Below are 46,790 nucleotides of genomic sequence, written 5' to 3'. Positions count from 1 at the left end.
CGCCATCGGCGGCAAGGGCGATGACTTCTACGTCATCAGCCAGTCCGACGACGTCATCATCGAGAAGCCCGGCGAAGGCATCGACACCGTCGAGACCTGGGCCGACTACCGCCTGCCGGTCAATGTCGAGAACCTCAACATGGGCCGCTCTGGCACGGTGCACGGCAACGAGCTGGACAACATCATCAACGGCAGCAACGGCAAGGACGTCATCCATGCCGTCGGCGGCAACAACATCATCACCGGCGGTGCCGGGGCCGATACTATTTATTCGGGCCCGGGGGCGGACATCTTCGTCTACACCTCGATCGTCGACCGGGGCGATGTCATCAAGAACTTCCAGGTGGGCGCCGACATGCTCGACCTGCGGCCGCTGATGAAGAGCCTCAACGCCAAGGCCGACGGCGATTATGTCTCGCTGGTCCAGCAGGGCAACAACACCCTGGTCAAGGTCGACGTCACCGGTACCGGCCGTGCCGGCGACACCCTGGCCACCATCGAAGGCGTCCATGCCAACGACCTCGCCGACTATGTCGACCACTGGATGGGCATCGCCTGATCTGCCGCTTGGGTAAGTCGATCCAGAAAGGGGAGGGGGGCCATGTGCCCCCCTTTTCCTATTGCGGTTCCACGCAATCCTCCGAAATCCGCTTGGCCGCTTCCTGGAACAGGACGGAGAAGCTCTCCGGCGGCAGGGGGCGGCTGAACAGATAGCCCTGGATGAAGCGGCATCCCTTGCTTTTCAGGAAGGCCGCCTGTTGCTCCGTCTCGACGCCTTCGGCAACCACCTGGAAACCGAGATTTGCCGCCAGGGCCATGACGGAGGAAATGATCGCGCCGTCCTTTTCGTTGTGGGGCAGGTCCTGAACGAAGCTGCGGTCGATCTTCAGGCAGTTGATGGGAAAGGTCTTGAGATAGCTGAGCGAGGAATAGCCGGTCCCGAAATCGTCCACCGACAGGTTCATGCCCATCGCCCGCATCTCGCGCAGGATCGCCACCGCCTTGTCGGTATTCTGGGCTACCGTGGTTTCGGTGATTTCCAGGTCCAGGGCTTCCGGTTCCAGTTCCGACGTCGTCAGGGCGTTGCGGATGGTCTGCAGCAAGCCGCTGTCGTGGAACTGGGCCGGTGACAGATTGACGCTGATGGAAGGCAGATTCAGGCCCTGGTCGCGCCATGCCCGCATCTGCCGACAGGCTTCGCGCAGGGTCCAGGCGCCTAGCTGCGGCAGCAGTCCCATCTGTTCCGCTATCGGAATGAAGCGCGCGGGGCTGACATCCCCCAGCACGGGATGGTGCCAGCGCATCAAGGCTTCGGCGCCGATGATCCGGCCGGTTTCCTGATCGAATTTGGGCTGGTAGTGCAAGCGGAAATCCTGGCGCTGCAGGGCCGCGCGCAATTCGTTCTCCAGGGTCAGGCGCTCGATGGCCTGATGGGTCATCTCCTGGCGGAAGAAGCAGAAGGACCGGCCGCCGCTCTTCTTGGCGTGGTACATGGCGGCATCGGCATTGCTCAGCAATTCCTCGGCGCCGCCGGCATCGTCGGGATAGACCGCCACGCCGATGCTGGGGGTGGAGAAGATCTCGCGACCGGCGATGGTGAAGGGATCGGAGAAGGCATAGAGGATCTTGTGGATCATTGCCATTCCGGCGCTGCGCTTCTCGACATCGGGCAGCAGGATGACGAATTCGTCGCCGCCGATGCGTCCCACCACATCCGTCAGCCGCACGCAGGAAGACAGCCGCCGCGCCGCCAGTTGCAGCAGCCGGTCGCCCGCCGCGTGACCGAAGGAATCGTTGACGAACTTGAAGCGGTCCAGGTCGATGAAGAGGGCGATCACCGCCGAACCGTTCTGCCTGGCGCGCTCGACCGATTCGTGCAGGCGTTCCATCACCATGCGTCGGTTGAGCAGCTGGGTCACCGTGTCCCGTTCGGCATGGTAGCGGATGCGCCGCTCGCTTTCCTTGCGCTGGCTGATATCGCTGCACAGGATCACATAGGTGCTGATGGCGCCGTCTTCGTTGCGCACCCCCGTGGCCGACAGCCAGGCGGGAAAGCTGCCGCCGTTCCGCCGCATCCAGACCTCGCCCTGCCAGTTGCCGCCGGCCAGGACCTTGGCCTCGATCTCGTCCATCAGCCTGCCGTGCAGGTCCTCGTCCAGCAGCGCCAGGGGGTTTCCCACGATCTCGTCGCGGCGCTGGCCGGTCAGCTGCTCGAAGGCGGCGTTGACCGTCTGGACGCGGCAGCCGCTGGCGGCGACGATGATGGCCTCGGAAACCGTGTCGAAGACCTTGGCCGCCAGCCGCAGGCTTTCGTCGGCGGCCTTGCGTTCGGTGATGTCCTCGACCGTGCCCTCGTAATAGAGCACCGTTCCGTCCTCGGCGCGGACGCAGCGGGCATTCTCGGTGATCCAGATCACCGCGCCGTCCTTGCGGCGCACCTGGGCTTCGAAATTGGTCACCACCGAATGGGCCGCTAACAGGTCGCGGAAACGGTTGCGCTGGCTGGCATCCACGTAAAGCTGGCGGGCGATGTCGGTGAGATTGTTCTTCAGGTCGTCCGGGCCGTCATAGCCATAGATGCGGGCCATGGCCGGATTGACGTTGATATAGCTGCCGTCCGGCGTGGTCTGGTAGATGCCCTCGACCGCATTCTCGAAGATGCTGCGGAATTTCTGCTCGGCCTCTTCCGCCGCGCGGCGGTCCTGTTCCTGCTGCGACAGGTCCCGCAGCGAGGCAACCGATGTCACCTCGCCCTCGATGTCGATGAAGCGTGAGACGCGGGCCTGGACGGGCAGGGGCTGGCGGTCGTTCTGGCGCAGCAGGTGAATCTCGAAGGTCCGGAGCGAGGCGTCGCCATCGAGACCGACGCGGTGGAGCCTGCGCAATTCCTCGTGTTCCTGCGGCGCCACCAGGTCCAGCATGGGGCGGCCCACCAATTCCTCCGCCGGACAGCCGAGCATGCGGCCCAGGGCCGGATTGGCGAAAAGGATGATGCCGCCGCGCAGGATCGCCAAGCCGTCCTGCAGGCTGTCCACCAGGCTTCGATACAGCGCGTCGCTCCACATCGATGGCATCCCTTCCGGAGAGGTCATGGCGGCGGGCGGGGATTTTTCCCGGGCCTCGGCTGGGTAGATCACTTCTTGTCCTCCTCCCCCTTGGACTTGAAATAGAAGAAAGCAAGGGCCGGGCCAAACCGCCGGTCTAGGGTCTCTGCCGGAGGAAGACGCGCGGCAGGAGCGGCTGCTGCCCACGAATTGGGCATGGCTCCCTTGCGCCTTGGGGTGCGCGCTCAATATTTGGGCGTGAACGCCTCCATGCTGCCGATGCCGGCCATGCGACGCCATGGTTGGGCTGCGGGTTGTTCGCCACCACGATATCTGGTAGCTTTCCGCAGCACCAAGGGGTGCCCGTCGCGGCGTCTCCCTTGGTGTTTTGTTTCAATGTTTTGAGACGGTCCGGTCCTTTGACGACTCCTTCGACGATACCGCCGCATTTCGACATCACGCCCGTCACGATCGAAGAGGAGATGAAACGCTCCTATCTCGATTATGCCATGAGCGTGATCGTGTCGCGCGCCCTGCCCGATGTCCGGGATGGCCTGAAACCGGTTCACCGCCGCATCCTCTTCTCGATGAAGGAAAACGGCTACGACTGGAACAAGCCGTTCCGCAAGTCGGCCCGCATCGTCGGTGACGTCATGGGTAAGTATCACCCGCATGGCGACTCGGCGATCTATGACGCCATGGTGCGCATGGCGCAGGACTTCTCCATGCGCCTGCCGCTGATCCATGGCCAGGGCAATTTCGGCTCGATGGACGGCGACCCGGCTGCGGCGATGCGTTACACCGAGGCCCGACTGGCCCGCGCCGCGCATTTCCTGCTGGAAGACATCGACAAGAATACCGTCAACTTCCAGTCCAACTACGACGACACCACCCACGAACCGGTGGTGCTGCCGGCCCGCTTCCCCAACCTGCTGGTCAACGGGGCGGGCGGCATCGCCGTGGGCATGGCGACCAACATTCCGCCCCATAACCTGGGCGAGGTCATCGACGCCTGCTGCGCCTATATCGACAATCCCGAGGTCACGGCCGAGGAATTGATGGAATTGGTGCCGGCGCCGGACTTCCCCACGGGCGGCATCATCGTCGGCCGCGTCGGCGCGCGTTCGGCCTATACCACCGGGCGCGGCTCGATCGTGATCCGCGGGCGCTGCCATATCGAGGAAATCCGCAAGGACCGCGAAGCCATCGTGGTCACGGAGATTCCCTACCAGGTCAACAAGGCCCGCATGATCGAGCAGATCGCGGAACTGGTCCGCGACAAGCGCATCGAGGGCATTTCCGACCTGCGTGACGAATCCGACCGCGACGGCGTGCGCGTGGTGATCGAGGTCAAGCGCGACGCCCAGGCCGACGTGGTGCTGAACCAGCTCTACCGCTTCACGCCGCTGCAGACCAGCTTCGGCGTCAATATGCTGGCGCTGAACGGCGGCAAGCCGGAAATGATGGCCCTGCGGGACATCATCGTGGCCTTCGTGAATTTCCGCGAAGAGGTCATCACCCGGCGCACCATCTTCGAACTCGAGAAGGCGCGCGACCGCGCCCATGTCTTGGTCGGCCTGGCCATCGCCGTGGCCAACCTGGACCCGGTGATCAAGCTGATCCGTCAGGCTCCGGACCCGGTCACGGCACGCGAGCAGCTGATGGCGCGCGATTGGGACGCCAGCGATGTCGAGCCGCTGATCCGCCTGATCGACGAGCCGGGCCGGGGCGTGGTGGACGGCAAGTACCGCCTGTCCGAAGCCCAGGCCCGTGCCATCCTGGATCTGCGCCTGCACCGCCTGACCGGGCTCGAGCGCGGCAAGATCGCCGAGGAACTGACCGGCATCGGCAAGCAGATCGAGGAATACCTGCATATCCTGTCCTCGCGGGCCCGCCTTTACGAGGTGCTGCGCGCGGAATTGGTGGAAATGCGCGATATGTTCGCCACGCCGCGCCGCACCACCCTGGAAGAGGCCGAGTTCGAACACGACATCGAAGACCTGATCCAGCGCGAGGACATGGTGGTGACGGTGACCAACACCGGCTACATCAAGCGCGTTCCGCTCTCCGCCTATCGCGCGCAGCGCCGGGGCGGCAAGGGGCGTTCGGGCATGTCCATGCGCGACGAGGATTTCGTCAACCAGGTCTTCGTCGCCAGCACCCATACGCCGGTGCTGTTCTTCTCGTCCAACGGCATCGCCTACAAGATGAAGGTGTATCGCCTGCCGCTCGGCAACCCGCAATCGCGCGGCAAGGCCCTGATCAACCTGTTGCCCTTGAGCGAAGGCGAGACCATCTCCACCATCATGCCCTTGCCCGAGGATGAAACCACCTGGGGCGAACTGGACGTGATGTTCGCCACCGCCTCGGGCAATGTCCGCCGCAACAAGCTGTCGGACTTCGCCAATGTGATGGCCAACGGCAAGATTGCCATGAAGCTGGACGAGGGCGACCGCCTGATCGCCGTGCAGCCCTGCACCGAGGAACACGACGTGCTGCTGGCCACGCGCGGCGGCAAGTGCATCCGCTTCCATGTCGGCGACGTCCGTGTCTTTGCCGGCCGCACTTCGACCGGCGTGCGCGGCATCCGTCTGGATGGCGACGAGGTCATCTCGATGTCGATCCTGCGCCACGTGGAATTCTCGGCCGAGGAGCGCGACCAGTATCTGCGCATTGCCGGCGCCCTGCGCCGTGCCACCGGCGAGTCCGAGGAAACCGAAGGCACCCTCGAGGCGCCCACCGGCATGGACCAGAAGAAATACGAGGAGATGTCGGCCAACGAGGAATTCATCCTCACCGTCACCCAGAACGGCTTCGGCAAGCGCAGCTCCGCGTATGAATACCGTGTCACCGGCCGTGGCGGCCAGGGCATCGCCAATATCGAGATGACCGAACGCAACGGTGCCGTCGTCGCTTCCTTCCCCGTGGACGCGGCGGGCGAGATCGTCATGGTCACCGATGGCGGCAAGCTGATCCGCCTGGGCGTGAGCGATATCCGCATCGCTGGGCGCAAGACCCAGGGCGTGACCCTGCTGCGCACCGCCGAGGGCGAAAGCGTCGTCTCGGTGGCCGGGCTGGGCGACCTGGGCGGCAACGGCGAGGGAGCCGAGGACGAAGAGGACGGCCTGGAAGACGGCGGTCAGGATGAGGCCGCGGACCGGGACGACTCGGAGGGAGCGTCCGATAGCGGAGAGGAAGAGGGCAATGCCTGACCGTATCGGCGTCTATCCGGGGACCTTCGACCCCATCACGAACGGCCATCTGGACATCATCACCCGCGCCACCCGTGCGGTCGACCACCTGATCGTCGCCGTGGCGGCCAATGCCGGCAAGGGCCCGCTCTTCACGCTGGAAGAGCGGGTGGCGATGGCCCAGGACGAGATCGATGCGCTGCAGCTCAGCAATGCCGCGCGCATCGAGGTCCGGCCTTTCGACAGCCTGCTGGTGCATTTCGCCAAGGCGGCGGGGGCCAATATCATCGTGCGCGGCCTGCGGGCCGTCTCGGACTTCGAATACGAATTCCAGATGGCCGGCATGAATGCCCGCCTGTCGCCGGAAATCGAAACCGTCTTCCTCATGGCCTCGGAGCGCTGCCAGTTCATCTCCTCGCGCTTCGTCAAGGAGATCGGGCGGCTCAACGGCGATATCACCTCTTTCGTTTCGCCGCGCATCCGCAAGCGGCTTGCCGACCGCTTTGCCATGCGCAAAGCGGCCGAATCCTGAATCACCTTTCAACAGGGACGTCCGCCATGTCCGGTCTCGACCTCGAAAACACTCTTTATCTGGACCTCAAGGACGGGCGGGTGGTCATCCGTCTGCGTCCCGACCTGGCGCCCAATCACGTGGCCCGGATCAAGGAACTGACCCGCGAGGGCTTCTATGACGGCTTGGTCTTCCATCGCGTCATCGACGGCTTCATGGCGCAGACCGGCGACCCGCAGGGCAACGGCACCGGCGGTTCCGGCAAGAAGCTGAAGGCCGAATTCTCGAACGAGCGCCATGTGCGCGGCACGCTGTCCATGGCCCGCGCGGCCAATCCCGACAGCGGCGATTCGCAGTTCTTCATCATGTTCGACGACGCCCCCCATCTGGACCGCCAGTATTCCATCTGGGGTGAAGTGGTCGAAGGCATGGATTTCGTGGACAACATCAAGAAGGGCGATGCACGCCGCAACGGTGCGGTCTCCGATCCCGACCGCATCGTCCGCATGCGTGTGGCGGCCGATGTGGAGGGCAAGGAATGAAGGCGTTGCTGCGCGCGGCCGTGACGGCTCTGACGGCGGCTTTCCTGTTTGCCGCCCCGGCGGCGGCGGTCGAGATCACCGATCCAGAAAACACCCTGCTGATGGAGCTGAAGACCGGTACGGTGGTGATCGAGATGCGCCCCGACCTGGCGCCGCAGCATGTGGAGCGCATCAAGACCCTGACCCGCCAGGGCTTCTATGACGGCACGCCCTTCCATCGCGTGATCCGCGGCTTCATGGCCCAGGGCGGCGATCCGACCGGCACCGGCATGGGCGGTTCGGAACTGCCCGACTTGCCCGCCGAGTTCTCGAACGAGCGCCATATCCGCGGCATCGCCTCGATGGCCCGCAGCGCCAATCCGAACAGCGCCAACAGCCAGTTCTTCATCATGCTCGGCTCGGCGCCCAGCCTGGATGGGCAATACACCATCTGGGGGCGCGTGATCGACGGCATGCCCCATGTGGACGCGATCCGTAAGGGCAACCCGCAGGCCAACGGCATCGTCTCGAATCCCGACCGCATCATCAGCATGCGCGTCGCGGCGGACGTGCAGGAAAAGACGCAGTAAAGCGTTTTTTTGCTGTTGACGAGAGGGTCTCATCTCCTTATGGTGCGGCCCTCCACTGAGAGCGCGTAGCTCAGTTGGTAGAGCAGCTGACTTTTAATCAGCGGGTCGCAGGTTCGAATCCTGCCGCGCTCACCAAAAAACCCTCGCAAGGTATTTGCCTTGCGAGGGTTTTTTGTTTGCACTTCTGTTGTCGTGCTACGCTTATTTCTTGCCGAGCAAATGCCGGATCTGTTCGGCGACATGCTGCACGGCCATGTCCTGGTCCCGCCGCACATGCCACGCCAGATGCAAGGGAAAGCCCTTGACCGGAATGGGCGGTTCGAAGATGGCGAAGGTGGTCTCCGCCCCGGCGGGAAGGCAGCGGCTTGGCAGCATGGCGATCAGGTCCGACTGGGCCAGTAGGGGAGGCACCGCCAGGAAGCTGGGAACGACGATGCCGACGCGGCGCGTCCGGCCGTGGCGGCGCAATTCCGCGTCCAGCGCACCTTGTGTATCGCCGCGCCCGGAAACCAGGACATGCGGATAGGACAGCCAGTTCTCCAGGTCGAAACGGGCCGCCGCCGGATGATCCTTGCGCATGGCGACGAGATAATGTTCCTGCAGCAAGGTGACGCGCCGGAAGGCGGGATCGAGTTCCGGAAAGACGGAGACGGCAAGGTCGGCCGTTCCCCTGCCGAGGGCTTCGAGGGCGGCCGAGGCTCCATGCCAGGGCTGGATCACCAGATCGATGCCCGGCGCTGTTTCCGCCAAGCCTTCGTGCAGGGGGGACAGAATGACCGTGGCCGGGTGGTCGGCCATGATGATCCGTACGCTCTGCCGGATATCCTTGAGGTCGAGAGGCGGAGGATCGAGCAGAAGAGTCACCTCCGACAACAATTTCTTCAATGGGTCCCGCAAGGCTTCGGCCTTGGGCGTGCGGCGCATTCCGCCTTTTCCTCTTTCCAGCAGGGAATCGCCGAAAAGATGGCGGCAGCGTTCGAGGGCGCTGGAGGTGGCCGGTTGCGACAGGCCCAGACGGTTGGCCGCGCGCGAGACATGAGCCTCGTCGAGCAAGGCGTCGAGGATGACCAGCAGGTTCAGGTCGATGGTCCTTAAATTCATGAAATGGATAATATCATATATTTAATATCCATTGGATTGATTTAGTGGGGCGGCTCATCCTCCGGGCAGACAAAGGAGGATGTGATGCCTGAAACCCAAATTCTTCTCTTTCACCCGGACCTGTCCCGTTCCAGGGCGAATCGCGCATTGGCGGCAGCGGCGGCAGCTCTTCCGTCCGTCGAGGTGACGGACATGCAGGCGCTCTATCCGTCCCATGACATCGATGTCGGTGAGGAAGTCCGGCGGTTGCTGTCGGCCCGGCGGATCGTGCTGCAGTTTCCCGTATACTGGTATTCGACGCCTCCCTTGCTCAAGGCATGGCAGGATGCGGTGCTGACCCGGATGTTCTACGTCAATTACGAGACGGAAGGCCGGAAGCTGGAGGGGAGGGCGCTGCTGGTGGGGGCGACGGCGGGCAATGTGCCGGAAGCCTATTCGCCTGGGGGCGTCAATCTGTTCCCGCTGGAGGAGCTTCTGCGGCCCTTGCAGGCGATGGCGAACCGGTGCGGACTGAGATGGTCCAAGCCCTTCCTGCTCTATGGGGCGAACAAGCTCGACGCCCAGGCTCTTGAATGTGCGGCCGATGGCTATGCGGAAAGGCTGCTTCTTCCGCTTTCGTGACAGGCGGTCCCGCCGGGAGGCGGGGCCGCTCTTCCAATCTTATTCCTTCGCCCCGCAGGTGCGGATGCCCAGGATGGCATAGGCCGGGCAGAAGCCCAGGAAAGCCGTCGCCAGCGGTATCACGCCGATCCAGCCCAGCGGGCTCTGCGGGCCGATGAAGACCAGCGAGATCAGGATCAGGCCGATGACGACCCGGAGCGTGCGGTCGGTCGGCCCCATATTCTTCGGCATGATACGTTTCCTTCTCAATAGTCTAGTCAGGGCTATGCGCCGTGCCGGATTGAACATCACTTTCGGCCTGGCGTCTTCAGCCAAGTCACGAAAGGGGAAGAATTTTTCAGGGCTGGAAGAATTTCAGGCGGCGGAAGAGTGCATCTTGATAAGCCGAAAGGGGAACAACACATCTGTCCTACCTATCCAACTTACGACCCGGAGCCTTCCATGGCCGAATTCACCCTGAAAGGGAAGACCTTCCACACTTCTGGCGAGTTGCCCGACATGGGCGCGGCCCCGCCCGCTTTCTCCCTGACCAAGACCGATCTGCAGGATGTGGGCTTGGAGGATTTCGCCGGGAAAGCCGTCATCCTGAACATCTTCCCCAGCGTGGATACCGCCACCTGCGCGGCTTCGGTACGGCGCTTCAATGAAGAAGCCTCCAAGCGCCCGGACACGGTGGTGCTGTGCGTGTCCGCCGACCTGCCTTTCGCCCATTCCCGTTTCTGCGGCGCCGAGGGGCTGGACAAGGTGCTGTCCCTCTCGGACATGCGCGACAAGGATTTCGGGCAGCGCTACGGGGTGAAGATCACCGACGGACCGCTGGCCGGTTTGCTGGCCCGCGCCGTGGTGGTGATCGGCCCGGATGGCAAGGTGATCCATCGCCAGTTGGTGTCCGAATTGTCGCAGGAGCCGGATTACGACGCCGCCCTGTCCGCGCTCGGATAAAAGGAGGACGGCAGGACGTTCATTCCCTCAAGGCTTTCTTTCCGCCGCGAACTGGAACAGGTCGGGCTGATCGGCGCTTTTGCCGTCGCAGAGATCGGTGAAGCCGATGCCGATCAGCCGGAAGGCGCGGCCGTCCACCTCGCGGCGCAGCAATGCGCGGGCGTGGCGGAACATGACCTCGGCCGAGCGGGACGGGGCCGTCAGCCGGTGGCTGCGGGTGATGGTGGCGAAGTCGCCGGTCTTCAGCTTCAGCACGACGCTCATCCCCGCCACGCCGCCACGCTCCATGCGTTCGGCCACCTTGCGGCAGAGCGGCCAGAGGGCCTGTTCCAGGTCTTCGCGCCGCGACAGGTTGCGCGGGAAGGTGGTCTCGCCCGAGACGCTCTTGCGGGGGCGGTCGGGGGTGACCTTGCGGTCGTCCTCGCCGCGCACGTAAAGCGCCAGGCGCCGCCCGAAACTCCCCCAGCGCGCCACCATTTCCATTTCCGACATCTTCTGCAACTGCCCGATGGTCTCGATCCCGGCCCCGGCCATGCGCCGGGCCAGCACCTCGCCCACGCCATGGATGCATCGCACCGACATGGGCGCCAGCAGGGTTTTGGCCTCGCGCGGGCCGATGACGGAAAAGCCGCGCGGCTTGTTCATGTCCGAAGCCAGCTTCGCCAGGAACTTGTTGGCCGCCAGCCCGATCGAGACGGTGATGCCCACCTCGCGTTCGATGCGCAAGGCGATCTCGGCCAGGGAAAGGGCAGGGGCGCGGTCGAACAGATGTTCCGCCGGGCTGAGGTCCAGATAGGCCTCGTCCAGGGAAACCGGCTCGATCACCTCGGTCGTGCTGTTGAAGATGGCCCTGATCTGGGACGAGACGCGGCGGTATTTCTCCATGTCCGGCGGGATCACCACGGCCTGGGGGCAGAGTTCCAGCGCCTTGAACATGGGCATGGCGGAACGGGCGCCGAAGCGGCGGGCGATATAACAGGCGGTGGTGACCACGCCGCGCCCGCCGGGATGGCCGACGATCAGCGGCTTGTCGCGCAAAGCCGGATTATCCCGCTTCTCCACCGAGGCATAAAAGGAATCGCAATCCACATGGGCGATGGCCAGCGTGGCCAGGTCGTCATGCCATACCAGGCGGGCCGAACCGCAATGCCGGCAGGCGGCGCCGGATTGAACTTCGAGGGACAGGCAGTCGCGGCAGAGCTGGGGCATGGTTCGATCATCAATCGTGAGGATGAAAACATAACAAGAACATCATCTTTTGGGAAGAGCCTCTCTTTCCCTCCAGAGGTGCGGAGAACGCCGGGACGGAAAGACAGATTTCCCGCATGTGTGGAAGAGAACGGAGGAAGGATATGCTCCTCCCTTAATTGCAGATTGAAAGAGCCTGTAAAGAAAGTGCCTTCCGTACGGCCAGGTCATCTTGTCCCTTCCATTGTTGTGCCTTTTCTCCTCTCCTCCAGTCTTGCACTCCCCCTGCGTACTCCATTGACCGGGGGTCGATAATTTTCTGTTCCACCATAAGAATGGTATATTTTTATTGCAGGGGATGATTGATTATCCTGTACTCAAACAATAGAGAAGTTGCGGAGAGCATGTCTTGAGCGTGGTGAACGCGAATCGTCCCGGATCATCGGACACTCTTCAGGCAGGAGAGGTGTCTGGCGGCGTCAGCATCGACGATACGATTTTGGAGCTTCTTCCGGTCGGGGTCTTCGTCTGTGACGCGGAAGGGGTGATCCAGCGTTTCAATCAGAAGGCCGCCGAGATCTGGGGGCGCGCTCCTGACGTGGGCCATAAGAGCGAGCGTTTCTGCGGGGCCTATCGGGCTTGGCGGGCCGACGGCACGCAGCTTACCCTCGAGGATATGCCCGTGGCCGAGGTGTTGCGTACCGGCGCGGTGGTGCGGAACCTCGAAGTGCAGATCGAGCAGCCCAATGGAACGCGCCTTTGGGTCCTGATCCATGTCGAGCCCATCCGGAGCAAGACGGGGCAGGTCCTGGGGGCGATCAACACCTTCCAGGACATCACCTCTCGCAAGGTGACCGAGCAGAGGCTGCAGGAAAGCGAAGAGCTGCTGCGGAAGGTGATCGACAACACCCCGGAATGCGTGAAGATCGTTTCCCAGGACGGCACGCTTCTTCAGATGAACCCGGCCGGCTTGAGGATGATCGGGGCGGAGAGTGCCGAGCAGGCGCTGGGGGCTCACGTCTCGGCCCTGATCGCGCCCGAGCATCTGGATCATTGGCTGGAGAAGCATGCGCAGGTCTGCCAGGGCAATGGGTGCAGTTGGGAATTCGACATCATCGGCCTGCGCGGCACCCGGCGCCACATGGAGACGACCGCCGTCCGGCTGAGCATGCCGAACGGCGAGACGGCGCAACTGGCGGTCACGCGGGATATTACAGAGCGCAAGAAGTACGAGACGGCTTTGCGCGAACGGGAACGGCATTTCCGGGAATTGCTGGAAGCCCTGCCCACGGCCGTCTACACCACGGATGCGGCCGGACGGGTGACCTTCTACAACGAGGCCGCCGCTGAATTCTGGGGTTTCCGTCCGGAAGTGGGCAAGACGGAATGGTGCGGGTCCTGGCGCCTCTATTGGCCCGATGGCACCCCCCTGGCCCATGAGGATTGCCCCATGGCTATCGCCGTGAAGGAGAACCGGGTGATCCGGGGAATGGAGGCGGTGGCCGAACGGCCCGATGGCACCCGCATTCCCTTCATTCCCTATCCCACGCCCCTCCATGACAGCTCAGGGCGGCTGATCGGCGCGGTCAACATGCTGATCGATATCTCCCCGCACAAAGCGGCCGCCGCGCGCCAGAAGCTGCTGATCGACGAGTTGAACCACCGCGTGAAGAATACGCTGGCCACGGTGCAGTCCCTGGCGATCCAATGCTTCCGGGGAACCCTCGCCAGCGATCCCGGCCAGCGCTTCATGGGGCGCCTGCTGGCTTTGTCCAAGGCCCATGACGTGCTGACCCAGGAGAACTGGGAAAGCGCCAGCCTGCAGGAAGTGGTGATGACCGCCGCCAAGGCGCTTGGCGATACGGGCTTGGGCCAGTTGACGATCGAGGGACCCGACCTGCGCGTGTCGCCCAGGATGGCGCTGTCCCTGTCGATGACCATTCACGAGCTCAGCACCAATGCCACCAAATACGGCGCCTTGTCGTCTCCGGCCGGCAAGGTGACCATCGTTTGGCAGGTGGAGCAGGACGGCGAGGGCAGGCGGCACCTTTTCTGGCGCTGGACGGAGCAAGGGGGACCGCCGGTCCGGCCGCCGGCACGGAAAGGCTTCGGCACCCGCCTGCTCGAATGGGGCGTGGCGCATGAACTGAAGGCCGATGCCTCGCTGGCATACGGTCTCGAGGGCGTCACCTATACCCTCCGCGCGCCCCTCTAGGACGGCTTATCCACGAAGGACTGGACATGGGCGAAGCAGCCAGAATCATGATCGTGGAAGACGAGGCGATCGTCGCCATGCTTCTGCTCGATACGCTGGAAGAGGAGGGCTATTCGGTCCTCGGCCCCTTCGCATCGGTCGCGCAGGCTTCCGCCAGCCTGGGTAAAGAGACGCCGGAGGCCGCCGTCCTGGATGTCAATCTGGGGGACGAGAAGGTCTATCCGGTCGCCGATCTCCTGGCGCAGCGGAATATTCCCTTCATGTTCATAACCGGTTACGGACTCTCGGGCATCGACCCGGCCTATCGCCATGTCCCGGTGGTACAGAAACCCTATGCGCCGGACCAGGTCCTCGCCCTTATCCGCACGCTGCTCCAGGAAAGGGCCGGAGCCGAATCCTGAGGAGGTTTGACCACCACGGCCGGTCCGCATCAAGGGCTAGGGGGAAAATCCGGCAGTTCCAGAGCAGGTCAGGAGCTAGCTACGCTGTATCGGTCATTGATAAATAGACTTTGATTGCCTGTGCTCCATATGTAGCCTGAGCCGTAGTGCTCGTGTGGCGTGGGAGCGGTAGTTGACAAGCAGCAATAATGCGGGCCGTACACGGTCCAGCCTTCCCGGAGATAGTGCGGCTAAGGTTGAGTTTGATCGCTTGCACCGCGAAGGCGGAGCATTCTTTTCAGCGACACAACTGACCAGAACCCCGATCCTCGTCACCGATGCGAGCGATGCTCGAGATCCCATCCTTTTTGCCAATGCGGCATTCCTGTCCTTCTTCGGGTATACCGAAAGCGATGTCGTCGGGCATACAGTCGAAGACCTGTGCGAGGAAAGCGCATGTCAGGTGATTGAGGAACTGCGACGCGCCATTGATGACGGCCACGAAAGGCCCCTGGAGATTGCCCTCCGCCGCAAGGACGGCAAAGCGACATTGACCACCGTGGTGATGTTTTTGGTCCAGGACAGTGAAGGGTACCCCGCGCACCACTTTCTCTCTTTCATCGATCGTGCCGAAGTCGCTTCCGCCAATGCAAGGGTGCAGGAGCTTTTAATTGAAAACGCTCGTTTGGTGCGGGAAGTTGCGCAGCGTGAACTGTTGGTTGACGAGACTAACCACAGGGTCAAGAACGCTCTGATGCAGGCAGCAATGGTGTTGGTAATGCAGGGGGTTCACAGCCACAACCGTGAAGTTTCTGATGCGCTATCGCATGCACGGGAGCGGCTAGAAACGATGGCTGGCATTTACGACCTGTTGAGCACCAAGAATGCCAAGACCATCGATTTAGGATCTGTCCTTCAAGATATGGTACCTCACTTGGTTCCGCCGTTGATGCCCATAGTGGTCGAGACGCATCTTGCGCCGGGGGTTCTTTTGCCCCCAGAGCTAGCTCAGCCGCTTGCCCTCATTGCCTTGGAATTGGTGACCAATGCCGTCAAACACGCCTTCCCCCGGCGACGGGCCGGTCGGGTGCGTGTCGACCTCTCCCTGCATGACGATGCATTGGAATTGACCGTTTCTGACGATGGGGTGGGCATGCCCGAGGGCACCACGGATTCACTGGGCTACAAGCTGGTGCGGGGGTTGGTGCGGCAGGCCGGCGGTACGTTGGAGCATGCCCGTACCGGCCCAGGGACGACGGTGAGGATTAGCGCTCCTCTTTCTCCTTAGTATTGTTCTGGCCCATGTTCAGCTTGTTCACGGGAAACTGCTGTCCATGAAGAACAGCCAACTTATATTCCCCCGCTGAGCATCAGCAGACCAAAGGCCATTGTCGACGCGGCTGTGATGGCGGTCATCAGCCCCATGACCGTGACACGCTTACGTAAGCTGACGAACGCCTGAATTGCGAAGACAATGGCGAAGGCAAAAAGGCCGAGAGCTATGGCAAGATCCATCGCGCCCTCACCAATAGAATGATGTCGCCCGGTACTGTCCATTGCCGGTCCGCACGGCGGCGCTGATCGCCTCCCCCTCGGCCTATGAACCTTTCCCTTGCGATGTTCACGAGGTCATCCCCCTTGCAGCCAGGAGGAGGGTCTGCTTCCCGACGGGCGTTTGCCGATGCTCTCCAACCTGTCCAATTGCTCGGACAATTCCGATGCGATTACATGATGTTGGCGGATTTCATGGGTGAGGCGGCCAATCTCTTCCTGGACGAACGCTCGGTCCTGCTCGTTGAGATCCTTCAGTTCGCTCAACGCGTCAACGTAAACTTGCTGCGACCAGCGCAGGGCGGATGCTATCGCCTCCCAGGGGAGGAAACCCTGTTCCCCCGACGACGCGACCGCATCCAAGCCATCGCGATTGATACCAATAACGACGAAACGCAGCCGCTTCTCTGCGGTGCCGTGCAAGTCGAGGCTGACGTAATGACCGACCTTGAAAACGTCGGCCAACGCGACGCATTTGACCTCCTCGCCCAGATGAAGAGCAGTTCCTTCCTCCCCTAGAGGACGAACAGTTCCCTTCCGGCTGTCAATGACGACCTCACCGTGATTAGCTCCGAAGTCAGATGATAGATAGTTGTGCTGTTTATTCAGAAGATCCCTGAAAGTTGCCATGGATTACCACACTATCTGCCTATATCGTTCTGCATCACCCACCATTGCATGGCGACCGCCGTTATTCCGGAATAGTCGACAGGGGCGGGTTTCCTTCACCATCTCCGTATGCCGCGGAGTTCTTCCTACGCGCCCGCATCTCTTTGGGGCTTGGCTGGTACATTGGGATGGGAGAAGGAAACACAAAAGGATACTTTGGCTCGGTCAGGCTCATCCGATCAGGAAGCTGCCATAATGGTGCGGCGCAACGCGTCATATTGCAGCTCGGCTGCCGTATTGCCACATGACCAGATGTGACTGGCTGGCTGTCAATTTCCTCATGGCAGATTTCCCGCGCGGAAGGCAGGCCCTGCTGATCCGCTCCACCTGCCTATTGGCAAACTTCGCGACAGCTTCCGGCGAAGTGAGCTTGGCATCATCGTCGCAGAGGTGTTTAGGCAGACTCAGCAGAGCAGCCTGGAAGGCCATGACATGCTGTTTTGTGATCTCAGGCAGCGTCAGCGGCCCATTCACTTCCTCAAACTGACGGACGGATGAGCGCGCCTCATCGACAGTGCCTTGTGCAGGATTCTTTCGCTCCGGCCACAATGAGAGATGGCCGCTTGCACATCGCTAGGCACGGCCTGGACAAAGTGAAAAATACCAGTCCGCAGGACGGTATAGGGGGGATGCTTGCGCTGCATTTCCGGCCTCCGCTTGCCAAAAACTTTACCAGTTGATGGCCGCGAACCCATAGTTTGGGGCTAAGGTGGCGGAAATGCAGGCGCTTCAGGGGAGAGTGGCGACCCCAGCAGGACTCGAACCTGCAGCCTACGGATTAGAAGTCCGTTGCTCTATCCAGTTGAGCTATGGGGCCTAGCCGGGACCGGGTCAGCCGATGACGCGGTCGTAGCGGAAATTATCGGCGTAGCTTTTCGGACGGATCTTGCGGTCGTGCTCGTCTTGCACGACGTAGTCCAGGCCCTTGCGCTGGGCATAGGCGATGGCTTCTTCCTTGGTGGCGAAGCGCAGCTTGACCTGGGACAGGGTGTCCCGGGAGCTGACCCAGCCCATCAGCGGATCGGCCTCGCGCGGGGCGGCGGGTTCATGTTCGGCGATCCACATCCGGGTGTTGCCGCGCCCAGACTGCATGGCGGTTTTGGCAGGACGGTAGATGCGAATACGCATGGACGGAGTTCCCTCGACAGATGATCCGGGGCGGTTGTATCCCAACCCGCCCGGGGTGGCAATCCCCACCCGTGAGATATGGGAGCAAAACCTTCCGACTGAAGACAGGGGGCATCTCAATTGCCGCGTTCCGGCCCGACGACCGCAGCGGCCTGAAGCCCTTCCCCGTCAACGGTTTCAGTGACTTAGCACGCGGCCGGCAAAGCTTCAAGGATTCCGGCGGAGTGCCCTCTGTCCGTCAGGCATGTCCGTTCCTCGGCCTATCTGCACAGGGCGGCGATCGTCGACCACGATCATCGCTCGCAGCCTCTCTTGCAGTTCCGGGACCTGATTGTCGTTGGCTTGCCCCAGGCGCTGGAGCGCGAGGCCCCGTAGAAGGGCCAGGGTCGCCGGGCTGAAGTTGCGTTGAAGGGCGGCCGCCTCGAGGGCGGTCATGAAGGGGAGGGGGGTGTGCGGCTTCATCATCATGGGGACATGAAACAGCAACCAAAGGGGTAAAAATATGGCAGCGGCAGGTGACAATTTTGGCGCCGCCATGGCCGGAAAAAGCCCTTGGCGGGGCAGCCTTCAGCCGCAGTAAGATCTTGAGCCGCGACGGCAAGCACCGGATCGCGGCTCAAGAGGTTGCGGGAAGAGGAGAGCCTGAAGACGAAGCGTAGCTAATGCAATGCCTTGACGGAGGCCACATCCCTGGCAACCAGTGCCGCGGCTTCGATCATCAGCGCAAGATGGATCAGCCCTGCTTCCGCCGCTTCCTCGGCCAGGCAGGCCAGTGCCACGGCCAGCGCCCGGGCCACCTGTTCGGGAGTGCGAGATTCGTTGTTGCTATAGGTCGGCATATCAAACCCCCATAATGAATGTGAGGGTTTGATGCTGGCAGGGGTAGATATTATCCGTATACGAAGGATGTGCCGGATTTCCCACCAAGGGCAATGGCCCGGTGAATTCTTCACCTTGCAGGAAAATGGCAAACTTCCGGCCGCGCCTGTTCGGGGCGCCGGTCATATGCTTGATATTTTAGGGAATTGTGGTCGGGGCGAGAGGATTCGAACCTCCGGCATCCAGCTCCCAAAGCTGGCGCTCTACCAGGCTGAGCTACACCCCGTGCCGCGCTTTGTAAGGGGTTTTAGACACTTTGGCAAGCCTCCCAGACAGGAACAATTTGGCACATTTCGGTAGGTTTCGGGAATGCAGTCCCGGAATAATCCCGAACAATGTTCTATTAGTGTTCTAATTTTCCCTTCCTCTAGCGGGAGAGACAGAGGCGGAGGGGAATGACCGGCGTAGGCCCACCTGGACATCAGCATGTGATTAGATCCAGCAGCATCGTAGGAAACGTGCTGATGCCTTTCTGCCTCTATAGGAGGGTACGAAAAAAATTGACCATCGGAAAAAGGTAATTTTGGTAATTTCCTCTCATTAAGGGGGCAAAAGCCAAGGGAATATGCGGAATACAAGAACATTCTAATATAGTAATTTTTGAGTAATTTAGGAGTAACAGGATTACCTTTGCCTGGGGTAACTCGGGCTTGAAAATTTTCCTTTTAATAACAAAGGATTAGTCGGCTGTTACCTTTTCAGTTACCAAAGATTACCCGATGAAGGTAACTTTTTTGTCCTGCAATTTCAGGCTCTTAGGGGAACCTTTCCCGCTCTATAACCAAGATTACCTTTTTCCGACGCCGTTCCGAAATTGTCCTGCGGCAGCTACCCCTGGAGCCCGTGACATGCGTGCGCGTTCTGCAGATCCGCGCAGAGATCTGCAGATATCATCCTGCTGTCTGTATCGCCTTGAAGGCGGCTCCCCAGGCCGTTTCCAGAGGAATCTGCGGCGCAGAAATTGAGGCACGTTTTGATCGCAGGCGAGGCGGGGGGAGAGTGCGTTTGGCGGGCCGGTTTCCGGGGCAGGGGGCGGCCAGTGGTCGGTTCGGGCAGGGGGAAGGTAGGGAGAGGTCGGGGCTGCCCTCCTGGCGGTGTGCAGGAGGCAGGAAAGGTTTCTTCTGGTGGGTGTGCGCTCGTTAGGGTAATTCAACCTTGTTGAACGCAATCCTGGAGGGCTCCATGAAGATCCGCACCACCTTCCGCGCGACCGTTCTTGCCGTGGCGATCGGCGTCGCAGGCATGTCCGTCGTTTCCGCTCAGGAAGGGATGTGTTTGGAAGGCACTGCCGCGAACAGCTTCCCAGCTTGGGAATTCATCGCCAACAATGCTGTCCGGACTGCCGATGCCTATGCGGTCGAGCGCAATCCCCGGGCAACCTTCATCCTGGGGAAGGTCTCAGCCCTTCTGCAGTTCGGCGGGGAGTACAAGGGCCAGTATCTGGTCCATGTGGTGAAAGAGGGAGCCAGCGGCACCGCCTTTGCCGTGCTGAAGCCGAACTTCCCCTTCTGCGAGGATCCGGGCGAGCTGGATGACGAGCGGGCGGACCTTTTCACGGTCATCTCGGCCAAGTTCAACGGCCAGCCCTTCTGAGCTTGTCCTTTTATTGCGCATGGAACATAATGGGAACGTCGGGGGCGTGAGGTTCAACTATCTTGTGAGGCGACCATGCCTTGTACTGTCGACTGTTTCGTTACGTTTTCTGCCGATAATCATAGCTTCCACCTCTGTTTTCCTGGAGTGTCTCCCGAAGCAACTACTTGGGTCGACCTTAAGGGAAAAAATCCAGATGAGGTTTATGAAGAGGTGAGCGGGATGGGGTTTGAACCCGACAATCTTGTAAAATATCCCAAGCCAGGAAGTGGTGTTTTCTTTTATCGCTACTGAAACACTCTCTTCTTCGCATAAGTAACATTGCGTAATTGTGCTTCATGAGCACGAAAAAGGCCCCGCCACCTTCCCGGTCGCGGGGCCTTCATCTTCCTGGTTCCGATCGTGGCTATTCGGCTTCGGCGGCGATGGAATAGGGCTCGAACACCACGGCCTCGACGCCAGCCCAGTCGTTGATGTCGCGGAAGGTGGCCATCAGCGGTTCGAGCTCGTTCTTGGCGAAGACCCGGGCCGCCTTGTCGACATCGCCGAAACCGCCGACATTGTTGGGGATGATGCCCATCAGCTGGGGCGGTACGCGATGCACGGCCATGACGTCGTCGCGGGTCACGTTCTTCAGCGTCAGGAATTCGTCCTTGGCGGCCACCTCGGCGATCGGGATGACCTTCAGCCCGTCGGCCTTGCCATTGGGCGCATACATGAACAGGTTGCGGAAGTTCCCCGGTCCCTTGGCGTCGCGCAGGGCCTGGCGCAGCCCGTCGATGTCTTCCTGGTTATGCGCTGCGTCGGTCATGTAGAGGATGAAGCCGGCATGTGATCCGTTCACATAGTATTTCCGCCGGAACAGCGTTGCCGCCTCGTTCAGCAGCGCCGACTGAATGGCTGCCGTATAGCCGGGCATACCATAGATCTCCTGGTTGATGTCCGGCTCCATCAGATGGCAGACCTCGCCCTCGATGGGCCGTTCCTCGCCGTCGATCAGCAGCAGAAAGCCGCCATCCCGGTTGCGCCTGGTCCAGCGCGCCGGTGCCGGCGTCAGGTCCAGCGGCTTGCCCAGCATGTTCGACCGCATCACCGGATAGCCGTTGCCGAAGACCAGGTAATCCCAGGCCAGACGCTTGAAGGCCTGGCGGCTCAGCCACTTGGTCGGCCGGAAGCAGCTGGACAGGATATTCACCTTCACGCCGATGGCCGATTGATGATGGGGGTTGGAGGGCAGAAGCCGGGCCAGGCCGTCGAAAGAGATCGGCGGTTCATAGAAGCGTCCGTTCCAGGCCGAGTGGAAATAGGCCCCCAGTTCCCGCTGATCGAGCACCGGCGTCGGATCGCCGAAGGTGAAGGCCTCCACATGCGGGGCAGGAGCCTGTGCGGCTTGCGCCTGGTTGGGACGGCGGCGGCGATTCTTAGCCATCTACATGATCTCCACGATGTTGTTGCGGCGGCCGCCGGTGCCGCCAGGAAGGTTGTCATTGTCGAAGTCGGTGAAGGATAGGCGGTCGATGGCGTGCATGACCGCCCAGGCGACGTCGGCATGGCCAGTCTCGCGGCCGCGTGCGGCGATAAAGGTCGCTTGCCGCCCGGATGGGGTCTGGGTCTTCTTGATCGACATGAAGGCCATGGCCACGTCGGTGGCGCCGGCGTCGAATTCGAACAGCCGCTTGCTGATCAGGTGCTTGGCCTTCAGCACCATCCTCGTCTTGACCTCGACGCTGTAGGTGATGGCGTGCGCGGCGGGGAAGAAGTTCCGCACCATCTCGAAGACGCCCTGGCCGATCGTGGTGACATCGATGCCGATATGCTCGACCCGGTATTTCAGGGTCAGCTTGCGGATCGCCTCGGCCTGGGCCTGGAAGTCCACGCCGACGAAGCTGATCTTCTCCAGCAGCCGGAACTTGCCGCCATCCACCCGGGGTGGCGCCACCACGACGATCGAGGCCGAATCCTGCGACAGGGCCGGGTCATAGCCGATCCAGACCGGCCCGTCATAGGGCGGCACATGATCCGGCCGCCAGTCTTGCCGCCACGCTTCCCAGGCATCGACCATGCAGCGCTTGAGCTCTTCGAAGGTGAAGAAGGCCGCGCTGTCGTCGACCCAGACGCACATGAACAGATTAGCGAAGTCCTGGTCGTTGTATTCGCGGCGCAGCTGGTCGATGTCGAACAGATCGCAGCCCCGGGCCGCGGCGTCCTCGATGGTGACGATCTGCCGCCATTGCCCATCCGGGCCCAGCGCACCTTCGCGCAGCGCCTGGTGCGATACGTCGATCTCGACCCTCTCGGCCTTGGGGCGGCCCTTGTTGAAGGACTCGCCGGTCCAGAAGGCGTTCGCCTCGTGGCCGATGGTCGAAGGCGTCGAGAAATAGGTGATCCGCCATTTCTTGTGGGTCGCCATGGCGCTGGCGACCTTGCGGAATTCCAGGAATTTCGAGATCCAGGCATATTCGTCCAGATAGACATGCCCGTGATAGGACTGGGCGGTCTTGCTGTTGGTGCCCAGGAAATACAGGGTCGCCCCATTCCATAGCTTGATGGGCGTGCCCTTCAGTTCGACCCCGGTCACGTCCTTGACGAACTGGACGATGTAGTCGCGGAAGACATGGGCCTGGGCCTTGGACGCGCTCAGGAATATCTGGTTGTCGCCGGTGGTGATGGCGTCGATCAGCGCCTCGCGGGCGAAGTACCAGGTCGCGCCGATCTGGCGGGACTTCAGGATGTTGCGCACCCGATGGTGCTTGCGCACCTCGTTCCAGCGGCGCTGGTAATCGAACAGATCCCGGTCCCAGGCCTCCAGCAGCTGCTCGACCTGCTCCTCGGTCAGCTGGTTCTTTTCCTCTGCCTTCTTCTTCCGGCCCTTGTTGCGCTTGGCGATGTTGGGGTTCAGGTCCCCTTCCTTGCCGGAGGCCTCGTATTTCTGGATCCGGGCAGTGCGTTCGAGGATGCGCGTCAGCTGGTCCATCTCGGCCAGGTCGCGTTCGGACTTGTCCGGCTTCGCGATCACCCGCAGCAGGCGCTGCTCGATCTGTGTCTCGATCCGCACCACCACGGGCGTCTTGTCCCACTCGTCGCGCCGCTTCCAGCTGTCGACGGTGCCATAGGGCAGGCCCAGGTTCTTGGCGATCTGGGCACAGCTTTCGCCCTGCCAGTACAGGTTCCGGGCAATCAGGCGCTGGGATCTGCTTTCGTCGTCATCGTGGCTCATGCCAGCAGAGTGGCGTTGCCTGCTTTCGCAGGGCACGCGCGAGGGGTTGGAAAGCCCCAATGGCAACCCCTGGCGGTTTGCGCCCGTCGCCTCCGCGCGATCAGCATGGCCTCTCTACGAGCCTGCAGCCCCGCTCTCAACCACAGGCGAGCCGATGAAGACGAAATTTTACCGTGTGGCGCGATCCGGCAAGACCATCGACGGTCGCGAGATCACCCCGCAGCAGATCGACCAGATGGCGGCCAATTACGATCCGAGTAAGTACGGCGCCCGAATCTGGTGCGAGCATCTGCGTTCCCTTCTGCCCTCGGACACCCCGTTCAAGGCCTATGGCGACGTGCTGGCGCTGAAGGCCGAAACCGATGCCGATGGCGCTCGTGTCTTGCTGGCCCAGGTCGACGCCACCGATGACCTGGTCAAGCTGTCCCAGGAACGCCAGAAGGTCTACTGGTCCATCGAAATGCATCCCAACTTCGCCGGAACCGGCCAAGCCTACATGATGGGCCTCGCCGTCACCGACACGCCGGCTTCGTTGGGCACGGAAATGCTGAAATTCAGCATCCAGAACCGCAGCAGCTTGCCGGGTGCGGACAAGCTGCCCGACCACCTTTATTCCGAAGCCGTCGAAGCCGCCTTCGAGGAAGACGCACCCGAAGACAAGGGGCCGTCCCTGTTCAGCCGGGTCAAAGCCATGCTCAAAGGCCAGCCGGCCAGCGATGACGCCCGCTTCCGCCAGTTGGAAGACAGCTCTCTGGCGATCGCCGAGACGGTTTCGGAACTGCGCCAGGACTTCGCCAAGCTGCCCGATGCGACGGCCATGCAGCAGGACCTGGCCAAGCTGCGCCAGGACCTGGACGCCCTGACCACCAAGCTGAGCGTCACCCCCGGCACTCCGGCCCGGCCCCAGCATCCCGGTACGCCCCAGGGCGCGGCCGACGTCACCGATTGCTGATCAGCTCCGCCGACCCATCACAAGGATCCCCGTTCCATGCGCAACGAAACCCGCGTCGCTTTCAACGCCTATGCCGCGCAGCTGGCGCAGCTGAACGGCGTGCCGAATGTCACCACCAAGTTCAATGTCGCTCCCACGGTCGCGCAGAAGCTCGAAGACCGAATCCAGGAATCGGCTGATTTCCTGAAAGCGATCAACATCATTCCGGTCGACCAGCAGACCGGGGAAACCCTGGGGCTTGGCACCAATTCCCGGGTCGCAGGCCGTACCAATACCGACCAGGCCGACCGCCAGACCCGCAGCATTACCAACATGCGGCCCAAGGGCTATGCCTGCGTCCAGACCAATTTCGACACGCATCTGAAATACGCCCATCTCGATGCCTGGGCCAAGTTCCCGGACTTCCAGACCCGCATCCGCAACCATGTCACCCAGCAGGTGGCGCGTGATCGCCTCACCATCGGCTGGCACGGCACCCATGCGGCGCCCGATACCGACCTGGGCGAAAATCCCATGCTGCAGGACGTCAACAAGGGCTGGCTACAGCACATCCGCGATGATGCCGAGGAACGGGTTCTGGCGGGCGTCAAGATCGGCCCCGGCGGCGATTACACTTCGTTCGACGCGGCGGTCTTCGATGCCGTCAACAGCCTGCTCGACGAATGGCACCGGGAAGATGCCGACCTGATCGTGATCATCGGCAGTGGCCTGCTGACCGACAAATACATGGGTCTGATCGAGAGCGCCGCGTCGACCCCGACCGAGCATGTGGCCATGTCCACCCTGCTGCATACCCGCACCGTGGGCGGCCGCAAGGCCATGACCGTACCGTTCTTCCCCGGCAAGTCGATCCTGATCACCAAGCCCGAGAACCTGTCCATCTACTGGCAGAACGGCACGCATCGCCGACATATCGCGGATAATCCCAAGCGCGACCGGATCGAGGATTACCTGTCGGTCAACGAGGCCTATGTCGTCGAGGATTACGGCGCGGCGGCGCTGATCGAAGGCATCCTGGTGCCCGACGGCGCCGGGGGATGGATGTGATGTCGCTCGCCCGCCGCCATTACGAACGCACAGTCGCGGCCAAGCAGGCTGCGGCGATGCCGCTTCGCCAAGCCGTCGCCGTTCCGGCCTCCGGCAGCCTGCATGACCGCATGCTGGCCCAACTGGGCATTCACAAGGCTGCCCTGAAGGCCATCCAGTCGCGCAAGGGCAAGGCCGAGGCCAAGCTGGGCTTCTTGCAGGACTACGAGGCCTATGTCGAAGGCGTTCTGGCTGCCGGAAATGGCGCCCAGGATACGGTGCTGGTGACGGTCATGATGTGGCGCATCGATGCCGGTCTCTATGCACAGGCGCTGGAGATCGCGGCTTACGCCCTCCGGCACGAGATGGCCATGCCGGATGGTTGGGCGCGTGACCTCCCGACTTCTCTCCTCGAAGAGCTGGCGGAACAGGCCCTGACCGATCCCGAGAACCAGGACCTGGCCGTGGCGCTGGGTGATGCCCTGGACCTGACCGAAGGGAAGGACATGCCCGACGAGGTGCGGGCCAAGGCTCTGAAAGCCCTGGGGATGATGGTCAAGGACAGCGACGTCGAGCGCGCCATCGGCTTGCTTGAGGAGGCCTGTACCCTCGATCCCCGCTGCGGGGTCAAGACCGAGCTGAAGCGTCTCAAGAAGGTCACCGATAACGATTCCGCCGACACCGAGCCCGGCGATTGATCTCCCCCCGACGGCGACGGCGTGGGGAAGGGGGCAATGCCTTCAGGCTGAACTTTCTTCTTCCACCGTCGCCGTCTCTTTTTTGAGGTCGAGACCGTGAGTAGCAGCTTCATCCCCTCCAGCGGCACCGGCCCGGCAGACCAGGCCGTCGAGAACGATGGCTGGTATCCCGACCTGTCCGTCGCGGAAATGCGCGGCGCGACCGGCCTGGGGCAGATCTTCGGCGCCGAGCGGGTGGCGGCGGTGATCCAGGCGGCCATGATCGAAGTCAATGCCGGTATCGCGGCATGGCGCGCCCAGCAGGTTGCCGAAAGCCTCGATCAGGTTCCTGCAGACAGCTATGGGGGGCAGTCCGCCAAGCTGCTGCTTTACAAGACCGGGGTCTATGCCCGTGCCCGGGCCATGCTGCTGGATGCCACCCGCGACTACGACAGCACCAAGTCCGGTCACCAGCGTGCCGATGCGCTCGAGGAAACCGTGGATGGATGGTTGCGGCAGTCCAGCGAGGCGCTGGCCCGGTTGACCGGCCGTCCGCGGACGGTGGTGGAGTTGATCTGATGGCGACGGTGGTCCACAGCCGCCAGGGCGATACCGCGGACCTGATCGCCGACCGCTATTACGACGGCGATACCAGCATGGTCACCGCCATTCTCGAAGCCAATCCGGGTCTGGCCGCCCTTGGCCCGGTCCTGCCGCATGGCACCCCGATCACCCTGCCGCCTCGGCGCCAGCAGACCAAGCCGGGACTGAACCTATGGGACTGACCGACAAGACTCCCACCATCACCGCCTACGCCACCAGCCTGGGTACGGCTGCCGGCGCCGCCTCGCTGACGGTCAACGAATGGGTCGCGATCTGCGGCCTGGGCCTGGCTGTGGCCACCTTCGCGGTCAACGCCGTCTACAAACACCTCCATTATCGGTTGGAGAAAGCCCGCCATGTCGCTGAAAACAAAGATCATTGACCAAGTCATCGGCCGCGAGAAGGGCTATGTGAACGACCCTCTCGATCTTGGCGGCGAGACCAATTGGGGCGTCACCGAAGGTGTGGCCAGGGCCTATGGCTATCACGGTCCCATGAAGGACATGCCGCGCCATGTGGCCGAAGCCGTCTATGCCGACCTCTATTGGAACTGCCTGCGCCTGGATGACGTCGAGGCGATCAGTCCCGAGATTGCCGCCGAACTGGCCGATACCGGCATCAACATGGGTGTCGGCATGGCGGGCCGCTTCCTTCAGCGCGCGCTGAACGCCTTCAACGATCGCGGCCGTCTTTGGCCGGACCTGGTCGTCGACGGGCTGGTGGGCCCCCGTACCATCGGCGCCTTGCACGAATACGCCCGCCGCCGAGCCGATCAAGGGCGGCGCATGATGATCGACGTCATGCTGGCGGCGCTGAATGCCCAGCAGGGCCACCGCTATATCGACATCAGCGAAGAGCGCCAGGAAAACCAGCGCTTCACCTTCGGCTGGTTCGCCCATCGTGTCGTCACGCCCGCCCTTTCTCTCTGACCTGGGAAACCATCCATGACCACCAAGCCTTGGTATCTCTCCCGCACCATCCTCGGCAGCCTGCTGTCCAGCGTCTCCGCCTTCCTGGCCATCTTCGGCGTGCAGATCTCGCCCGAGCTGCAGGGGCAGGTCGTCGAACTCGTCCTGGCGATCTCCACCGCCGGCGGCCTGCTGCTGACTATCATCGGCCGGATCAAGGCACGCAGCGGCATCAACTTCGGTCGCTCTTCCGGCACCGGAAGCGGCACCGCTCTAGCGCTGCTGCTGGCCACGCCCCTGGCCCTGACGCTTCTCCTTGGCGCCTGCGCCACGCCCGCCGCCCAGTCGCCGGCACAGCGTGTCTATGCCCTGCAGGCCGATTACACCGCCGCACAGGCCATGGCCGTGGGCTATGTCGAGAGTTCGGCGGCGAAACCGGCGGTGGTGGCCGTGATCCAGGAAGCCGATGCCGCCGCCTATGTCGCCCTTGGCCGCGCCCAGTCGGCTGTACGGGCCGGTGACGATCCTCTGATTCCCTCCTTGATTGCCACGGCAGAGCATGCGGTCAAGCGCTTGGTCGCCTTGGTGACGCAGCTGGAATGATCAGTCCCCGCCACATCAGCCCCCTCAGACCTGCAGGATTCCCGCCATGCCCTCCACCATCCATCTGATCCATCTCGGCCTGACGCTGGCCGAAGCCGCCGCCCGTGGGGTGGTGATTGCCATCGAAGCCCGCGACCTGGTGCGCAGGCTGGCCGATGAAGGCCGCGATCCGTCGCCGGAAGAATGGAGTCGGCTCAATGCTTTATCGGATGAGCTTCATTCGAGAATTCAGGGAGAGGGGAGGTGAAGAAGCTCACCGAGGCGCGGGACTATCTTCTGGCCTCGGCCCTGGGCCTGAAGGCCAAGGATCTGCTCACTTTCGCCGAAAAAGGGGCCGTCACTGCCTATCGGGGGGACGGCCCTCCATCATTCAAGGTCTCCTATACCGCGCATCTGGTCGTTGTCGGCTTTCCAGGTAACCCCCAGGATCTGCTCTTCGTAATGCTCTCCTGGATGGATCGCCATCTTCCATCGGCGCCGCCGGATGCCCTGAAATTCCATGTCGACATTATCGACCACAAGGCTTCCGACATCTCGATGCAGATCGAAATGGCCGACGTGATCAAGGCGACGGTCCTGCCGGGCGGCACGATGCTGCAGGCGCAGGACGATCCCGATGCCTTGGGTGAACTCATAGCCGACCAAGCCTTGGGGCTGCATGATGAATAGCGCGGATACAGCCTTCGCTGGATTGGACGCTTGGCTGCGCAAAGCGATGGCTGCCCTGGAGCCCGGGGAAAGGCAGAAGCTATTTCGGGAGATGGCGCGGGAATTGCGCAAGCGGAACCAACAGCGCATCACCCGTCAGGCTGGGCCTGACGGCCAGCCCTGGGAACCGCGTAAGCGCAATGCAAAGGGGCGGGTCCGCTCGACCGCAAAGATGCTGATCGGCCTGCGTGCCGTGCGCCGGATGGTGATCAGCGCCGACGGGAACGGAGCGGAAATCGGCTATCGCGGCCGCAACGCCCAGATCGCCGCCGTCCATCACCACGGCCATGTCGATAATGTCGCGCCGAACGGTCCTCGGGTGAAATATCCGGCCCGCCAGCTGCTGGGGCTGAGCGTGGCCGACTTGGACTGGGCTCGCGCCCGGATCCTCGAACATCTGTCGGACGCGATGCGTTGACAGACGAGCCGGGTGTCGCCCAGTCCATGGCATCTCTATGAACCGCCGCAGGTAATCAGAACTTCTCCGACGCGCTTTCCTTTCCCTTTGCTGACGGAATAGGTGGTTTCCACGGCTTCAACCCGGAACCCCTGGAAGATCTGCCGCACTTCGGGCACGTCGTTCAAAGACAGGATGAATTTCCCTTTCAGCTTCGCCAGCTGGGCCGCCAGGACCTCGAAGTCCGCGCGGCAGAACATCCCCTTGCCATAGTCGCTTTCGCAATTCCAATAAGGCGGGTCGAGGTAGAACAGGGCGTCCGGCCGGTCGTAACGTTCGAGAAAACTCCCATAGGGCAGGCACTCGATTACGACACCGGCTAGCCTGGAATGGACTTCCTCCAACAGTGGCGCCAGCCTGGTGATATCGAAGCGGGCCGGTCTGTTGCTGCTGACGCCGAAATTTCTGCCCGAGATCTTGCCGCCGAAACATGTGCGCTGCAGGTAGAGGAACCTTGCAGCGCGTTCCATGTCCGTCAGCGTTAAAGGGTCAGTGGCGACCAAGCGCTCGAATTCGGCCCGGCAAGTCAACTGGAACTTCATCATCTCCAGGAATGGCACGTAATGCCGTTGCAGGATCCTGAAGAGGTTGGCTACGTCGCGGCCATAGTCGTTGATCACTTCGACCGGGGCGGCTGTCGGCCTTCGAAGGAATACACCTCCCATCCCGACAAAGGGTTCGGCATAGAGATGATGGGGGATCGAAGCGATCCGCTTGATGATCGTGGCGGCAAGGTTCCGTTTGCCACCCAGGTAGGGTGCCACCGGCGATGTAGAGCGCACGGGGCGATGATCTGTATTGATGGGCATTGCACCTCTCGAGAAAGTCAGATGGAGCGGGCCGCCATGACTGGCGCGAACCCGGGCGGTTTCTCGAACATCTGTCTGTCCCGAGGTGATAGCGGGAAGGGGTTGGAATGCGGGCGAAACAACCCTCTGACGGCTGAACCGGACAAGGCCTTGTGCCCATGCTGAGGCATGAGCCATTCGCTGTCGGAACTCTATCGGAAACTCTCCAACTTGATCGGCCTCGGCACCATCGCCGAGGTCGATCATTCTTCTGCGCGGGTACGGGTAGAGATCAACGGCCGCGTCTCGGGATGGCTCCCATACCCCGCCGATATCGGCAACAATTACATCCGCTGGCGTCCGCTACGCGCAGGGACGCAGGTCTTGCTGGCATGCCCCGCCGGAGATCCGGCCAATGCGGTCATCGTCCAGATCCTCTATTCCCAGCCTTTGCCGCCGCCCGGGGACGAGGCAGGGCGCGACCTGGTGCAGTTCAACGACGGCACCACGCTTCAGTATGACAGCGATGCCAGGGTTTTGACCGTCGTCAGTGCCGGCAAGATCGCCATTCAGGCCGCCGACGCCGTCGATCTCACCGCCGGCGGCGCCGTTACCATTTCGGCTGCCGCCCCGGTTAGCATCTCCGCCCCCTCGATCTCGATGACGGGCACCACCGGCGGCGCCAGCCTGACCGGCAATTTCACCCTGACCGGCAGCCTGTCCATTACCGGAGATATTTCGACCAACGGCAATATCTCGGCCACCGGCACGATCATGGACGGCGGCGGCAACTCGAACCATCACACGCATTGAGGCCGCCAATGCCCGGCATGAACCGACACAGCGGCGCCTCTCTGTCAGAGATCGACCACATTCGCCAGTCCATCGGCGACATCCTGACCACGCCGATCGGTACGCGCCTGATGCGCCGCAGCTATGGCGCCCATGTCTTCGACTTGGTCGACGCCCCCGGCAATGCCGTCGGCGGCCTGCGCATGGTGGCCGCCGTGGCCGATGCCCTCGAACGCTGGGAACCCCGGGTCCATATGGCTTCCGCGCGGGTCAGCCCTGGCGCGGACGGGCGCGCCGTGGTCACGATCCGCACCATCGTCCGTTCCACCGGCGAGGCCTTGTCGCCGGTCGAGGTGGTGCTATGACCACCTTCAGCCAGATCAAGCTAGACCAGCTGCCGCCCCCCGATGTCGTCGAGGCCCTGTCCTACGAGGACATCCTGGCCGAGATGATCGCCGATCTGAAAGCTCGCGGCGAATACACGGCCATCATGGAATCGGATCCGGCGATCAAGCTGCTGGAAGTCGCCGCCTATCGCGAAATGTTGCTTCGTCAGCGTGTCAACGACGCCGCCCGCGCCGTCATGCTGGCTACGGCCAAGGGAGCGGATCTCGATCATCTGGCCGCATGGCCCTATCCGGTCCAGCGCCAGGTCGTGGATCCGGGTGACCCGCATGCCATCCCGCCCAGGCCGCCGGTCATGGAAAGCGATGAACGCTTCAAGCAGCGCATCATGCTCGCCCCGGAAAGCCTGTCGGTGGCCGGGCCGGACGGCGCCTATATCAGCCACGCCTTGGATGCCTCGCCGCAGGTTAAGGATGTCGCGGTCGAAAGCCCTGCGCCGGTCGAGGTGGTGGTGACGATCCTGTCGATCGAGGGCAAGGGCATTCCCTCGCCCGAATTGCTGACTGTGGTCGAGGCGGCGCTGCAGGGGAAGAAGGTTCGCCCGCTGACCGATCGCGTCACCGTCCAGGCGGCCGAGATCGTCGAATACGATCTGGTTGCGCGCATCGACCTTTACCCCGGGCCGGATGCCGAGGTGGTACTGGCCGCCAGCAGGAAGCAGGCACAGGCCTATGTGCAAGACCATCATCGTCTCGGCGATCCCCATACCGATTCCGGTTTGAAGGCAGCCCTTACGGTGCCGGGCGTCAAGCGCGTGATCCTGGACAGCCCGCAGGCCGATATCAATCCGGCCTCCCACCAGGCGGTCTGGTGCAACTCGATTTCCATCAGCCTGAACGGTGGCGGCAATGGCTGATCTCCTGCCGCCCAATGCGACCCCGCTGGAACGCGATCTCTCCGAGGTGACGGCGCGGATCGGGGGCCTGGATGTTCCGGTGGACCAGTTGTTCGATCCCCGGCGCTGTCCGGCCGATCTGTTGCCCTGGCTGGCCTGGCGCCATCGCGTCCTGATCTGGAATCCCTCCTGGCCGGAAGCGGTCAAGAGGGCCGTCATTGCGGCTGCACCGGAAATCAATGCTACTCGCGGCACGCCGCATGCCGTCGAGACGGCACTGTCCAGTCTGGGCTGTTCCTTCACGATGTCGGAATGGTTCGAGCAGCAGCCGCCAGGGCAGCCCGGCACCTTCCAGGTCGATTTCTTCGTCAATGGATCGCAGGCCCTGCTCGACCAGGATCTTTTCCGTGACGCGCTGGCCAGCATCCAGGCAGCCAAGAACACCAGGTCGCATTTCCACATTCGCGCAGGCGCCGAACACGGTGCCGGCATGGGAATGGCGGCAGTCTGCGTACCGCGCCAGTGGATCGACGCCACGGCGACTGGCGGTGGCCGTGACGGAGCCTCGGCCATGATCGGCTTGGCCGCCGGTACCCATGTCGCTCCCCGCACCAAAGCCACCACGAGGGCCGTATGACCGACGTTACGCTCAACATCAAGCTGACCGATGCAGGCATGGCTGCTGTCGCGGCCGCACATGGCCAGGGCCTGCAGGCGAAGATCACTCATGTGGCGATCGGCGACCAGGGCTATGAGCCCTCGGCCGACGCCGTGTCTTTGCGCGGCGAGAAGGCACGTGTGGCTTTGACGGCAGGCGGGCCGCTGGGGCTCAACCAGGTGCTGTTGCAAGGGGTGGTTCCGGCAGAGGGACCGGACTTCTTCATCCGCGAGATGGGCTATTTCCTGGAAGACGGGACCTTGCTTGGCCTTTGGTCGGATCCTGAAATCCCCCTTGGCTGGATCGGCGGCGCGACCCCCTGGTTCTTCAAATTCTCCTTCGCCTGGACGGCTCTGCCCGATTCTTCGATCACGGTCGTGATTGCCGATGATGCCGGGCAGGGCGGCATGGCGCTCGACCTGGCGCAGCTCGAAGGCAAGGTTCGGCATACCGTCGAGACAGGGGGGCTGGAATGGGCCAACGCCGATCCGACCCAGCTCACCGCTGCGGTCGCTCGCTTGCTTGCGGCCGGGATCGAGGAGCATGAAGGCAGCCGCAACCATCCTGGTGCAACGACATCGGCCAAGGGAATGGTTGCCCTGGCAAGCTCAGCCGAGGCCCAGGCGGGAAGCAACACTACGAAGGCGGTGACGCCTGCGGCGCTGAAGGCTGCCGTCCCCTCTCATCTGCCGGAACACCTTGCTCAGACGGCGCTGGATGGTCGCTATCGCAATGCCGACAATCTGAATGCCGGGACTGTGCCGGTCGATCGATTGCCGACTCTTCCGCTGGCAAAAGGAGGCACCGGCGCGACTACTGCTGCAGGGGCTCGGAACAATCTTGGTGCCGCCGGCGCCGCTACCATGATCTCCGCCGGCAATGGGTTGACCGGGGGCGGCGATCTCTCGGCAAACCGATCCATCGCCTTGGGAACGCCCGGCACCCTGACGGCCACCACCACCAACGCGGCGACTGCCGAGAGCCACACCCACAATATCGACATCGCCACTCAGGCCGAGGCCGAGGCGGGGACGAACACGACCAAATTAATGACGCCCCAGCGCGTGGCGCAGGCCATCTCCGCGCTGGTCGGCTTGATCAATATTGTTAACGGCACCTCCGGCACCTTGACCGTTGCCCGGGGCGGCACGGGGGCGACCTCGGCCGCCGCAGCCCTGTCCAATCTGGGAGGCACGCCGGCCGGACGCACCATCACTGCCGGCAATGGGTTGGTCGGCGGCGGCGACCTCTCGGCCAACCGCACCCTCGCCCTGGGCACGCCCGGCACCCTGACGGCCACCACCACCAATGCGGCGACCGCGGAGAGCCACACCCACAATATCGACATCGCCACCCAGGCCGAGGCCCAGGCCGGCACCAACAGCGCCAAGTTGATGACGCCTCAGCGCGTAGCGCAGGCCATCGCTGCGCTGGGCGGTGGATTAGGCCAGGGACAAACTTGGCAGGATGTTTCGGCGCAGCGGCAGATCAACACGACATACCAAAACCCCACCAACAGATCCATGCAGGTAGCTGTTATGGGGCGAGGCTCAAGCACAGGAGCCCAAGCCTTTAAAGTGTCTCCTGACAATTCTGTATGGACAACTGTGGGCAATGCCGGGGGCAATAACATTGGTAATAGTTATAACGGCAACGTCAACGTAATAATTCCGCCAAGGCACTATTATCGTGTTGAGGGCGGTGGGATTTTTTATTGGGCGGAGACAATAAATGTCTGAGCGCGGATTTTATCATCCCGAACGCGGCTATTGGCAGGCCATCGGCGAGGTCCCCGAGGACATCCGCGAGTCCTATCCCGAGGGCACGATTGAGGTGCCGCTGCGACCATCACCCAACCACGAATGGAAGGGTGGCGAGTGGGTCGAGATGCCTGCTCCGCCGCTCGCTCGCGAGGACCTGCTTGATTATTTGGCCGCACGGCGCTGGCAGGCCGAAATCGGCGGGACCCTCTGGAACGGCTGGCATTTGCGCACCGATGAAGCCAGCCAAGCAAAATACTTGGCTGAACTGCAGGCCATAGCCCTGGGCATCCGCAGCGCCGACGAACTGTGGAAATTTCCCCACGGCTTTGAACCCATTTCCAACCAGCAAATGCAGGAAATGGCCATCCAGGCCCGCCAGCATGTCCTTCAATGCTTCGCCCTTGAGGCGCAGCTTGCCGCCGGCATCAAAGGCGGAACCATCACCACTCTCGAACAGATCGACAGCGCCTTTGCGGCGCTGGAGCCCCAGGGGGAATAGCCCATGTCCGATTACCATCACGGTGTACGCGTCATCGAGATCTCGGAAGGCACGCGGCCGATCCGAACCATTGAAACCGCTGTCATCGGGTTCGTCGCCACCGGGCCGGATGCCGATCCCGTCCGCTTTCCGCTGAACCGCCCCGTCCTGATCACCGATGTCATGGGGGCCCTGGGGGCGGCGGGTTCCAGCGGCACGCTGCCTTATGTGCTTGATGCCATCAAGGATCACGGCTCGCCCCTGACCATCGTGGTGCGGGTGGAGGAAGGCGAGGATATGGCCGAAACCACCAGCAATGTGATCGGTGGCGTGGTCGATGGCCGCAAGACCGGCCTGCAGGCCCTGACTGCTGCCAAGGCCATGTTCGGCGTTCAGCCGCGGATCCTGGGCGCGCCTGGTCTCGATTCCCTGCCGGTGGCGACCGAACTTGCCGCCATCGCCCAGCTGACCCGCAGCTTCGCCTATGTCTCGGCCTGGGAATGCGAGACCATGGAAGCGGCGGCCCTGTACCGCGATAATTTCGGCCACCGCGAGATTATGGTCATCTGGCCGGACTTCGTGAACTGGGACACCGTGGCCAATGCCGACCGCACGGACTGGGCCACCGCCCGTGCCTTGGGCCTGCGCGCGCAGATCGACCAGGATGTTGGCTGGCACAAGACCCTCTCCAACGTGCCCGTCAATGGCGTCACCGGCATCAGCAAGGATGTCTTCTGGGACCTGCAGTCGCCGTCGACCGATGCCGGTTACCTCAACGCTGCCGACGTCACCACGCTGATCAACAACAAGGGCTATCGGTTCTGGGGCTCGCGCACCTGTTCGGCCGATCCTCTCTTCGCCTTCGAAAGCTCCACCCGTACCGCCCAGGTCCTCGCCGAGACGATGGCCGAGGCGCATTTCTGGGCGGTCGACAAGCCCATGCACCCGACGCTTGCCCGCGACATCGTGGAAGGCGTCAACGCCAAGATCCGGGAATTGGTACTGAACCAGTACCTGATCGGCGGCGGCGCTTGGTTCGATCCGGCCAAGAATTCCAAGGAACAGCTGAAGGACGGAAAGCTGACCATCAGCTACGACTACACGCCGGTGCCGCCGCTCGAAAACCTGATGTTCGAACAGCGCATCACCGACGACTACCTGATCGACTTTGCCGCCCAGATGGCCGCCTAAAGGAGGGCTCCCGACATGCTTCCCAAGAAGCTCTACAACTTCAATGTCATCTTCGAGGGCCATCCCCTGGCGGGCTTGGTCGAGGAGATCACCCTGCCTGTCCTCGAGCGGCAGATGGAGGAATATCGCGGCGCCGCCATGCTGGGGCCGGTTTCCCTTGACCTCGGCATGGCCGCCCTGCGTCTGGACTTCACGCTGGCCGAACACAACGCGCATATCCTCGAAGCCTGGGGCGTGACCGAGGCCTCCGGCACCGGCCTGCGCTTCCTCGGCGCGGCCATGGCCGACGACAGTTCGGCCAGCGATGCGATCGAGGTTTCGGTACGTGGCCGCATCCAGAAGTTCGAACCCGGCACTGCCAAGGCGGGCGAACTTACCAAGCCCAAGGTCGAGATGCCGCTGACCTATTACCGCTACAGCGTCAACGGGAATCCCCTGATCGAGATCGACCTGGTCGGCGGCACCGAGATCGTCAACGGCGTCAACCGATCCTCCCAGGTGCTGCGCGCCCTGGGGCTTTCCTGATCCTTATGCCCGTACAGGATGAACCGACATGAACACCAAGCCCTTCACCTTCAGCAATCCGATCCCCTATGGCGACAAGGATCTGACCGAGATCACCCTGCGCCGTCCCATGGCCGGCGACCTGCGCGGCATCAAGCTGCGCGGGCTGCATGACATGGAAGTCGATACCCTGCTGGCGATCGTGCCGCGTATTGCCACGCCGCAGATCACTGCCGGCCAACTCGCCGCCATGGATGCCGCCGACACGCTTCGGCTGATCGAAGAGGTTTCGGGTTTTTTCACGGACTGACCCGGCCTCTGCCGGACGATACCTTGATGGCCTGGGGGGTGATCATGCGGACATTCCCCGGATCTTTCCCCCCGGCCGTCTTCGATTCCCTTCCGCTCGACCGTCTTGCCGAAGCCTATGACCTCGCTGTGACCTTCCTGGAAATGGAGGCCGAGGCCGTCAAGGCCGCCAAGGGGTAAGAAATGGCCAGCCTGAAACTACAAATCTTCCTGGATGCGGTGGACCGCATCAGCAAGCCCTTCCGCCAGGCTCGCCAATCTACTGACAGTCTGCGGGGGGCGATGTCGGAAACGGCGCAGCGGGTCAGGTCTCTCGAAAAGACTTCGGCCGACCTTGAGGCGTTCCGCCGCCTCAAGGCCGATGCCCGGACCAATGCCACTGCCTTCGACCAGGCGCAGGCGAAAGTCGGCCGCCTGGCGCGCGAAATGTCCCAGGCGGATCGTGTCACCAAGGCCATGCGCTCGGAATTCGCGGCGGCCAAGCGCGAGGCTGCCCAATTGGGGCAAGCCAAGCAGGCCAATGCCCTGGCCACCCAGGAGATGCGGCGCAGGCTGGCGGCCGCAGGTATCGACACCAAGCAACTGTCCACCGCGCAGCGCCGCCTGCGCAGTGATCTGGATGCCGCGCGCCGGGCCGCTGATCAGCAGGCACAGGCTTTCGACCGGGCCAGAAAGCAAGCCGACGCGCTGGCCAAGGCGCGCGCGCGCATGGACAAGACCCTGGCCCGACAGCAAAGCATTGCCGTTACCGGCGCCGCAGGGGTGGCGGCCGGCGGCAGTGCCTTGGCCATTGGCTCCAAGGTGGCGGGGGCAGGGATCAATTTCGAGGAATCCATGTCGGCCGTGGGCGCCCTGGCGCGCCTGGACAAGACCAGCGAGGCTTTCCAGGCCCTGAAGCGTCAGGCCCAGGAATTGGGCGCGGCCACCAGCTTCAGTGCTTCCGAAGCCGCCGGGGGGATGCAATTCCTCGCCATGGCGGGGTTCGAGGCCAACGACATCCTGGCCGCCATGCCCGGCATGCTCGACTTGGCGAAGGCCGGCAACACCGATCTGGCACAGACGGCGGATATCGCCTCGAACATCTTGTCCGGCTTCGGGCTCGAGGCGTCGGAAATGTCCCGGGTGGGTGATGTGATGGCGGCGACCTTCACCCGGTCGAACGTCAATATGCAGATGCTGGGCGAATCCATGAAATACGTGGCGCCCATCGCCAAGGAACTCGGGACGTCGGTGGAAGAGGCGGCGGCGTTGACCGGCTTGCTGGGCAATGTCGGTATCCAGGGATCCCAGGCGGGCACGGCCCTGCGCGCCCTCCACAACCGCTTGGCCGCTCCTCCCACGGCTGGTATTCAGGCGCTAAGGACGCTGGGCGTCACTACCCGCACGGCGACCGGCGATCTGCGCTCGATGACCGATATCCTGGCCGATGTGGCGAAGGCCACGGAAGATCTGGGTAATGCCGACCGCATCGCCGCCTTCAAGGCGATCGCCGGCGAGGAAGCCGGTGCCGCCATGGCCCAACTGGTTTCTGAAGGCGGTTCCGGCGCCATTGCCAAATTCACCGATATCCTGCGCAACAGCGAAGGCGAAGTCAGCCGGATCGCCAGGGCCATGGGCGACAATGCCGCCGGCGATATCAAGGAATTCGGCAGCGCCATCGAGGGCCTGAACATCACCCTGACGGAATTGAACATCAGTCCCATACGCGACCTGACCCAGACGGCGACAAGGGCGGTGCGTGCGGTACAGGGCTGGGTTCAGGAAAATCCGCGGCTTGCCGCAGGCCTGACCCGGGTGGCGGCCATCGTCGCCGGCCTGGTCTTCCTGGGCGGCACGCTGGCCATCGCCATTGCCGGTATTCTCGGCCCCTTCGCCATGATGCGCTTTGCCCTGACGGCCATCGGCATCAAGGCCGGTCTCCTGGGGGGAGGGCTGCCGGTGGTGGCCGCCGGCATCAAGGCGATCAGCGCTGCCCTGCTGGCCAACCCCATCGGCCTGGTGGTGATGGGGATCGCCGGTGCGGCGCTGCTGATCTACACCTTTTGGGAGCCGATCAAGGGGTTCTTCACCGGCCTGTGGGATGCCATCACCGCGCGCTTCTCCAGCGCCTGGACCGTCATCCAGACCCTGCTTAGCTTCACGCCCCTGGGGCTGATTGTCGCGGCCTGGGAACCGATCCAGGGTTTCTTCAGCGGCCTATGGGAAGGCATCACCGGAATGTTCACGGCTGCTTGGGACTTCGTCCTGGGCAGGCTTGAAGCAGTGAAGGCGCCGATTTCCTGGCTGAGCGATAAGTTGGGTGGGCTATTTGGCGGGGGGAATGGCCAAGTCAGTGCTGTGCCGTCTTCGACGATCGCCGCGCCGCCAGCCATCCAGGAGCCGCGTCCCATCCGCACGACGGCGGTGGCGGCGGTGGCTGCCGTTGCGGCTACGTCGCCCGTCGCGGCGGCGGCACAGGCCCCGGCACCTGTTACCCAGCACATCCAGATCACGGTAAACCCGGCCCCCGGCATGGACGAGGCCGCCCTGGCGCGCGAGGTCCGGCGGCAGCTTGAACTCGCCCAATCCCGCGACCGCGCCGCCGCCCGTAACCGCCTCTATGATGGGACTGAATAGTGATGTCCGCGCCTCTCATGGCCTTGGGCCTTTTCACCTTCGGCCTCAACACCGCCCCCTTCAACGAGCTCAAGCGATCCACTCAGGAACGCTGGGAAAGCAGGAACCCGGTGGGCACCGGCCCGGCCTACCAGCATCTTGGACCGGGCGAGGACAGCATCACCCTGGATGGCGTCTTGATGCCCGAACTGACGGGCGATGCGGCCAATCTCGACAAGCTGCGGGACATGCAGGCCGATGGCAAGGCGTGGATCCTGGTCAGCGGCCAGGGCGAGAACCTGGGCAAATGGTTTATCCAGTCCGTCGAGGAAACCCAAAGCCATTTCGCCGGGCCGGGTTTGGCGCGGCGTATTTCCTTCACGCTGAAGCTGACCCGCTATTGGGATGAATCCTCAGATCGGTTGGGCAATTTGATGGATAGCATGCCGGAGAACCGATGATCCCTGCCTTCTGCATCACCGCCGATACCATCGACGTTACGGGGCGCTTGGCGAAGCGCATGATCAGCCTGCGCCTGACCGACAAGCCGGGTATGGAGGCCGACGAGGTGGAAATCGTCCTCTCCGATGCCGACGGCGCCCTGAACTTGCCCCGCCGGGGTGCCACGCTGCGCGTGGCCATCGGTTGGCAGGGCGAGCTGGTCGAGAAGGGCAGCTTCCAGGTGGACGAGGTTTCCCATTCCGGCCCGCCGGATGTCCTTACCATCCGCGCTCGGGCGGCTCAGTTCCAGGGGCCGCTGAAGGACCAGCGCGAGGAAGCCTATGACGGCCTGACCCTGGGCGAGATCCTGACGGCCATCGCCAGGCGCAACAACCTGGTTCCGGCCATCGAGGCGGGGCTGGCAGCAATCGCCATCGCCCATATCGACCAGACCAACGAAAGCGACGCCAATTTCCTGACCCGCCTGGGCCAGGACTATGACGCCATCGCCACCATCAAGGGCGATCACCTGCTGTTCATGCCGTCCGGGCATCCTGTGACCTTGAGCGGTCGCCCCCTGACCCCGGTGCTGGTCACTCGGGCCGACACCGACCGCCACGACTTCACCATCGCCGATCGCGGCTCCTATACCGGCGTGCGCGCGAAGTGGCGCTATCTCTTCAGCTCCGCCACCCTCTACGCCATCGCGGGCGAGGAGGGGGGCAGCATGAAGACGCTGAAACGGGACTTTCCGACGGAAGAGGAAGCGCAGGCGGCGGCCAATGCGGAACTGGCGCGCCTGCGCCGGGGGCAGAAGGAAATCCGCCTTTCGCTGGCCAAGGGCCGCCCCGAGATCATCGCCAACCGGCCGCTCACCCTGTCAGGCTGGCGGCCCGAGATCGACAACACCCAATGGCTGGCGGGCGAAGTGGTGCATACCATCGCCGATGGCGGCTATGTCACCGAGGTGACGGCGCAGACGGCGGGGTGAGAATTTTCTGTGAATGAAGTTAAATTGTAATAGGGTTGCATCCCCCAAGTTCCCTATTAAAATAATTAGCCAGCCAGGAATATTTTGCTCTTATCTTTGGCGAATTTTCCTCTTTAAGGCGTTGGCAGATTGCCTCCCTAATATCCTCAGGAGACGGACTTTCTGATAAACCTATCCATTCTGGGTGAAGGTAATTCAGCATCCACCATCCATCAGCATCTTTTTGGATGACCGCAGCTTTATCTGCTCTCACGTTTTGTAATTCATTCTCCACATACCTTTCCCAGAGGTCCACGACCTCCTGCGTCAAGAGAATGCGGGGATAGATGGCGCATTCGCTTTCAATTTTATGTGCCTCGACCAGGGCTGGACCCATAAGAAAATCTTTATCATGGTGAAAAGATCCAAAGGAAACTGCTCCTCTGCAGGGCAGGCCCATTTTAAGCAGGAAGCAAATTAAATTCCCAACCTCTCTAAAAACAAACCATAATTTTTCTTTCGATCCTGATATAACAATAGAGTCTGAAAAAAATGACATATCAATCCAGCTGTCATCCCTATTATCTTTCATTATTTTGTAGATAAAATCATGCTCGTTTTTGAGGCGAAGGAGCATGTTTTTAAGTTTTTCTATTCCACTTTTTTGGGAGTCAACCTCTGTATCGCATACAAATTTTGAGAAGCCGAGAACGTCAAAATAAGCCACTACTCGGTCCCGATATGGGCTGTCTCCTTTCCTCAAGCGACGAAGATCTGGAAAAGAATTTGATATAAATTTATTTTTTTCCTCTCTTATTATTTGTTTAGTCTCTTGAGCCTCTGTCGCCCTCCCTTCCTCCCTTGCCTCTCGAAGAGCATCTTCAATACCCTTTCGCAGAGCGGGGTAGTTAATTCTCATCCCTGCTTCGTGAATGTTCTTGCTAGCTAATTCTTCAGCCCATTCTTTCAAGTCCCGCATAGCATTCCTCTTTCTAAGTAATAATAACATTCTCTCCAACAAGACATAAAATCTATTATCATGTGGTCACGATTTTTATGGCAGTCATGGAGCAGTCTGTCATTGACCCCGCTCGTTTCTCCGTCATCCGTGACGCCCTCTCGGCGCATGCCCCATGCGCCAGTAACAAAAAAAGAGAGGATGATATGGAGCGCAAAGACCTCGAAGATCTGATCCGGGGCAGCATCAAACCCGTAAAGAAACCGGCGCCTCAACCGGGCGACCCGGCCATCGATGCGCTGGTCAAGCTGGCCATCCTGGCGATTACCGCCGCGTCCATGCTGGTCATCGTGACGCGAGCCGTATGATGTTGCCCATGCTGGCCAGATCGACGGGGCCATTGTTGCTGCGCTGGTCGACCACATAATCGTGTAGGGCCAGCGCCAGCTCCGAAAATTTGGCCGGACTGGCATAGATGACATCGCCATCCTGGGTGGCGCCGATCATCGCCTGCAGCACGTCGGACATCACGTCGGCCCGCAAGGCTCGATTCTTGTCGGGATGCACGGCCAGATCGGCGCCGCCACCGGCGCATAGCCATTTGAAATCGATCTTGGCTGCCTTCGCCAAGCGCCATAGCCCCTCGGCAGGCACCTTCACCGATCCCGCCAGCCATTTGTTGAACTGTTCCGTGGTAACGCCGGCCGCCTGGGCAGCTGCGCCTTTGCTGGCAAAGCGCGCCATCACTACCGCCAGGCGTTCGCCCAGCTCGCGCCGGTAGGTCTCAACATCGTCCATCAGGGCACCGCATCACGATTAAGATCGACATGATTCGCCAAATTGGCGACTATCTTCGCCATTTGCGCTTGCAAATACCGATTTTAATCGGTATCCGTTCAACGATGTTGAAAACATCCCTCGATTTTACTCGAGAGGCAACCATGCACAACGATTGGGCGAGAGAAAAAATCAAGGCGGAACTGGCGCTGAGGGGGCTCAGTCTCAGCAGTGTCGCCCGTAACGCGGGCCTCGACCGTACCGCCGGATCGGTCGCCCTAAAGCGGCATTGGCCCAAGGCCGAACAGGCCATCGCCAAAGCCATCGGCAAGAAGCCCGAGGAAATCTGGCCGAGCCGATATCCGACAGCTAGTGGCGAGGAACCTCCGTCGTGAAGGTGATCGCCATGCCGAAATCCAGCAACAAGACCCAGTGCCCGCACTGCGAAACCGACTGCAAGACGGTCAAGACCAAGCAGATTTCGCGGATGTACCGGGAAGTCACCTATGTCTGCCAGAACCCGAAATGCGGCCATATCTTCGTCGCGTCCGTGACGCCGGTGCGCACCCTCGCACCCAGCGCGGCGCCATGCGATGACGTCCGCATCCCGGTTCTGGCCTAGTCGCTCAACGGGGGATCAGCATGTACCAGACGGCAATACCGGCTTATGGGGCAGGGCAGGGGGCACGACTATCCGCCCCCCATCCTGTCGCCACTCGCTCAGGCCAGGCGCTGTGCTGCCAGGGCGTGGCGGGCAGCATCGGCCAGGAAGGCCGAGCGCTTGCCTTCCCCGGCAACCCGGTCGATTTCCTCGATGAGGTTTTCGTCCATGGTGATGTTGATTCGTTTCACTCGGCCCGGCACGCCGACTTCAATCAGCACCCGGACCACTTCCTGTACGTCGGCGTCGACCTCGATCTTGTCCAGCGGGGTCGGATCGGGAATGGGGTCGCCGTATTCGGCCATGACGGCGATATGCCCCGTCAGGGCTTCCTGGCCCATCTCGACCGTTTCCTCGATGCTGTCGCCCGCACTTCCGCAGCCGGGAAAGTCGGGAAAGAAGATGCTGTAGCCGGGCTCCTCGCCCCGCTCGATGATGCCCACATAGCGTCGGCGCATGTCACTGTCTCCGCTGTTGGGAATGGTTGCAAAGAAGGGGAAGGAAGCTGCTTATCGCAGCTTCACCCCGGCCTGTTTCTCGATGCTCCTGACGGTCCCGACCTTCATGTCCTTCTTGGGGTGGGGCACCGTGGTGGTTCCTGGCTTTGTCGGGTGGCGGTAGTGGTGATGGCTGCCGTTGACCCTGACCAGATACCACCCATCGGCTTCGAGCCTTCGGATGATCTCTCTGCTGTCCATTCCCCTGTCCTCGTTGCTTATGTGTGTATGATACACATAGTTGACGAGGGGGCGCAAGCGGATAAGTGTGTGCAGCACACACCTTCCTCAAAAGAGGGCCAAAGCAATAATAGCAATTACAGTCAAAATGGCTGCTCCCCTCATCAGCTTGGCTCGCTTGGGTTGTTGCGGTTTTGCCTGGGCAGTTCGGGCCGTTTCAGCCGCGTTCTGAGCGGCAATCCATGCCCCCAGACCTCCGGCAGTTCTGTCGTTGGTGCTGGAACTGTACACTGCCTGTGTCTGACGTTGAGAGATGTTGAGGCTTTTTCGATAGCCCAACGCTTCCCAGAAGTCTTGCGCGTCCATGACCTCGCCGTCGCCGTCCACAATCTCGCTGATACGGTCCAGACGAAAGGTCCGCAGGCTTCGCCTCTTCCAGCAATAAGCGAACATGGTGCCTTCATAAACAGGGTCGATGCTGCGAACGGTGACCCAGCGGCGGCTATTGGTGCCGGACGAATCTCTATAGCCGATTCCCATAGCGACGCCGGTCAGATCGCCGTCCGCAGGGGCATCGAAGGAAAGCAGGCGCGGCGTTCCTCGCTTCCCGCTTTGGACCTCGGCCATCAGCGCCTCGAAACCATCACTCATCGCTCTGTCCTTCCCTCCCTTGTTGCAAAACTTTCGGATGAGCGTGCCCACCCTCATTGCGGGAGTCCAGCCGGTTCTTTCAACAATGTTGAATGGATGTTCTTGCACAGCCGCGCCGCCCGGCCTATCGTGCCTTTTGGAGGCGTAAGAACCTCCTGGAACACCGAAAGCGGATGGCCGCCCCGACAGTATGCGGCTATTCTTACGCCCGGATTCTGTCCGGGGCGTGTCTCGCTTCGGCGGGAGGGCGGCGAATACAACACCCGCAAGGGGAATAAGCCCGCTCAAGTCCTGACTTTCGGCAGGTTCCTTGGGTTCTTACCCTCCCGCCACCAGCGCGGTCGTAAGAAGCCATTCTGGTGGTGCGTTCTTCACGCCACCGAAAGGGCTTCTGTCATGACCGACATCCCCATACCCGAAGTGCGCCTTCGCCAATTGCTGCGGGTCGCCCGCATGCTGGCTGCCGTCGCCATCACCCGCGCCGACATGGCCGATCGCGCCCGCCTTGCCGGACATTACGAATTTGCCGCCCAGGTCGAGGCCTCGGCCATCGCCATGGGGCGCGAGGCGCTGAGCGCGGTCGTCTTCCTGCAGGACCTGCTGGCGCAGACCGGCCCCGACACCACCGAGACGACCGAAGGCTGAGCCATGCGAGAGGACATCCGCGAGGATGTCCTGCGCCGCCTGAAGTCCGACTTCCGATTCAAGGAACGCGGGCAATGGCTGCAGCAGGGCACCTGCCCCAAGTGTAACCACAAGGAAGTGTTCACATCGGCCGAGACCCCTTGGGTCGTGAAATGCGGCCGCGAGAACAAATGCGGCTGGTCGGCCACGACGAAGGAGCTCTATCCCGACGCCTTCGGCAAGTTCAACGAGCGCTTCCCCGCCACCACCGAAGACCCCAATGCCACGGCCGACGCCTATATGGCCTTTGTCCGCGGCTTCACGCCATCCAAGATCAAGGGCTGGTATCGCCAGGGCCATTATTCCCACCCCAGGGGCAACCGCACCACCGCCACCGTCGTCTTCGATCTGGACCGGACAAACGGCATCTGGATGGAGCGCCTGATAGAGACCGTGCGAGTCACGGAAGAAGACGGCACGACCGAAGAGCGCAAGGCCAACTTCGTAGGCCCCCACAAGGGTCTGTGGTGGCAGCCGCCCGGCATGGCGGTCGAGGATGGTGACGAGATCTGGCTGGTCGAGGGATGCCTGGACGCCATCGCCCTGCATATGCACGGCATCAAGGCGGTGGCCATCCTGTCCTGCAACAACTATCCGGCCACCATGCTGGATGCCTTGTCGACCAAGGATGTCACCTTGGTCTGGGCGCTGGACAACGATGCCGCCGGGAAGAAGTACACCAAGAAGCATATTGCCCGGGCCCACCAGGAAGGCTTCGAGAACCGTTGCGCCTTGATCCCGCAGAAGGGGCGTAAGAAGACCGACTGGAACGATCTGCATCTGGCCGGTGAGCTGGAGCCGAAGGATGTCGAACGGTATCGCTTCCACGGCGACCTGCTATTGGCGGCGAACGCCATGGAAAAGGGGCTGCTGATCTGGCAGCGCTATGGCTCCCGCGCCTTCGCCGTGAAGCACGATTACCGCACCTTCTGGTGGGAACTGCCCGACGACATCTATGCCGCCAATCTGAAGGCAATCGAAGACGGCACGATCCCTAATCCCGATCCCGATGTGCCCGACGAGGTGGTGGCGGCGAAAAAGTCGGCCAAGGTCTTCACCATCGCCAATTGCGACATCGAGTTCCTGTATTTCCAGCAGAACAAGCTGACCGACGAAAGCTGGTACTATACCCGTGTCCAGTTCCCCCATGGCCGCCACACCATCAAGAACACCTTCACTGGCGGCCAGGTGGCAGCGGCGAGCGAGTTCAAGAAGCGCCTGCTGTCCATCGCGCCAGGCGCTTTGTTCAGCGGCAATACGGGCCAGTTGAACTGGCTGGTCTCGCATTATCTCGATGACATCAAGATCGTCGAAACCACGCCCTTCATCGGCTACAGCAAAGAGCACAAGGCCTGGGTCTTCCCCAGCTTGGCCGTTT

At 62.1% G+C, this 46,790-nt stretch carries 56 protein-coding genes and 3 tRNA genes; 41 read left to right on the top strand and 18 right to left on the bottom strand.

Annotation, left to right across the window (positions count from 1 at the left end):
• A partial coding sequence (locus EPD66_RS03655) for a type I secretion C-terminal target domain-containing protein (protein WP_142847116.1) occupies positions 1-559 on the top strand: 559 nt, incomplete at its 5' end.
• A 58-nt stretch (positions 560-617) separates the two neighbouring features.
• Here the strand turns inward: EPD66_RS03655 and EPD66_RS03650 are convergent.
• Positions 618-3,137, bottom strand: a complete 2,520-nt coding sequence (locus EPD66_RS03650) for a bifunctional diguanylate cyclase/phosphodiesterase (protein ID WP_185961233.1) — start codon at positions 3,135-3,137, stop codon at positions 618-620.
• A 389-nt stretch (positions 3,138-3,526) separates the two neighbouring features.
• On the opposite strand from EPD66_RS03650, the gene gyrA reads away from it, so the two are divergent.
• From gyrA to EPD66_RS03625, 5 genes are all read left to right on the top strand, one after another.
• The gene (gyrA, locus tag EPD66_RS03645; protein WP_370511855.1) at positions 3,527-6,256 is read left to right on the top strand and encodes a DNA gyrase subunit A; all 2,730 of its coding nucleotides are present in this window, start codon (positions 3,527-3,529) and stop codon (positions 6,254-6,256) included.
• Positions 6,249-6,767 carry a pantetheine-phosphate adenylyltransferase gene (gene coaD, locus EPD66_RS03640; protein WP_142847113.1) on the top strand — a complete coding sequence of 173 codons (519 nt, stop codon included), beginning with the start codon at positions 6,249-6,251 and terminating at the stop codon, positions 6,765-6,767. Before gyrA ends, coaD begins: the two co-directional genes overlap by 8 nt.
• 26 nt (positions 6,768-6,793) lie before the next feature.
• Entirely contained in the window at positions 6,794-7,288 is a 495-nt protein-coding gene (locus EPD66_RS03635) for a peptidylprolyl isomerase (RefSeq protein ID WP_142847112.1), read from the top strand.
• Entirely contained in the window at positions 7,285-7,857 is a 573-nt protein-coding gene (locus EPD66_RS03630; protein WP_142847111.1) for a peptidylprolyl isomerase, read from the top strand. The genes EPD66_RS03635 and EPD66_RS03630 overlap by 4 nt, the downstream gene beginning before the upstream one ends.
• A gap of 59 nt (positions 7,858-7,916) precedes the next feature.
• Positions 7,917-7,992, top strand: a tRNA-Lys gene (locus tag EPD66_RS03625).
• A gap of 66 nt (positions 7,993-8,058) precedes the next feature.
• On the opposite strand, the gene EPD66_RS03620 is transcribed toward EPD66_RS03625, so the two are convergent.
• Positions 8,059-8,958, bottom strand: a complete 900-nt coding sequence (locus tag EPD66_RS03620) for a LysR family transcriptional regulator (protein WP_142847110.1) — start codon at positions 8,956-8,958, stop codon at positions 8,059-8,061.
• Positions 8,959-9,042: 84 nt separating this feature from the next.
• Between EPD66_RS03620 and EPD66_RS03615 the strand changes: the two genes are divergently transcribed.
• Positions 9,043-9,579, top strand: coding sequence for an NAD(P)H-dependent oxidoreductase (locus EPD66_RS03615; protein WP_142847109.1), 537 nt, complete (start codon positions 9,043-9,045; stop codon positions 9,577-9,579).
• Positions 9,580-9,618: 39 nt separating this feature from the next.
• On the opposite strand, the gene EPD66_RS03610 is transcribed toward EPD66_RS03615, so the two are convergent.
• A complete protein-coding gene (locus EPD66_RS03610) occupies positions 9,619-9,810 on the bottom strand; it encodes a DUF2892 domain-containing protein (RefSeq protein WP_142847108.1) in 192 nt (63 codons plus the stop codon).
• A gap of 210 nt (positions 9,811-10,020) precedes the next feature.
• Between EPD66_RS03610 and tpx the strand changes: the two genes are divergently transcribed.
• Positions 10,021-10,521 carry a thiol peroxidase gene (gene tpx, locus EPD66_RS03605; RefSeq protein WP_142847107.1) on the top strand — a complete coding sequence of 167 codons (501 nt, stop codon included), beginning with the start codon at positions 10,021-10,023 and terminating at the stop codon, positions 10,519-10,521.
• Positions 10,522-10,548: 27 nt separating this feature from the next.
• Here tpx and EPD66_RS03600 read toward each other — a convergent pair whose 3' ends face one another.
• Positions 10,549-11,730 carry a DNA polymerase IV gene (locus tag EPD66_RS03600; protein ID WP_142847106.1) on the bottom strand — a complete coding sequence of 394 codons (1,182 nt, stop codon included), beginning with the start codon at positions 11,728-11,730 and terminating at the stop codon, positions 10,549-10,551.
• 445 nt (positions 11,731-12,175) lie between these two features.
• On the opposite strand from EPD66_RS03600, the gene EPD66_RS03595 reads away from it, so the two are divergent.
• From EPD66_RS03595 to EPD66_RS03585, 3 genes are all read left to right on the top strand, one after another.
• A complete protein-coding gene (locus tag EPD66_RS03595; protein ID WP_221930861.1) occupies positions 12,176-13,924 on the top strand; it encodes a PAS domain S-box protein in 1,749 nt (582 codons plus the stop codon).
• Between the two features lie 26 nt (positions 13,925-13,950).
• Positions 13,951-14,325, top strand: a complete 375-nt coding sequence (locus EPD66_RS03590; protein WP_142847104.1) for a response regulator — start codon at positions 13,951-13,953, stop codon at positions 14,323-14,325.
• 172 nt (positions 14,326-14,497) lie between these two features.
• Positions 14,498-15,592 carry a sensor histidine kinase gene (locus tag EPD66_RS03585; RefSeq protein WP_142847103.1) on the top strand — a complete coding sequence of 365 codons (1,095 nt, stop codon included), beginning with the start codon at positions 14,498-14,500 and terminating at the stop codon, positions 15,590-15,592.
• Between the two features lie 62 nt (positions 15,593-15,654).
• On the opposite strand, the gene EPD66_RS03580 is transcribed toward EPD66_RS03585, so the two are convergent.
• The 6 genes from EPD66_RS03580 to EPD66_RS03555 form a co-directional block, all read right to left on the bottom strand.
• Entirely contained in the window at positions 15,655-15,861 is a 207-nt protein-coding gene (locus EPD66_RS03580) for a hypothetical protein (RefSeq protein WP_142847102.1), read from the bottom strand.
• Between the two features lie 72 nt (positions 15,862-15,933).
• Positions 15,934-16,485: a hypothetical protein gene (locus EPD66_RS03575; RefSeq protein ID WP_142847101.1), complete on the bottom strand. Its 552-nt coding sequence runs from the start codon at positions 16,483-16,485 to the stop codon at positions 15,934-15,936.
• A gap of 779 nt (positions 16,486-17,264) precedes the next feature.
• A tRNA-Arg gene (locus EPD66_RS03570) sits at positions 17,265-17,341 on the bottom strand.
• Positions 17,342-17,355: 14 nt separating this feature from the next.
• Complete coding sequence (locus EPD66_RS03565; RefSeq protein ID WP_142847100.1) at positions 17,356-17,652, bottom strand: ETC complex I subunit; 297 nt, start codon at positions 17,650-17,652, stop codon at positions 17,356-17,358.
• Positions 17,653-18,311: 659 nt separating this feature from the next.
• On the bottom strand, positions 18,312-18,491 hold the full coding sequence (locus EPD66_RS03560; protein ID WP_142847099.1) for a hypothetical protein: 180 nt from the start codon (positions 18,489-18,491) through the stop codon (positions 18,312-18,314).
• A gap of 189 nt (positions 18,492-18,680) precedes the next feature.
• Positions 18,681-18,757 (bottom strand) — tRNA-Pro (locus tag EPD66_RS03555).
• Between the two features lie 956 nt (positions 18,758-19,713).
• On the opposite strand from EPD66_RS03555, the gene EPD66_RS03550 reads away from it, so the two are divergent.
• Positions 19,714-20,124, top strand: coding sequence for a hypothetical protein (locus EPD66_RS03550; protein WP_142847098.1), 411 nt, complete (start codon positions 19,714-19,716; stop codon positions 20,122-20,124).
• 406 nt (positions 20,125-20,530) lie between these two features.
• Here EPD66_RS03550 and EPD66_RS03545 read toward each other — a convergent pair whose 3' ends face one another.
• Complete coding sequence (locus tag EPD66_RS03545; RefSeq protein ID WP_142847097.1) at positions 20,531-21,553, bottom strand: phage portal protein; 1,023 nt, start codon at positions 21,551-21,553, stop codon at positions 20,531-20,533.
• The gene (locus tag EPD66_RS03540) at positions 21,554-23,341 is read right to left on the bottom strand and encodes a terminase large subunit domain-containing protein (protein ID WP_142847096.1); all 1,788 of its coding nucleotides are present in this window, start codon (positions 23,339-23,341) and stop codon (positions 21,554-21,556) included.
• Positions 23,342-23,495: 154 nt separating this feature from the next.
• On the opposite strand from EPD66_RS03540, the gene EPD66_RS03535 reads away from it, so the two are divergent.
• From EPD66_RS03535 to EPD66_RS03485, 11 genes are all read left to right on the top strand, one after another.
• Entirely contained in the window at positions 23,496-24,293 is a 798-nt protein-coding gene (locus EPD66_RS03535) for a GPO family capsid scaffolding protein (protein WP_185961232.1), read from the top strand.
• A 36-nt stretch (positions 24,294-24,329) separates the two neighbouring features.
• Positions 24,330-25,340 carry a phage major capsid protein, P2 family gene (locus EPD66_RS03530; RefSeq protein ID WP_142847094.1) on the top strand — a complete coding sequence of 337 codons (1,011 nt, stop codon included), beginning with the start codon at positions 24,330-24,332 and terminating at the stop codon, positions 25,338-25,340.
• A complete protein-coding gene (gene gpM, locus EPD66_RS03525; RefSeq protein ID WP_142847093.1) occupies positions 25,340-26,017 on the top strand; it encodes a phage terminase small subunit in 678 nt (225 codons plus the stop codon). The genes EPD66_RS03530 and gpM overlap by 1 nt, the downstream gene beginning before the upstream one ends.
• Before the next feature lie 96 nt (positions 26,018-26,113).
• On the top strand, positions 26,114-26,575 hold the full coding sequence (locus EPD66_RS03520) for a head completion/stabilization protein (RefSeq protein WP_142847092.1): 462 nt from the start codon (positions 26,114-26,116) through the stop codon (positions 26,573-26,575).
• The gene (locus EPD66_RS03515) at positions 26,575-26,781 is read left to right on the top strand and encodes a tail protein X (protein WP_142847091.1); all 207 of its coding nucleotides are present in this window, start codon (positions 26,575-26,577) and stop codon (positions 26,779-26,781) included. The genes EPD66_RS03520 and EPD66_RS03515 overlap by 1 nt, the downstream gene beginning before the upstream one ends.
• On the top strand, positions 26,772-26,981 hold the full coding sequence (locus tag EPD66_RS03510) for an HP1 family phage holin (protein WP_142847090.1): 210 nt from the start codon (positions 26,772-26,774) through the stop codon (positions 26,979-26,981). Before EPD66_RS03515 ends, EPD66_RS03510 begins: the two co-directional genes overlap by 10 nt.
• Complete coding sequence (locus EPD66_RS03505) at positions 26,956-27,528, top strand: glycoside hydrolase family 108 protein (RefSeq protein WP_142847089.1); 573 nt, start codon at positions 26,956-26,958, stop codon at positions 27,526-27,528. Before EPD66_RS03510 ends, EPD66_RS03505 begins: the two co-directional genes overlap by 26 nt.
• A gap of 15 nt (positions 27,529-27,543) precedes the next feature.
• Positions 27,544-28,110: a hypothetical protein gene (locus tag EPD66_RS03500; protein WP_142847088.1), complete on the top strand. Its 567-nt coding sequence runs from the start codon at positions 27,544-27,546 to the stop codon at positions 28,108-28,110.
• A 46-nt stretch (positions 28,111-28,156) separates the two neighbouring features.
• On the top strand, positions 28,157-28,357 hold the full coding sequence (locus EPD66_RS03495; RefSeq protein WP_142847087.1) for a hypothetical protein: 201 nt from the start codon (positions 28,157-28,159) through the stop codon (positions 28,355-28,357).
• Entirely contained in the window at positions 28,354-28,779 is a 426-nt protein-coding gene (locus EPD66_RS03490) for a phage tail protein (RefSeq protein ID WP_142847086.1), read from the top strand. The genes EPD66_RS03495 and EPD66_RS03490 overlap by 4 nt, the downstream gene beginning before the upstream one ends.
• Positions 28,769-29,236 (top strand): phage virion morphogenesis protein, encoded by a 468-nt coding sequence (locus EPD66_RS03485; protein ID WP_142847085.1) that lies wholly within the window; start codon positions 28,769-28,771, stop codon positions 29,234-29,236. The genes EPD66_RS03490 and EPD66_RS03485 overlap by 11 nt, the downstream gene beginning before the upstream one ends.
• Before the next feature lie 35 nt (positions 29,237-29,271).
• On the opposite strand, the gene EPD66_RS03480 is transcribed toward EPD66_RS03485, so the two are convergent.
• Positions 29,272-30,084 (bottom strand): DNA adenine methylase, encoded by an 813-nt coding sequence (locus EPD66_RS03480; RefSeq protein ID WP_142847084.1) that lies wholly within the window; start codon positions 30,082-30,084, stop codon positions 29,272-29,274.
• Positions 30,085-30,252: 168 nt separating this feature from the next.
• Here EPD66_RS03480 and EPD66_RS03475 point away from each other — a divergent pair, with 168 nt between their 5' ends.
• Genes EPD66_RS03475 through EPD66_RS03420 form a run of 13 tightly spaced genes read left to right on the top strand, consistent with a single transcriptional unit; the run spans position 30,253 to position 41,025 of the window.
• Positions 30,253-30,876: a phage baseplate assembly protein V gene (locus tag EPD66_RS03475; RefSeq protein WP_142847083.1), complete on the top strand. Its 624-nt coding sequence runs from the start codon at positions 30,253-30,255 to the stop codon at positions 30,874-30,876.
• An 8-nt stretch (positions 30,877-30,884) separates the two neighbouring features.
• Positions 30,885-31,220: a GPW/gp25 family protein gene (locus EPD66_RS03470; protein ID WP_142847082.1), complete on the top strand. Its 336-nt coding sequence runs from the start codon at positions 30,885-30,887 to the stop codon at positions 31,218-31,220.
• The gene (locus tag EPD66_RS03465; protein WP_142847081.1) at positions 31,217-32,116 is read left to right on the top strand and encodes a baseplate J/gp47 family protein; all 900 of its coding nucleotides are present in this window, start codon (positions 31,217-31,219) and stop codon (positions 32,114-32,116) included. The genes EPD66_RS03470 and EPD66_RS03465 overlap by 4 nt, the downstream gene beginning before the upstream one ends.
• On the top strand, positions 32,109-32,732 hold the full coding sequence (locus EPD66_RS03460; protein WP_142847080.1) for a phage tail protein I: 624 nt from the start codon (positions 32,109-32,111) through the stop codon (positions 32,730-32,732). The genes EPD66_RS03465 and EPD66_RS03460 overlap by 8 nt, the downstream gene beginning before the upstream one ends.
• A complete protein-coding gene (locus tag EPD66_RS03455; RefSeq protein ID WP_142847079.1) occupies positions 32,729-34,492 on the top strand; it encodes a phage tail protein in 1,764 nt (587 codons plus the stop codon). The genes EPD66_RS03460 and EPD66_RS03455 overlap by 4 nt, the downstream gene beginning before the upstream one ends.
• A complete protein-coding gene (locus EPD66_RS03450) occupies positions 34,485-35,015 on the top strand; it encodes a DUF4376 domain-containing protein (RefSeq protein ID WP_142847078.1) in 531 nt (176 codons plus the stop codon). Before EPD66_RS03455 ends, EPD66_RS03450 begins: the two co-directional genes overlap by 8 nt.
• A gap of 3 nt (positions 35,016-35,018) precedes the next feature.
• Positions 35,019-36,185 (top strand): phage tail sheath protein, encoded by a 1,167-nt coding sequence (locus EPD66_RS03445; RefSeq protein ID WP_142847077.1) that lies wholly within the window; start codon positions 35,019-35,021, stop codon positions 36,183-36,185.
• A gap of 15 nt (positions 36,186-36,200) precedes the next feature.
• Positions 36,201-36,710 (top strand): phage major tail tube protein, encoded by a 510-nt coding sequence (locus EPD66_RS03440; protein WP_142847076.1) that lies wholly within the window; start codon positions 36,201-36,203, stop codon positions 36,708-36,710.
• A 28-nt stretch (positions 36,711-36,738) separates the two neighbouring features.
• A complete protein-coding gene (locus EPD66_RS03435; protein ID WP_142847075.1) occupies positions 36,739-36,999 on the top strand; it encodes a phage tail assembly protein in 261 nt (86 codons plus the stop codon).
• Positions 37,000-37,043: 44 nt separating this feature from the next.
• A complete protein-coding gene (locus tag EPD66_RS24535; RefSeq protein WP_255448352.1) occupies positions 37,044-37,178 on the top strand; it encodes a hypothetical protein in 135 nt (44 codons plus the stop codon).
• 3 nt (positions 37,179-37,181) lie between these two features.
• The gene (locus EPD66_RS03430; protein WP_142847074.1) at positions 37,182-39,614 is read left to right on the top strand and encodes a phage tail tape measure protein; all 2,433 of its coding nucleotides are present in this window, start codon (positions 37,182-37,184) and stop codon (positions 39,612-39,614) included.
• Between the two features lie 2 nt (positions 39,615-39,616).
• Positions 39,617-40,054, top strand: coding sequence for a phage tail protein (locus tag EPD66_RS03425; RefSeq protein ID WP_142847073.1), 438 nt, complete (start codon positions 39,617-39,619; stop codon positions 40,052-40,054).
• Positions 40,051-41,025 (top strand): contractile injection system protein, VgrG/Pvc8 family, encoded by a 975-nt coding sequence (locus EPD66_RS03420; protein WP_142847072.1) that lies wholly within the window; start codon positions 40,051-40,053, stop codon positions 41,023-41,025. Before EPD66_RS03425 ends, EPD66_RS03420 begins: the two co-directional genes overlap by 4 nt.
• Positions 41,026-41,044: 19 nt before the next feature.
• Here EPD66_RS03420 and EPD66_RS03415 read toward each other — a convergent pair whose 3' ends face one another.
• A complete protein-coding gene (locus tag EPD66_RS03415; protein ID WP_142847071.1) occupies positions 41,045-41,983 on the bottom strand; it encodes a hypothetical protein in 939 nt (312 codons plus the stop codon).
• A gap of 185 nt (positions 41,984-42,168) precedes the next feature.
• On the opposite strand from EPD66_RS03415, the gene EPD66_RS24320 reads away from it, so the two are divergent.
• The gene (locus EPD66_RS24320; protein ID WP_221930860.1) at positions 42,169-42,330 is read left to right on the top strand and encodes a hypothetical protein; all 162 of its coding nucleotides are present in this window, start codon (positions 42,169-42,171) and stop codon (positions 42,328-42,330) included.
• Here the strand turns inward: EPD66_RS24320 and EPD66_RS03410 are convergent.
• Positions 42,308-42,760, bottom strand: coding sequence for a hypothetical protein (locus EPD66_RS03410; RefSeq protein ID WP_142847070.1), 453 nt, complete (start codon positions 42,758-42,760; stop codon positions 42,308-42,310). The genes EPD66_RS24320 and EPD66_RS03410 overlap by 23 nt on opposite strands.
• Positions 42,761-42,789: 29 nt before the next feature.
• Here EPD66_RS03410 and EPD66_RS03405 point away from each other — a divergent pair, with 29 nt between their 5' ends.
• Together EPD66_RS03405 and EPD66_RS03400 are read left to right on the top strand one after the other, a co-directional pair.
• On the top strand, positions 42,790-43,134 hold the full coding sequence (locus tag EPD66_RS03405) for a helix-turn-helix domain-containing protein (protein ID WP_221930859.1): 345 nt from the start codon (positions 42,790-42,792) through the stop codon (positions 43,132-43,134).
• The gene (locus EPD66_RS03400; RefSeq protein ID WP_142847069.1) at positions 43,131-43,361 is read left to right on the top strand and encodes an ogr/Delta-like zinc finger family protein; all 231 of its coding nucleotides are present in this window, start codon (positions 43,131-43,133) and stop codon (positions 43,359-43,361) included. Before EPD66_RS03405 ends, EPD66_RS03400 begins: the two co-directional genes overlap by 4 nt.
• 98 nt (positions 43,362-43,459) lie before the next feature.
• Here EPD66_RS03400 and EPD66_RS03395 read toward each other — a convergent pair whose 3' ends face one another.
• The 3 genes from EPD66_RS03395 to EPD66_RS03385 all read right to left on the bottom strand — a co-directional run bounded on the left by EPD66_RS03395 (position 43,460) and on the right by EPD66_RS03385 (position 44,728).
• Entirely contained in the window at positions 43,460-43,858 is a 399-nt protein-coding gene (locus EPD66_RS03395; protein ID WP_142847068.1) for a type II toxin-antitoxin system HicB family antitoxin, read from the bottom strand.
• A 51-nt stretch (positions 43,859-43,909) separates the two neighbouring features.
• Complete coding sequence (locus EPD66_RS03390) at positions 43,910-44,098, bottom strand: type II toxin-antitoxin system HicA family toxin (protein ID WP_142847067.1); 189 nt, start codon at positions 44,096-44,098, stop codon at positions 43,910-43,912.
• An 87-nt stretch (positions 44,099-44,185) separates the two neighbouring features.
• Positions 44,186-44,728, bottom strand: a complete 543-nt coding sequence (locus EPD66_RS03385; RefSeq protein ID WP_142847066.1) for a hypothetical protein — start codon at positions 44,726-44,728, stop codon at positions 44,186-44,188.
• A 396-nt stretch (positions 44,729-45,124) separates the two neighbouring features.
• Between EPD66_RS03385 and EPD66_RS03380 the strand changes: the two genes are divergently transcribed.
• On the top strand, positions 45,125-45,373 hold the full coding sequence (locus EPD66_RS03380; protein ID WP_142847065.1) for a hypothetical protein: 249 nt from the start codon (positions 45,125-45,127) through the stop codon (positions 45,371-45,373).
• 3 nt (positions 45,374-45,376) lie between these two features.
• A partial coding sequence (locus EPD66_RS24530; RefSeq protein WP_255448351.1) for a toprim domain-containing protein occupies positions 45,377-46,790 on the top strand: 1,414 nt, incomplete at its 3' end.

The organism is Telmatospirillum sp. J64-1, assembly GCF_006980715.1.
Lineage (GTDB): Bacteria > Pseudomonadota > Alphaproteobacteria > Rhodospirillales > Magnetospirillaceae > Oleiliquidispirillum > Oleiliquidispirillum nitrogeniifigens.
This window is presented reverse-complemented; position numbering and strand designations above follow the sequence as displayed.

What these genes read in the sequence shown, in the direction of transcription:
- EPD66_RS03575 (WP_142847101.1), bottom strand. Translation starts at nt 16,485, where the DNA reads ATGGCAACTTTCAGGGATCTTCTGAATAAACAGCACAACTATCTATCA.
- EPD66_RS03425 (WP_142847073.1), top strand. Translation starts at nt 39,617, where the DNA reads ATGTCCGCGCCTCTCATGGCCTTGGGCCTTTTCACCTTCGGCCTCAAC.
- EPD66_RS03560 (WP_142847099.1), bottom strand. Translation starts at nt 18,491, where the DNA reads ATGCCGACCTATAGCAACAACGAATCTCGCACTCCCGAACAGGTGGCC.
- EPD66_RS03610 (WP_142847108.1), bottom strand. Translation starts at nt 9,810, where the DNA reads ATGCCGAAGAATATGGGGCCGACCGACCGCACGCTCCGGGTCGTCATC.
- EPD66_RS03450 (WP_142847078.1), top strand. Translation starts at nt 34,485, where the DNA reads ATGTCTGAGCGCGGATTTTATCATCCCGAACGCGGCTATTGGCAGGCC.
- EPD66_RS03380 (WP_142847065.1), top strand. Translation starts at nt 45,125, where the DNA reads ATGACCGACATCCCCATACCCGAAGTGCGCCTTCGCCAATTGCTGCGG.
- EPD66_RS03590 (WP_142847104.1), top strand. Translation starts at nt 13,951, where the DNA reads ATGGGCGAAGCAGCCAGAATCATGATCGTGGAAGACGAGGCGATCGTC.
- EPD66_RS03390 (WP_142847067.1), bottom strand. Translation starts at nt 44,098, where the DNA reads ATGGACAGCAGAGAGATCATCCGAAGGCTCGAAGCCGATGGGTGGTAT.
- gyrA (WP_370511855.1), top strand. Translation starts at nt 3,527, where the DNA reads ATGAAACGCTCCTATCTCGATTATGCCATGAGCGTGATCGTGTCGCGC.
- EPD66_RS03565 (WP_142847100.1), bottom strand. Translation starts at nt 17,652, where the DNA reads ATGCGTATTCGCATCTACCGTCCTGCCAAAACCGCCATGCAGTCTGGG.
- EPD66_RS03430 (WP_142847074.1), top strand. Translation starts at nt 37,182, where the DNA reads ATGGCCAGCCTGAAACTACAAATCTTCCTGGATGCGGTGGACCGCATC.
- EPD66_RS03600 (WP_142847106.1), bottom strand. Translation starts at nt 11,730, where the DNA reads ATGCCCCAGCTCTGCCGCGACTGCCTGTCCCTCGAAGTTCAATCCGGC.
- EPD66_RS03510 (WP_142847090.1), top strand. Translation starts at nt 26,772, where the DNA reads ATGGGACTGACCGACAAGACTCCCACCATCACCGCCTACGCCACCAGC.
- EPD66_RS03440 (WP_142847076.1), top strand. Translation starts at nt 36,201, where the DNA reads ATGCTTCCCAAGAAGCTCTACAACTTCAATGTCATCTTCGAGGGCCAT.
- EPD66_RS03500 (WP_142847088.1), top strand. Translation starts at nt 27,544, where the DNA reads ATGACCACCAAGCCTTGGTATCTCTCCCGCACCATCCTCGGCAGCCTG.
- EPD66_RS03545 (WP_142847097.1), bottom strand. Translation starts at nt 21,553, where the DNA reads ATGGCTAAGAATCGCCGCCGCCGTCCCAACCAGGCGCAAGCCGCACAG.
- EPD66_RS03495 (WP_142847087.1), top strand. Translation starts at nt 28,157, where the DNA reads ATGCCCTCCACCATCCATCTGATCCATCTCGGCCTGACGCTGGCCGAA.
- EPD66_RS03505 (WP_142847089.1), top strand. Translation starts at nt 26,956, where the DNA reads ATGTCGCTGAAAACAAAGATCATTGACCAAGTCATCGGCCGCGAGAAG.
- EPD66_RS03460 (WP_142847080.1), top strand. Translation starts at nt 32,109, where the DNA reads ATGGCTGATCTCCTGCCGCCCAATGCGACCCCGCTGGAACGCGATCTC.
- EPD66_RS24320 (WP_221930860.1), top strand. Translation starts at nt 42,169, where the DNA reads ATGGAGCGCAAAGACCTCGAAGATCTGATCCGGGGCAGCATCAAACCC.
- EPD66_RS03580 (WP_142847102.1), bottom strand. Translation starts at nt 15,861, where the DNA reads ATGGACAGTACCGGGCGACATCATTCTATTGGTGAGGGCGCGATGGAT.
- EPD66_RS03405 (WP_221930859.1), top strand. Translation starts at nt 42,790, where the DNA reads ATGATTCGCCAAATTGGCGACTATCTTCGCCATTTGCGCTTGCAAATA.
- EPD66_RS03540 (WP_142847096.1), bottom strand. Translation starts at nt 23,341, where the DNA reads ATGAGCCACGATGACGACGAAAGCAGATCCCAGCGCCTGATTGCCCGG.
- EPD66_RS03470 (WP_142847082.1), top strand. Translation starts at nt 30,885, where the DNA reads ATGCCCGGCATGAACCGACACAGCGGCGCCTCTCTGTCAGAGATCGAC.
- gpM (WP_142847093.1), top strand. Translation starts at nt 25,340, where the DNA reads ATGTCGCTCGCCCGCCGCCATTACGAACGCACAGTCGCGGCCAAGCAG.
- EPD66_RS03485 (WP_142847085.1), top strand. Translation starts at nt 28,769, where the DNA reads ATGATGAATAGCGCGGATACAGCCTTCGCTGGATTGGACGCTTGGCTG.
- EPD66_RS03385 (WP_142847066.1), bottom strand. Translation starts at nt 44,728, where the DNA reads ATGAGTGATGGTTTCGAGGCGCTGATGGCCGAGGTCCAAAGCGGGAAG.
- EPD66_RS03435 (WP_142847075.1), top strand. Translation starts at nt 36,739, where the DNA reads ATGAACACCAAGCCCTTCACCTTCAGCAATCCGATCCCCTATGGCGAC.
- EPD66_RS03410 (WP_142847070.1), bottom strand. Translation starts at nt 42,760, where the DNA reads ATGGACGATGTTGAGACCTACCGGCGCGAGCTGGGCGAACGCCTGGCG.
- EPD66_RS03615 (WP_142847109.1), top strand. Translation starts at nt 9,043, where the DNA reads ATGCCTGAAACCCAAATTCTTCTCTTTCACCCGGACCTGTCCCGTTCC.
- EPD66_RS03630 (WP_142847111.1), top strand. Translation starts at nt 7,285, where the DNA reads ATGAAGGCGTTGCTGCGCGCGGCCGTGACGGCTCTGACGGCGGCTTTC.
- EPD66_RS03530 (WP_142847094.1), top strand. Translation starts at nt 24,330, where the DNA reads ATGCGCAACGAAACCCGCGTCGCTTTCAACGCCTATGCCGCGCAGCTG.
- EPD66_RS24535 (WP_255448352.1), top strand. Translation starts at nt 37,044, where the DNA reads ATGCGGACATTCCCCGGATCTTTCCCCCCGGCCGTCTTCGATTCCCTT.
- EPD66_RS03455 (WP_142847079.1), top strand. Translation starts at nt 32,729, where the DNA reads ATGACCGACGTTACGCTCAACATCAAGCTGACCGATGCAGGCATGGCT.
- EPD66_RS03515 (WP_142847091.1), top strand. Translation starts at nt 26,575, where the DNA reads ATGGCGACGGTGGTCCACAGCCGCCAGGGCGATACCGCGGACCTGATC.
- EPD66_RS03535 (WP_185961232.1), top strand. Translation starts at nt 23,496, where the DNA reads ATGAAGACGAAATTTTACCGTGTGGCGCGATCCGGCAAGACCATCGAC.
- EPD66_RS03415 (WP_142847071.1), bottom strand. Translation starts at nt 41,983, where the DNA reads ATGCGGGACTTGAAAGAATGGGCTGAAGAATTAGCTAGCAAGAACATT.
- EPD66_RS03445 (WP_142847077.1), top strand. Translation starts at nt 35,019, where the DNA reads ATGTCCGATTACCATCACGGTGTACGCGTCATCGAGATCTCGGAAGGC.
- EPD66_RS03550 (WP_142847098.1), top strand. Translation starts at nt 19,714, where the DNA reads ATGAAGATCCGCACCACCTTCCGCGCGACCGTTCTTGCCGTGGCGATC.
- EPD66_RS03620 (WP_142847110.1), bottom strand. Translation starts at nt 8,958, where the DNA reads ATGAATTTAAGGACCATCGACCTGAACCTGCTGGTCATCCTCGACGCC.
- coaD (WP_142847113.1), top strand. Translation starts at nt 6,249, where the DNA reads ATGCCTGACCGTATCGGCGTCTATCCGGGGACCTTCGACCCCATCACG.
- EPD66_RS03475 (WP_142847083.1), top strand. Translation starts at nt 30,253, where the DNA reads ATGAGCCATTCGCTGTCGGAACTCTATCGGAAACTCTCCAACTTGATC.
- EPD66_RS03395 (WP_142847068.1), bottom strand. Translation starts at nt 43,858, where the DNA reads ATGCGCCGACGCTATGTGGGCATCATCGAGCGGGGCGAGGAGCCCGGC.
- EPD66_RS03635 (WP_142847112.1), top strand. Translation starts at nt 6,794, where the DNA reads ATGTCCGGTCTCGACCTCGAAAACACTCTTTATCTGGACCTCAAGGAC.
- tpx (WP_142847107.1), top strand. Translation starts at nt 10,021, where the DNA reads ATGGCCGAATTCACCCTGAAAGGGAAGACCTTCCACACTTCTGGCGAG.
- EPD66_RS03480 (WP_142847084.1), bottom strand. Translation starts at nt 30,084, where the DNA reads ATGCCCATCAATACAGATCATCGCCCCGTGCGCTCTACATCGCCGGTG.
- EPD66_RS03420 (WP_142847072.1), top strand. Translation starts at nt 40,051, where the DNA reads ATGATCCCTGCCTTCTGCATCACCGCCGATACCATCGACGTTACGGGG.
- EPD66_RS03465 (WP_142847081.1), top strand. Translation starts at nt 31,217, where the DNA reads ATGACCACCTTCAGCCAGATCAAGCTAGACCAGCTGCCGCCCCCCGAT.